The organism is Polaromonas sp. P2_G11 (genome assembly GCF_056403595.1).
Map to the genome: position 1 here is coordinate 56,726 of NZ_JBFUFE010000003.1, position 56,505 is coordinate 113,230.

Genomic DNA, 56,505 nt, shown 5'->3' on the forward strand with positions numbered 1-56,505 from the left:
CCGCCGCCCGGCACCATCAACCCCAAGCCGAAAATCTGCAAGCCATCCTGATGCCCGAAAAGCAGCAAAGCCGAGCCGCCCGTAACGAGCAGCAGATACAGTATTAAAAGTCGGACAGTCTTTCTTGTCGTTACCGGACCGAAAATTCGTGTGTATGGCGGAAGAGTAGCGACGCTACGGATTGAACTCACAGACCGACCTTTCTTCGAAATGAAAACACCAGGTTGATGCACTCGGCTTTCGATAGGTGCAGTCTGATACGCGCCTGTGAGGTCTTGATGAACTGTATGAAGTGGGTGTGAAGTCGAGATCAATTGCGCTGCATCGACCCAATAGCCCGTTTTGAGTTTCGGGTGTGTGAATCTGCATCAAGTGCGCCGCTGTTTCCGCCATTCTTGCCTCGAGTATTGGCAAACAGCCGGCTTCCTGGAGGAAGAACCTCACGCACTACGACCTGCCGTTGGCAGCGTTTGGCTCGTCAGTGGGCGCGACCACCAGCTGTCGAATGTGGGACAGCGCTTTCACCTCGAGAGCGTGTCAGGTTCAGCGCAATTCACGTGAGAAGGCTCTTCTGTGTGCAGAAGATGACTAATCTCGGACGCCCTGATCAGGGCGCTGGTAGCGACCCTACCATTACCAAATCTTGGGGCGCTCGATCATGGAACTCGTACTTTGCGCCGAACAATAAAAAACCGCTGCTGGATTTCTCCGGAAGCGGCCTTGAAGTTTCGACCGGGTGACCAGGTCGGATATGTAGCGTCAGGTCAGGTGCGGGCAGCCCGCAGCTTCATCGAGAATTCGCGCAAGGCGGCGATACCGCTTTCCTCAGCACGGTGGCACCAGGCCTGCAGGTCCGCAGCCAGCTGCTCACGGGAAGCGGAAGTGGTCAGCCACATCTGGCGCAGTTCTTCCCGCATGGTGACCATCTTGTCCAGCACGGGGTGTTCGGCGCGGGCCTGCGCCAGCTGGGGTTTGGCGGCGGCCGGCACCTTGTCGTCATCGCGGTGCAGCCAGCGATTGGCTGCGCGCAACACGGACACGTCGGCTTTCTTGGCCTTCAGCACTTCGAGTTCGGCCCTGCCGGCGCGGCGCAGTTCGCGCGCGAAACCCGCCATGACTTCGTAGCGATGGGCGATCAGGGCTTCCAGGGTTTTTTCATCTGCCACAGGCTGGATGGAACCCAGCTGGAGCTTGGGGGGGACCTTCTTGACGGAGGCCAGGCCTACTTTTTCCATGGCACGGATATACACCCAGCCGATGTCGAATTCGTAGGGCTTGACCGAGAACTTGGCCGACGTCGGGTAGGTGTGATGGTTGTTGTGCAGCTCTTCGCCGCCAATCATGATGCCCCAGGGCGAAATGTTGGTGCTGGCATCAGGCGCCTCAAAATTGCGATAGCCCCAATAGTGACCAATGCCGTTGATGATACCGGCCGCCGTCACGGGGATCCAGGCCATTTGCACGGCCCAGACAGCCAGGCCTGCAGCACCGAAGAGCGCCAGGTCGATGATCATCATCAGGCCCACGCCCTGCCAGCTATAGCGGGTGTAGACGTTGCGCTCAATCCAGTCATTGGGCGTGCCGTGGCCGAACTTGGCCATAGTTTCCTTGTTTTTGCTTTCGGCACGGTACAGCTCGGCGCCTTCCCAGAAAACCTTCTTGATGCCGTAAGCCTGCGGGCTGTGCGGATCTTCAGAGGTTTCGCACTTGGCGTGGTGCTTGCGGTGAATGGACACCCATTCCTTGGTGACCTGGCCCGTACCCAGCCAGAGCCAGAGACGGAAAAAATGCGAAGGAATCGCGTGCAGGTCCATGGCGCGGTGCGCCTGGTGACGGTGCAGATAGATGGTGACGCTGGCAATGGTGATATGGGTGGTCACCAGCGTGTACAACACGATTTGCCACCAGCTGGCGGCAAGCAACCCATTGGCAAGCCAGTCGAGGGCCGCATCAAACAAGATCATAAAAATCCTTTAAACAATCTGAAGCAGTCGCCCATCCAGATGTGTCTCCAGGCGCTGCAAAAAATAACCATTTATTGTAAGGCGATCCCCCACAAATACCAAGTCACTTTCAGTACAGGATCCAAGGTCAAAACAGTGCGAAAAATCACGAATGAATATGTAACTTCGGCCTATCTGTCGTCTTTTGTCGCCAAAAATATCACGACTTTTGCCATACTGCTGCGAAAAACCCGTCCGTCTGATGCAGGTAAGGCCAGAGCCGAAGGTAGGGTCCGCGGCAGAGTTTTTCCGCGTGTTCCACCCCCAGATGAGTCAACAAGGGCCCTGTTTCAAGGACGTTGAACTCTTTATTCGCCTCACTAAAGGCTTCAGCGATGGCTTCGTTTTCTTCACGCAAAACGCTGCAAGTCGCGTAAACTAGGCGTCCGCCGGGCTTTAAAAGCCGCGCAGCGCTCTGCAAAATGGCAGTTTGCTTGGCCCTGAGCTCTTCAATCGCCTTGGGCGTCTGCCGCCATTTGAGGTCAGGATTGCGCCGCAAGGTGCCCAAGCCCGAGCACGGGGCGTCCACCAGGACCCGGTCTATCTTGCCGGCCAGGCGCTTGATCCGGTCGTCACGCTCATGGGCAATAGCCACCGGATGAACATTGGAAAGGCCGCTGCGCGCCAGCCGCGGCTTGAGCGCATCCAGCCGGTGTCCCGACGTATCAAACGCGTAAAGGCGCCCGGTATTGCGCATGGAAGCCCCGAGGGCCAGGGTCTTGCCGCCCGCCCCTGCACAAAAGTCGACCACCATCTCACCTCGCTTGGCATCGACCAGCAGGGCCAACAGCTGCGAGCCTTCGTCCTGCACTTCAATGGCGCCACGCGTGAAAGCATCCAGTTTGCCCAGCTGGGGCTTGCCGTCGGCAATGCGCAGGCCCCAGGGCGAATACGGTGTTGCTACGGTTTTGATAGCCGCTTTCGCAAGCTCCTTCTGGACTTCAGCCCGTTTATCCTTGAGCGTGTTGACGCGCAAATCAAGCCCGGCCGGTGCGTTCAGGCTCTCGACCAGCGGCCAGAAATCATCACCAAGCTGCTCTTTCAACGGATCAACCAGCCACTGCGGGAGGTTGTGGCGATGCAGCTCCATCAGGTCCGATGGTTTGACCTGGTCGCAACGCGCCAGCCAGTCTTTTTCCTGGTCGGTCAGCGCACCCAAAAGAAAGTCGCGGTCCGCCGCAAAACCGAGAATCGCAAGACGCCGCTCCGGCGCGCCGCTGCCATGCTGGGCCAGATAGGTATAAAGATTTTTCTTGCGAAGAACACCGTAAATCGTTTCCGCCACGGTGGCACGTTCACGGGGGCCGAGGCGATAGTCGCGGAAATAGCGCGACACCACCATGTCGGCGGGATGATCAAATTTGAGGACCTGCTTGAGAAGCTCGGAACAACTGTCGAGTAAGGCTTTAGGATGCATAGCCTCCATTGTCCCACCGAGCCACCGCGCAATATTTTTAAATCCCTGATTCCTATGCCAGAAGCCACCGCCCACGCATTGCCTCCCCTGATCGAAACCCCACCCGGTCTGTACCGCCACTACAAAGGCATGCTGTATGAGGTGGTCGGCACCGTGCGCCACAGCGAAAGCCTGGAGCCGATGACGCTGTACCGCGCGCTGTATGGCGAAAAAGGCCTGTGGGTACGGCCCGCCGCCATGTTCAATGAAGAGGTCGTGATCGACGGGGTGAAACAACCGCGATTTGCCCGGCAACCTGGTTAAGCACCGCATCCCCAATAAGAGAAACGCCGGCGGCCGCGCCGGGCCGCCCCAAGCAAGGCCAGCCCCTGTCTCATAGGAAAGGGGCAGCGAACGCCGAAGGCACGTAGCGGCGGAGCGTGGGGGCCATCTCACCGATAATCGTGGGTTATGTCCGAATCCACTGAAATCGAAAAACAGGTCAAGCGCCGCCGCACGTTTGCCATCATCTCCCACCCCGACGCGGGTAAAACCACGCTGACCGAAAAGCTGTTGCTGTTCTCGGGCGCGATCCAGATCGCCGGCAGCGTCAAGGCCCGCAAGGCCGCACGCCATGCCACGTCCGACTGGATGGAAATTGAAAAGCAGCGCGGTATCTCTGTGGCCAGCTCGGTCATGCAGATGGAATACCGCGACTGCGTGATCAACCTGCTCGACACACCGGGCCACCAGGACTTCTCGGAAGACACCTACCGCGTGCTGACCGCCGTGGACGCCGCACTGATGGTGATCGACGCGGCCAACGGCGTTGAGCCGCAGACTCGCCGCCTGCTGCAGGTCTGCCGCGCACGCAACACGCCCATCCTGACTTTCGTCAACAAGATGGACCGCGAGGTGCAGGACCCGATGAGCGTGATGGACGAGATCGAGCGCGAGCTCGGCATGACGGTCATTCCCTTCACGTGGCCGGTCGGCATGGGCAAGCTTTTCCATGGTGTCTACGACAGGCGCGAAGACCGCATGCGCGTCTTCAGCCCCGGCGAAGAAAAAGCCGGTGGCGACGATGAAATCCTGGCCGGCCTGGACAACGCCGAAGCCGCCAAGCGTTTTGGCGCCGAATACGCGCAGGCCCAGGGCGAAATCGAACTCGTGGCCGGCGCCACGCCTGAATTCAACCGCGCCGAATTCCTGGCCGGCAAACAGACGCCCATGTTCTTCGGCTCGGCCATCAACAACTTCGGCGTGCAGGAAGTGCTGGACGCGCTGGTCGACTTGGCGCCCGCGCCTGCCGAGCGCGAAGCCATCCAGCGCGTGGTGCACCCCGAAGAGAAAAAATTCTCCGGCGTGGTGTTCAAGATCCAGGCCAACATGGACCCGGCCCACCGGGACCGCATTGCATTTTTACGTGTGGCCAGCGGCGAGTTCACCCGCGGCATGCGCCTGAAGGTGGTGCGCAGCGGCAAAGAGCTGCGGCCCAACACCGTGGTGAGCTTCATGAGCCAGCGCCGCGAACTGCTCGACACCGCCTTTGCCGGCGACATCATCGGCATTCCCAATCACGGCGTGCTGCAGCTCGGCGACACGCTGACCGAAGGCGAAGCGCTGCAGTTCACCGGCCTGCCCTTCTTTGCGCCTGAAATGTTTCGCGCCGTCGAGGTGGCCGATCCGCTGCGCAGCAAGCAGCTGCGCGCCGGCCTCACGCAGCTCGGTGAAGAAGGCGCGATCCAGGTGTTCCGCCCGATTGCCGGCTCATTGCTGCTGCTGGGCGCTGTCGGCCAGCTGCAGTTTGAAGTGGTGGCTCACCGCCTGGAACATGAGTACGGCGTCAAGGCCCGCATCATGGGCAGCAACTTCAACCTGGCCCGCTGGGTGACGTCCGAGGACCCGAACGAACTGAAGAAATTCATGGACGCCAACGCCCACCGCGTGGCGCTGGATGCGGTCGATGCACCCACCTTGCTGGTGGATCACAGCGCCACCCTGCGTGCCGTGGAGCAGCAGTGGCCCAAGATCAAGTTTCATGCGCTGCGCGAGCACGCCGGGCTGGTTTTTCAGTCAAAAATGTAAGTTATTTTTGGCCTGCAGGCCAATCAGGACGTGCGCTAGCAGCTATAAAAGTAATAGCAACTTCGCTCACGCCTGATGCGCGGGCTTACTGCGCCTTGAGGAAATCACCCACTTCCAGCAGGATCAGCTCGTTGTCGTCCGCCTTGTTGGGCTCGCGGCTGCTGGAAAACGGCAGGTTGTTGTCGTTGCCCACCACGATGTGTGTGGCGTCCACCACGTCCACGTTTTCAATCGTGAAGAACGGGAAGGTCAGCACGCCGTTGTTCAGGGGTTTGCGCGCCAGCTTCGCCGGGTCGGCAATGGCCATCAAATCGATGTAGCCGATCTTGCGCAACGCACCACCGGCATTGGCGTCGCTCAACTCCACCTTGTAGACACGCTTGAACTTTGCGATGTCGTGGAAGCAGTCCGTGCGCTTCTGGCCTTCCGGGCAAGCCTTGTCGGCCGTGCCTTCGCCGTTGTCGCGCTCGATGATCAGGCCGGTCGTGCCGTCGATCATGTTGAAGTCGCCGATCGCGTGGCTGTTGCTCTCCAGCATGTATTTCCAGTGGCGGCCGGTCCAGGATTCGCTCTTCACGTCAAACTCCAGCACGCGCAGGTAGTCCTTGCCGCCCACGTTTTCATTGCCTTTGGTGGCGGCGTCATACAGCGCGCCCTCCAGCAGCGCATACAGCTTGCTGCCGTCTTTCGAAGCAGCCATGCCTTCAAACCCCTTGGAGCGACGAACCTGGAAATCCACCGCACCGCCTGGCACGCCGGGAGTCGTCACAGCCGGATGGTCGGGCGAACGCACGGCCTTGCCGTCGACCAGCGTGTCAAACACCGCCAGCACTTTGCCCTTCATGTCGGCCTTGATCAGGAAAGGGCCGAACTCGTCGCCGATCCACAAGGCGCCACCGGCGAACTGGAAGCTTTCGGTGTCAAAGTCGCTGCCCGTGAGGTAGCGCTGCTTCGTGCCTTCATGAACGATGCGGAACGGCACTTTTTTCTCGGGATCGTGCAGAAAAATCGTTTCCAGCCGCTTCATGGCGCCAGCCTTGAAATCGACCTTGTAGCGGTTCAGGTACAGCATGGCATCCGGTGAATTGGCTTTGGAGCCAAAGCCGTTGTCGGTCAGGATCCAGAAACTGCCGTCGGGCATTTTCTTGATGCCTGAATGGCCCTGCAAAGGCTGGCCCTTGAAAGGCAGGCTCACACCCGTGGGCCTGCCGGCAGACAGGCCCTCCACCGTGCCCAGCGCTTCCGTGCGCTTGCCATTGGTGAACTTGCCGCTGACCTGCAGGTCCTGCGGCGCATCTTTGGGCGCTGCAATAAACGACCGGGCGGGCGCCACCACATGGCCGGCCAGCGTGGCCGGAAAGGCGGTCTGGGCTTGCAGCGGCGCAGCCAGCGCAACGGTTGCCAGCGCAGGAAGGATGGCTTTGAAGAGAGATTTGAATGCAGGGCGCCGATTGGCGGCAAAACGGGAAGAAGGCATGGGCAATCCACTGTTGAAGAAAGCCGGATGGTGGCCAACGCATGTGACGCCCTGATTACACACAGCGCCCCCGGGTCCGCATCGGGTGTTTGCACGGCAGGGCTAAGGCCTTCCGGGCAGGCCGTTTTTTTGCAATAAGCTATACAGATGTATCGAACGGCAAGCCTGCGTGCTTTTTTCCTGATGTTGCTCTGCGCATTCTTCGGCGCAGCCCATGCACAGGTCTTTGACCGCCTGTACGAAGACAGTCCCACAATCACACTGGCCCAGCCGCTGCAATGGGTCGCGGTGCCCAAGGATTCCATCGAGTCACCTGATGCCTTGACAGCCGGCGATCCCGCAACCGGGTCGTGGACCTTCCAGCCCTATACAGACGACTCCATCCTGCCCACCTCGAACACTCAGGATGTCTGGGCCACTTTTTCACTGCCGGCCACCGAAGCCCTGCAGACCTGGTACATACGGATGCCGGGCCAGGCGATCTTCAAGGCGAGCCTTTTTTCGCGCAACCCGCAAGGCGGCTGGCTGGTCCAGTCAGCAGGCGAAGCGATTGCCCCGGCCGCGTGGGCGCTACGCACCCGTGTGCCGAGTTTTGAACTGCAAACGCGCGGCGACGGCATGCAGACCTACTACCTGCGCTTTGAGCACCGCAGGGCCATCACGGCGCGGCCCATGCTGCTGTCGCCCATTGAGTACATCGACGGCGCGTCCCGGGTTGGCGTGGTGATCGGACTGATGTGGGGAATGTTCAGCCTGCTGGCCTTTCTGTGCCTGGCCGCGTTCGTCATGGCGCGCAACAAGGTATTTTTGTGGTTCGGCGCCGTCGTGGTCACGCTCATGTTCACGCAACTGGTGCTGATCGGCTATGGCGGCTGGCGCATCTGGCCGCACAGCGCGCACCTGAACCAGGTCATGGGCTGGGTGTCGGCCTCGGTGAGCATGGCCGCCGGTGCATGGTTTTGCACCCAGGCCAGCTATGCCAAGAGCGGCTACCCGCGCATACACCGGCTGCTGCTCACCGTGACGGCGGGCAGCCTGTTCATGGCCTGCCTGATGGCTGCGAGCCAGAACCTCGTGCCGCGAGATCTTCGCAACCTGTGGCTGGCGTTTTCCACCCTGGCCATCATGGGAAGCCTCTTGTGGATGTCTTTGCGGGGACAGACCTGGAACCTCCTCATCCTGCTGGGCGCCGCGCCCATCGGGCTGGCCGCGCTGGCCCGGCTTTCCTACAACGCGGGCTGGGTCTGGAATGTTGAAGCGGCACAGGCAGCCGGTGTCCTGTCGGCGATGATCGGCCTGCTCTGGGTTTTCCTCGTGCTGGCATGGCGCAGCCGGGCAGCACTGTTTGCCAACCACCGCAGCGCCGCACTGGCGACTTACGACCCGGCCAGCGGGCTGATGTTGCCGCGGGTCATCGACGACAGGCTGCCGCCCATGCTGCTGCGCGCGCGGAGGCAGAAGTCGGCATTCGGCGTATTGATGTTGCGCTGGCTCGACCAGGCTCCGAGCCATGACGAGGCCAGCGACCAGAAGCGCGCCGCCGCACTTTCCCGCATCGGCGAAATCCTGCGCGGGGCAGCACGCGACGTGGACACAGTGGTTCGCTATGGCGAAAACGACTTCATGATGCTGGTGGAAGGCCCGGTCAATCGCACCACCCTGTCCGAAGTTTCAACCAAAATCCTGGCCGACTGCATACGCGCATCTGAAAAGCTGGGCGATGCGAATGCCTTCAACCTGCACGTCGCCCTGTGGCATGACACGCCCAGCGCCCAGACAACCGCGCAGGAGGTGGTTGAAAGGCTCAAGTCCCGACTGCACCAGATGGCCGCCGGAACAAAGCGCTATGTACAATTTGTCGATTCACCGAGCGATACCGTGAGTGCCGCAGGGGAAGACATGAGCCGTCGGGAAGACCTGCTGGCCAAGATCAACGAAATTGAAATTTCGCACCCGGCATTGACCAGCGAACAGGCTTCAGCCCCGGGCCGCTGAGACCCTGGCGGCAGATTCAGGGCGCCCTTGTCACAGGCAAGGGCAAGGCCGTCTTGTACCTGACCTGCTTGAGCGCAAAGCTCGAGCGTATCTTCTCGATGCCCGGAATCGGCGACAGCTGCTCAAGGATGAATTTTTCCAGCGCACCGATGTCGGCCACCGCCACACGAATCAGGTAGTCGCTGTCGCCCGACATCAAATAACACTCCATCACGTCGTCGTGCTCGGCGATGCGCCGCTCGAAGTCGGCCAGCGACTCCTTGCTTTGCGTGCGCAGGCTGATGGAAATGAACACATTCAAGCCCAGACCCAGCGCCGCCGCGTTGGCAATGGCCACATAGCGATCAATAACGCCGGCGGCCTCCAGCGCCTTGACGCGCGCCAGGCACGGTGAAGGGCTCAGATGCACGCGGCGCGCCAGTTCCACGTTGGTCAGCGAGCCATCCCGCTGCAACTCATCCAGAATCTTAAAATCAAGGTTATCGAGCTGCATCATCTTCAAAATTCGTTATTTACAGCATTTTATGCTTTTAAATGGTGTCATACCCCGATATTGAAGCAACACCTTCCGGATGATTCTGCGTAAAGTGATTGCTGCCATGAACGACTCCACACCCCACCATTTACTGATGCAGGCCGCTTCTTACACCGATCCTTCCGCTGACCCTGACCCGCAGGAAACCGCCGAATGGCGTGAGGCGTTTGAAGCCCTAGCCCTTACGCAGGGCCCGGCCCGTGCACGCGAAATGCTGCATGAGCTGAGCCGCGTCGCGCGCAAGCAGCGCATCGGCTGGCGGCCCGAACTGGCCACGCCTTACGTCAACACCATTGGCGTAGACGAGCAGCCCGTGTTTCCCGGCGACCTGGCGATGGAAGAGCGCCTGGCCTCGCTGATGCGCTGGAATGCGCTGGCGATGGTCGTGCGCGCCAACCAGGCCGAGACCGGCGGCTCGGCCGAGCTCGGCGGCCACATCGCGAGTTACGCCAGCGCGGCCGATCTGTTTGAAACCGGCTTCAACCATTTCTTTCGCGCACGCGAAGGCACAGGCCCCGGCCAACACCGCGGCGACCTGGTGTTCTTCCAGCCGCACAGCGCACCGGGCGTGTATGCGCGCGCCTACCTGGAAGGCCGGCTGGACGAAAAAGACCTGGGCTTTTACCGCCAGGAGCTCGCCGCGCCCAGCCAGGGCGCGCAAGGCCTGTGCAGCTACCCGCACCCGTACCTGATGCCGGACTTCTGGCAGTTCCCGACCGGCTCCATGGGCATAGGCCCGATCAGCTCGATCTACCACGCACGCTTTATGCGCTACCTCACGCACCGGCGTCTGCTCGACTGCACGGGCCGCAAAGTCTGGGGCGTGTTCGGCGATGGCGAGATGGACGAGCCCGAATCGATGAGCGCGCTGACGCTGGCCGCCCGCGAGGGGCTGGACAACATGGTCTGGGTCGTCAACTGCAACCTGCAACGGCTCGACGGCCCGGTGCGCGGCAACGGCCGCATCATCGACGAGCTGGAAAAGCTTTTTGCCGGCGCCGGGTGGAATGTCATCAAGCTGGTCTGGGGCAGCGACTGGGACGGCCTGTTCGCACGTGACCTGACGGACGCGTTGGCCAAAACTTTTGCGCAGACGGTGGACGGCCAGATGCAAACCTTTGCCGCCAAAGACGGGCGCTTTAACCGCGACAACTTCTTCGGCCAGAACGCTGAACTCGCACGCCTGGCCCAGGGCATGACCGATGAGCAGATCGACCGCCTCAAACGCGGCGGCCACGACCTGGTGAAGATCCATGCCGCCTACGCCGCGGCGGCCAGCCACCAGGGCCAGCCCACGGTGATCCTGGCGCACACCAAAAAGGGCTACGGCATGGGAAGCGCCGGCCAGGGCAAAATGACCACGCATTCGCAGAAAAAATTCGACGGCGAAGAGCTGATCGAATTTCGCAACCGCTTCAATTTGCCGCTGTCTGACGAGCAAGCCAAAAACCTGGCCTTCTACAAGCCCGCCGCCGACAGCGCCGAGATGCAATACATGCACGCCAAACGCGCAGCACTGGGCGGCTATTTGCCGCGGCGTGAAACGGCGGCCGACATCGTGAACATCCCAGCCCTGCCCTCTTACGCGCAATTCGCGCTCGCTGCCGACGGCAAAGAGATGAGCACCACCATGGCCTTTGTGCGCATGCTGGGCGGCCTGCTGAAAGACGCGGCCTTGGGCCCGAAGATCGTACCCATCGTGGCCGACGAGGCGCGCACCTTCGGCATGGCCAACCTGTTCAAGCAGGTGGGCATTTACTCCAGCGTGGGCCAGCGTTATGCGCCGGAAGACATCGGCTCGGTGCTGAGCTACCGCGAGGCGCTCGACGGCCAGATCCTGGAAGAAGGCATCAGCGAAGCCGGTGCCATGGCCAGCTGGACGGCCGCGGCCACCAGCTACAGCGTGCACGGCCTGGCGATGCTGCCCTTCTACATTTATTACTCGATGTTCGGCTTTCAGCGTGTGGGCGACCAGATCTGGGCCGCCGCCGACCAGCGTGCCCGCGGCTTCCTGCTGGGCGCCACCTCGGGCCGCACCACGCTGGGCGGCGAAGGCCTGCAACACCAGGACGGCACCAGCCACCTGATCGCCGCGACCATTCCCAACTGCAAGGCCTACGACCCGGCCTTCGCCGGCGAGCTGGCCGTGATCCTGGACCGCGGCATGCAGGAGATGATGGTCGAACAAAAAGACGTCTTCTATTACGTCACGCTGATGAACGAGAACTACGCCCAGCCTGATTTGCAAGCCGGCTCCGAGGCGGACATCATTCGCGGGTGCTATCAATTCAATAGCTGGCCGCGCACGTCCTTATTGCCCCACAGCCCTAAAACATCTCCCAAAAAGGCTCAAAAAGTCGTTTTGATGGGTTCGGGAGCGATCCTGACCGAGGTGATCAAGGCTGCGCAGCAGCTGGCCACGCAGGGCATTGAGGCCACGGTCTTCAGCGTGACCAGCTGGAGTGAGCTGGCGCGTGATGGTGCAGCTTGCCAGCAAGAGGCGATCAATGACGGCGCTGTGACTGCGCCCTTCATCGCTCAGCAGTTGCAAGGCAGCACCGGCCCCATCGTTGCCGCCACCGACTATGTGCGCGCTGTGCCGGAAAGCATCCGCGCCTTTGTGCCCGAAGGCAGGCACTACCTGACCCTGGGCACCGACGGCTTTGGCCGCAGCGACACACGCGCCGCGCTGCGTGAATTTTTCAGCGTCGACGCGCAAAGCATCGTGAAGGCGGCGCTGCACATGCTGAACCAGAAGTAGGCCGACGCGCGAAAGCCCGCGCGCGGCAGGCCGCGCACGGGCTCGGGAAAGAAGTGCCGGCTTACTTGGGCAGCAGCACCTTGTCGACCACGTGGATCACACCATTGGACTGGTAGACGTCGGCAATGGCGACAGTCGCAACGCCGCCCTTCTCGTCGGTCACCGTGACCTTGCCGCCAGCCGACCTGGCCACCAGCGTGCCGCCGGCCACCGTCTTGATCGAAGCCATGCCCTTGCCGTCGGCAATCATCTTGCTGATGGCAGCGGCGTCCCACTTGCCGGGCACGACGTGGTAGGTCAGGATGCCGGTGAGCATGCCCTTGTTTTCGGGCTTAAGCAGGGTGTCCACCGTACCTGCGGGCAATGCGGCAAAGGCCGCATTGGTGGGCGCAAACACGGTGAACGGGCCCGGGCCCTTGAGCGTATCGACCAGGCCGGCAGCCTTGACGGCGGCGACCAGCGTGGTGTGGTCTTTGGAATTGACTGCGTTGTCGATGATGTCCTTGCTGGCCAGCATGGGCGCACCGCCCACCATGACCTGGGCGAAGGAAGATGCGGCAGCCAATGACAGGGCGATGGCCACGCCGACGGATGCCAGTTTGTGTTTTGTCTGCATGTGAATACCTTTGAACTGATGTTGATGAAGTAGATACGCAAGCCGCAACCGGAAGGGTTTTCAAAGCGGCTGACATGAATACGGGGCCGAAGACCAGCTGGATTCAAATCAAACGTATCAATCAGGACGCATCAATGCTTTTCACCGCGCGCGCGGGCAAAGCTCAGGCAGCAGGTTCAAAAAACGCGCGCACAGCCTGCGGGAAAATCAGGTGTTCCTGCGTCAGGATGCGGGCAGACAGCGTCCTGGCAGTGTCGCCCGGCAGCACAGGCACCACCGCCTGCGCCAGGATGGCCCCGTGGTCCAGTACTTCCGTGACCTGGTGCACCGTCGCGCCCGCCACCTTGCAGCCCGCATCAATGGCGCGCTGGTAGGTGTCCAGCCCCGTGAAGGCCGGCAGCAGCGAAGGATGAATGTTGATCAAGCGGCCGGCGTAGTGCTGCACAAAGCCCGGCGTCAAAATGCGCATGAAACCGGCCAGCACCACCAGCGCGGGCGAATGCCGGTCAATGCGGGCCATGAGTTCCGCATCAAAAGCCTCCCGGGAATCAAACGACTTGTGCGGCACAACTTCGGTAGCAATTCCCAGGCTTTGGGCCAGGGCCAGCCCCGGGGCATCCGCCTTGTTGCTGATGACAGCGGCTACCTGTACCCCCCATTTGTTGCGCCAGCCCTCTTTTTGAGCGGCGCGGGAGATGGCGGCCATGTTGGAGCCACCGCCCGAAATCAGGATGACGATGTTTTTCTGCGCAGTTGCCATAGCCCTCTAGTTTAGAACGCGGCAGATAACAGCTCACCGCCGCCCCGCCGCACGCATCAAACTCAATGGCACGAATGTCCCAACTGAGACATAAAATTGCGAACGACCGTGCTAAAAATAGAAAATCGACCGTAGACATACCCGCCAACCGGCCTGGAGACATTCGCCATGGATTTAGCTTTCACCCCTGAAGAACAGGCCTTTCGCGAAGAGATACGCGCCTGGGTTCACGCCAACCTGCCCAAGGACATCTCGCACAAGGTGCACAACGCCCTGCGCCTGTCGCGTGACGACATGCAGCGCTGGGCCAAGATCCTCGGCAAAAAAGGCTGGCTGGGCCACGGCTGGCCCAAGGAATTTGGCGGCCCGGGCTGGAATGCCGTGCAAAAGCACTTGTTTGAAGAAGAGTGCGCACTGGCTGGCGCGCCGCGCGTGGTGCCCTTCGGACCGGTGATGGTGGCGCCCGTCATCATGGCCTTTGGCAGCCCCGAGCAGCAAAAGCGCTTCCTGCCAGGCATTGCCAGCGGCGAAGTATGGTGGAGCCAGGGTTACAGCGAACCGGGTTCGGGTTCGGACCTCGCGTCCGTCAAATGCCGGGCCGAACGCCAGGGCGACAAATACATCGTCAACGGCCAGAAGACCTGGACCACGCTGGGCCAGTACGGCGAATGGATTTTCTGCCTGGTCCGCACCAGCAATGAAGGCAAGCCGCAAACCGGCATTTCGTTTTTGCTGATCGACATGAAGTCGCCCGGCGTGACGGTGCGCCCCATCGTGCTGCTGGACGGCGAGGCCGAGGTCAATGAAGTCTGGTTCGACAACGTCGAGGTGCCGGCCAACAACCTGATCGGTGAAGAAAACAAGGGCTGGACCTATGCCAAGCACCTGCTGAGCCACGAACGCACCAACATCGCCGACGTGAACCGCGCCAAACGCGAGCTCGAGCGCTTGAAGCGCATCGCCAAGGCCGAAGGCGTGTATGAAGACCAGCGCTTTCGCGACGAGATCGCCAAGCTCGAGGTCGACGTGGTGGCGCTTGAAATGCTGGTGCTGCGCGTGCTCTCGGCCGAAAAATCAGGCAAGAACTCGCTGGACATCGCCGGCCTGCTCAAGATTCGCGGCAGCGAGATCCAGCAGCGCTACAGCGAGCTCATGATGCTGGCCGCCGGCCCCTTCAGCCTGCCCTTTATTGAAGAAGCCATGGAAGCCGGCTGGCAAGGCGACTTCCCCGGCGGCCTGCCGGGCGACGCGCCGCTGGCATCCACTTACTTCAATATGCGCAAGACCACGATTTACGGCGGCTCCAACGAAGTGCAGCGCAACATCGTCTCGCAAGTCGTTCTCGGCTAAACCCTATCAGTTCATTCCGGTTTAAAGGAAAGCATCATGGATTTCGATTTCACCGACGACCAGGAACAGCTGCGCGACGCCGTGCGCAAATGGGTCGACAAGGGCTACGACTTTGAGCGCCGCCGTGGCATCGCAAAGGCTGGCGGCTTCTCGCGCGAGGCTTATGGGCAGATCGCCGAGCTGGGGCTTACCGGCCTCTACATCCCCGAGGCCGACGGCGGTCTTGGCATGGGCCCGGTCGAAGGCATGGTGGTGATGGAAGAGCTTGGGCGCGGCATTGTGCTGGAGCCTCTGGCGCAGACATTGATTGCCGGCGGCGTGCTGTCCAGCTATGCCCCCGAAGCCGTGAAGGCCAACTGGCTGCCGAAAATCGCCGCGGGTGAAAGCCTCATGGTACTGGCCTACCAGGAACGGGCCGCGCGCTACGACTTCAAAAAATGCGAGGCAAATGCGGCTGCAGCCGGCGATGGATGGGCGCTAACAGCTACCAAAAGCATAGTGCCGGCCGCTGACAAAGCCGATGCCTTCATCGTCCCTGCCATGGCCAATGGCAAGCTGGCGCTGTTTCTGGTGGAGCGCAGCGCTGCCGGCGTGACAACCAAGGGCTACAGCACGCAGGACGGCGGCCGGGCTGCTGAACTCACACTTAAAAACGCGCCCGCCACGCTGGTCACGCTGGACGGCCTCACGGCCCTGGCCCACGCTATCGACATCGGCATTGCCGCCACCTGCGCCGAAGCCGTAGGCGTGATGGACAAAACGCTGGCCATCACCGTCGAATACATGAACACCCGCAAGCAGTTCGGCGTGGCCATCAGCAGCTTCCAGGCCTTGCGCCACCGCGTGGCCGACATGAAGATGCAGCTGGAGCTGGCGCGCTCGATGAGTTACTACGCCTCACTCAAGCTCAATGCGCCGGCCGATGAACGCGCCCGTGCGCTGGCGCGCGCAAAGTACCAATTGGGCGTGTCGATGCGCTTTGTGGGCCAGCAGGCGGTGCAGCTTCACGGCGGCATTGGCGTGACCGACGAATACATCGTGAGCCATTACTTCAAGAAGCTGACCCAGCTCGAAATGACGTTTGGCGACACGCTGCATCAACTCGGCGAAGTATCGAGCCGGATGCAGGAGACGGCTGGCGTATTTGCCTAGAGCAACACTCACCCCCGATGCGGCCTGCGGCCGCCTCCCCCTCAAGGGGGCGCCACTGGCGGCCCGGCGAAGCCGGTTCCGCGGCGGCCGCTGACCTGGTGCCCGCGGGATCAGGCGAGCTAAGCGTGCAGGCGTGACGTTTTCGGAATATGCGCCATCAAGAATTCCATCTGGTCCGCCAGGATACGGCGGTTGCGCAGGATGAAGTCTTCCCAGAGGCTGGGCACATAAGGCGTGTAAAGAAGCGGCATGTGGGCCTGCTCAGGCGTGCGGCTGCTTTTGCGGTGGTTGCAGGCGCGGCAGGCGGTCACCACGTTCATCCAGGTGTCTATGCCTTTTTGCGCAAACGGAATGATGTGCTCGCGCGTCAGGTCTTCTTCATGGAAATGACCGCCGCAGTAGGCGCACACATTGCGGTCGCGGGCAAACAGCTTGCCGTTGGTCAGGCCCGGTTTCAGGTCAAACGGGTTGATGTTGGGAACGCCCTTGGTGCCGATGATGCTGTTGACGGTGATGATGGACTGCTCGCCCGTGATGGCGTTGTGGCCGCCATGGAAGGTAACGACCCGCGCGCCCATCTCCCAGCGCACCTCATCAGCCGCGTAATGCAACACGGCTTGTTCAAGGCTGATCCAGGATTGCGGCAATCCCTGGGCTGAGAGCTTCAAGACCTTCAAAACGAACCTCCATCATGGTGGATGACGCATGGAAACACGGCGTTCGGCTGACTGTGTATCAATATACAGTGAAATCATGGCAAACAGGTTCAAATCCCCCATAAACCACTTTGAAGCCCCGTTGAGACGGCCTCCAGCGCTATAAAAACGATAATTGCCCCATGAAAATTTTCCGCGGCTACCACCATCCCCAGCTGGCGGCGCAATGCGCCCTGACCATCGGCAATTTCGATGGTGTGCACCGCGGCCACCAGGCCATGCTGGCGCTGCTGAAAAATGAGGCACAGCACCGCGGGGTCCCCAGCTGCGTCATGAGCTTCGAGCCCCATCCGCGCGACTACTTTGCCGGCGTGGCTCGCAAGCCCGAACTGGCACCCGCGCGCATTGCTACCCTGCGCGACAAACTCACCGAGCTGGCGCGCTGCGGCATCGACCAGTGCGTGGTGCTGCCTTTTAACGCCCGGCTGGCCTCGCAACCGGCTGAGATGTTTATCGAGGAAGTCTTGCTGAAAGGCTTGGGCGTGAAATACGTGCTGGTGGGCGACGACTTCCGTTTCGGGGCGAAAAGAGCGGGCGACTACGCCATGCTGGACGCCGCCGGCGACCGCCTGGGTTTTGACGTCGCCCGCATGAACAGCTATGAAGTCAGCAACACCCGAGTGTCTAGTTCTGCGGTGCGCGAGGCGCTGGCGCAGGGCCAGATGACCCGCGTGGCCAGCCTGCTGGGCCGGCCTTACAGTATTTCGGGCCATGTGGTGCATGGCCGAAAACTGGGTCGCGACCTCGGTTTTCGCACCCTCAATCTGCGGTTTTCGCACTGGAAACCGGCGGCCAGCGGGATTTTTGCGGTGCAGGTGTTTGGCCTGGCCGACCAGCCCATTCCCGGCGTAGCCAACCTGGGGATCCGGCCCTCACTGGACCCGGCCGATATCAACGGCGGGCGCGTGCTGCTGGAGACGCATTGCCTCGAATGGCCGGCCAGCCTGGGCCCCGAGGGGGCATACGGTAAAATCATCCGCGTGGAACTGCTGCACAAACTGCACGACGAACTGAAATACGACAGCCTGGACAGCCTGAAAACAGGCATTGCCAAAGACTGTGACGAAGCGCGGGCGTTTTTTGCCCAGCCGCCCAAGTCGTTTCCAGCCTCCATGCACACGGAAACCAGCCGCCAGACCACGCGCGACCGAATTTAGACGATCTCGTCGCCTCTGGCCTCGCCTTTCATTTTTTGGCGACCGGCTTCTTCCCCACCGTATTTCCGGCGGCCCGCCTTTTCAGGCCGCCCTAACAACAGCATTCCAGAAGCATCCCATGTCCGAGACCAAAACCGATTACCGCAGCACCCTGAACCTGCCCGACACACCCTTCCCGATGCGCGGCGACCTGCCCAAGCGCGAAGCCGGCTGGGTCAAGGAATGGGACGAAAAAGGCATCTACAAGAAGCTGCGTGACGTGCGTGCCGGAAAACCCAAATTCGTGCTGCACGACGGGCCTCCGTACGCCAACGGCAAGATCCACATCGGCCACGCCGTCAACAAGGTCCTGAAAGACATGATCGTCAAGGCGCGCCAGCTTAAGGGCCTTGACGCCATCTACGTGCCGGGCTGGGATTGCCACGGCCTGCCGATCGAAAATGCGATTGAAAAGCTTCATGGGCGCAATCTTCCAAGGGACGAAGTGCAGGCCAAGAGCCGCGCTTTTGCCACCGAACAGATCGCCGGCCAGATGGCCGACTTCAAGCGCCTGGGTGTGCTCGGGGAGTGGGACAACCCCTACCGCACGATGGATTTTGCCAACGAGGCCAATGAAATCCGCGCGCTCAAACGCATCATGGAACGCGGCTTTGTCTACCGGGGCCTCAAGCCCGTGTACTGGTGTTTTGACTGCGGCTCCTCGCTGGCCGAGTTTGAAATCGAGTACGCCGACAAGAAATCGCAGACGCTGGACGTTGGCTTCAAATGCGCTGAGCCGGAGAAGCTCGCAGCCGCATTCGGCCTCAAGAGCCTGGCCAAAGACGCCTTCGCGGTGATCTGGACGACCACCGCCTGGACCATCCCGGCCAACCAGGCGCTCAACCTGAACCCGGAACTCGAATACGCGCTGGTCGACACCGATCGCGGCATCCTGCTGCTGGCCTCCGTGCTGGTCGAGAAATGCCTGGAGCGCTACCAGCTCACCGGCAAGGTGCTGGCCACAACGGCAGGCAAAAACCTGGCGTTGCTGAAATTCCAGCATCCCTTTTATGACGTTGACGCAGGCTACCGGCGCTTCAGCCCGGTCTTTCTGGCCGACTACGCCACCGCCGATGACGGCACCGGTATCGTGCACTCCTCGCCCGCCTATGGGGTGGAAGACTTTAACTCTTGCGTGGCCAACGGTATCGCCTACGACGACATCCTCAATCCCGTGCAGGGCAACGGCCGCTATGTCGATGAGCTGCCAATGTTCGCCGGGCTCAATATCTGGAAGGCCGCGCCGCTGGTCATCGACAAGCTGCGCGAACATGGCCGCCTCTTTGCCACGCAGGACATCCTGCACAGCTACCCGCACTGCTGGCGCCACAAGACGCCGGTGATCTACCGCGCGGCGGCCCAGTGGTTTGTGCGCATGGACGAAGGCGAAGGCGTTTTCACCAAAGACAAGGCGCCGCAAACCCTGCGCAAGCTGGCCCTGGCGGCCATCGAAGAAACCAGTTTCTACCCGGAAAACGGCAAAGTCCGCCTGCGCGACATGATCGCCGGCCGGCCCGACTGGTGCATCAGCCGCCAGCGCAACTGGGGGGTGCCCCTGCCCTTCTTCATCCACACCGCCACCGGCGAGCTGCATCCGCGCACCATGGAAATCATGGACCAGGCAGCCGCCATGGTGGAGGCCGGCGGCATCGAAGCCTGGAGCAAGGCCACGGCCGAGTCCATCATCGGCAAGGATGCCCCTGATTACATCAAGAGCACCGACATCCTCGACGTGTGGTTTGACTCCGGCACCACACACGACCACGTGCTGCGCCACAGCCACGCCGCGCAATCGACCTGGCCGGCCGACCTGTACCTGGAAGGCCACGACCAGCACCGCGGCTGGTTCCATTCGTCACTGCTCACCGCCTGCGCGATGTACGACCATGCGCCTTACAAAGGGTTGCTCACGCATGGCTTCACGGTAGACGGCAAGGGCCGCAAGATGAGCAAGAGCGAAGGCAACGTGGTGGTGCCGCAAGAGGTGAGTGACAAGCTGGGCGCCGAGATCATCCGCCTCTGGTGCGCCTCGACCGACTATTCGGGCGACCTGGGCATCGACGACAAGATCCTGGCCCGCGTGGTGGACGCCTACCGCCGCATCCGCAACACGCTGCGCTTCTTGATGGCCAACGTGAGCGACTTCGACCCGGCCAAAGACGCCGTGCCATTTGAGCAGATGCTGGAAATCGACCGCTATGCGCTCAGCCGGGCATCGCAGCTGCAGGCCGACATCCTGGCGCACTATGAGGTGTATGAATTCCACCCGGTGGTCTCCAAGCTGCAGATCTATTGCAGCGAAGACCTGGGCTCTTTCTACCTCGACATCCTGAAAGACCGGCTCTACACCACCGGCCCCAAATCGCTGGCCCGCCGCAGCGCGCAAACCGCGCTCTGGCAGATCACGCACGCGATGCTGCGCTGGATGGCGCCCTTCCTGAGCTTCACGGCGGAAGAGGCCTGGAAGGTGTTCGGGCAGTCCGAGTCCATCTTCATGGAAACGTATGCCGAATTTCCTGCGCCCGACGCGGCTCTGCTCGCCAAGTGGTCGCGCATCCGCGAAATCCGCGATGCGGTCAACAAGGACATCGAAGCCCTGCGCACCGACGGCAAGGTAGGCTCTTCGCTGCAGGCCAATGTCGCGCTGGAAGTGGCCGCGGAAGACCATGCACTGTTGGCATCGCTCGGTGAAGACCTCAAATTTGTCTTCATCACATCCGCTATTGATTTAATAGCTGCTAGCGCAGTATCAACGCGGGTTTCAGCCAGTTCTGACATCAAATGCGAGCGCTGCTGGCACTACCGGAGTGACGTGGGACACGACCCCGCCCACCCGACCATTTGCGGCCGCTGCACCAGCAACCTGTATGGCGCCGGTGAAGACAGGAAGTTCGCCTGATGGCCAAGACGACCTTCATCAAATCAGAGGGCAGCATGCTCCCCTGGCTGGGCCTGGCACTGTTGATCCTGATCGCTGACCAGTTCACCAAGGTATTGATCCTCGGCTATTACCGCCTGGGCGACTCCACCTATGTCACCAGCTTCTTCAACGTCGTGCGCGTGCACAACACCGGTGCGGCATTTTCTTTCCTGGCGGAGGCGTCGGGCTGGCAGCGCTGGTTCTTCACTGCCATCGGGGTTGCCGCGGCGCTCTTTATTGTGTGGATGCTGCGCTCGCATGCCGGGCAAAAGCTGTTTTCCTTCGCGCTGGCCTGCGTCCTGGGCGGCGCTGTCGGCAATGTCGTCGACCGCACCCTGCATGGCTATGTGGTGGATTTCCTGCAGTTCCACTGGCACGGCTGGTATTTTCCATCGTTCAATATCGCCGACGCCGCCATCACCGTTGGCGCGGTTTGCCTCATCCTGGATGAGCTGCTTCGGGTTCGGCGTACCCGATAAACCGGGGCCAAACCGCTTGCAGCCACCCGGTTCAAGGGTATAGTGGTTCCGACCTTATGAAGCATTTGTTGAATCTTTTGGCAGCCATTGCGCTGCTCGTGTGGGGCACCCATCTCGTTCGTACCGGCATCCTGCGGGTGTTCGGTGCCAATCTGCGCCACGTGCTGGCGGTCAGCATCAGCAACCGGCTGGCTGCGGCCGTCTCGGGCATTGGGGTGACGGCCCTGGTGCAGTCCAGCACCGCCACCTCCCTTATCGTTTCGTCATTTGTCGGGCAAGGCCTGGTCACCCTGCCGCTGGCGCTGGCCGTCATGCTGGGTGCGGACATCGGCACCAGCCTGATGGCCGTGGTGTTCTCTTTTGACCTGTCCTGGCTGTCGCCGCTCTTTATCTTTGTCGGCGTGGTGCTGTTCATCTCGCGGCAGGACACCAATGTCGGCCGCTTCGGCCGGGTGCTGATCGGCCTGGGCCTGATGCTGCTGGCCTTGCGGCTGGTCACGGCCTCCACCGAAGTTCTGACCCAGGCACCGGCCGTGAAAGCCCTGCTGGGCTCCCTCAGCAGCGACCTGCTGCTCGAAATCACCGCAGGCGCCTTCCTGGCCGTGGTGTCGTATTCCAGCCTGGCGATCGTGCTGCTCACGGCCACGCTGGCCGCCTCGGCCGTTATTCCCATCGACGTGGCGCTGGGCCTGGTCTTGGGCGCCAATCTGGGCAGCGGGCTGCTGGCGGTGCTGACCACGCTACGCTCGGCGGTCGAGGTGCGGCAGGTGCCGCTGGGCAACCTGTTCTTCAAGCTGCTGGGTATCGTCGTCGCAGCGCCCTTCATCGGCCTGTGGCTGCGCCACGTGCGACCCTACCTCGGCGAAGCGGCCACCGTGGTGGTGCTGTTCCATCTCACTTTCAACATGGTGGTAGGCGCCATGTTCATCGGCTGGACACAGGTGATTGCGCGCTGGGTAGAAAAACTTCTGCCCAAACCCGACAAAAACCAGGCCGGCGGCCGTCCCCACCATCTCGACCCTTCGGCATTGGCCACGCCGTCCCTGGCCATCTCATGCGCAGCCCGCGAAGCGCTGCACCAGGCCGACGTGGTGGAAACCATGCTGCTGGGCGTGCTGGCGGTCATCCAGAAGAACGACCTCAAGCTGGCCGAAGACCTGCGCAAGATGGACGATGCCGTCGACGAGCTGTATTCGTCGATCAAGTACTACCTCACCAAGATTTCACGCGAAGCGCTGGCCGAAGAAGAAAGCCGCCGCTGGACCGACATCATCAGCTTCACCATCAACATGGAGCAGATCGGCGACATCATCGAGCGCGTACTGATCGACATTGAAGACAAAAAGATCAAGCCAGGCCGCAACTTCTCGGACGCCGGCATGGCTGAAATCGTCGAACTGCATGAGCGCCTGGTGGCCAACCTGCGCCTGGGCATGAGCGTGTTCCTCAATGGCACGGTGCGCGACGCGCAAAAGCTGCTGGAAGAAAAAGCCCGCTTTCGCGACCTGGAGCGGGCCTATGCCACGACCCACCTGGGCCGCCTGTCGGCCAATACGGTGCAAAGCCTGGAAACCAGCTCGCTGCACATCGACCTCATCAGCGAGCTCAAGCGCATCAACTCGCACATCTGCTCGATCGCCTACCCGATCCTTGACTCAGCTGGCGCACTGGCCCCCAACCGCTTGCGCCAGCCAGCCCTGACCGACCAGGCCTGAGTACAAGGGCAAGGCCGGCGAAACGTTGCCTAGGGCAAGCCCAGCATGTCGGAAAAAATCAGCGCGGCTTCCGTCGTGAACTCGCCGCGTTGCATGCCATCCACCAGTTGGGCGGCGTCCATCAGCCGGAACTGGGCTACTTCGCCGTCCTGGTTATCGGGCACCATGCCTCCGGGCACGGTGCAGCAATACCAGTCAATGTCTTCGACCACATACCCCGCACCGTTGCCTTCGGTGGCTGGTCGACGGGTCGTGAGCCGGCCGCCGTAGCGCATAGCCTGCAGCTCGGCCACATGCAGGCCGGCCTCCTCCCAGGTCTCACGCACCAGGGCGGTTTCCACCGTGTCGACGGCAGACACCATGCCGCCCATCAGGGTGTCCCACAGGCCGGGGTCGTTGGACTTGTCAAGGGCACGCTGCTGCACCCAGAAGCGGCCATCAGGCGACTGCCCCACCAGGTGTACCGCCAGTGTGGTGATGCCCAGCGGCCGCACGGCCGCGCGCTCGACCGTGCCTTTGCGGTGGCCAAACTGGTCAGGTACCGCGAGCTGCTCGTCGCGCCAGGCACCGGCGAGGCCCGCTTCGTGCAGCGCGATCGCGATTTTGTTCAGGCTGGTGGTCACATCGCCCATCAAGCGCCAACCCAGGCCGCCGGGGTGTTCTTCCTTGAGCAGGGGGTGGTGGCCGTCTGTCATGGCATGCAGGGCCAGCTTGTGAAAGAAGCGCGGCTCCACCGATCCGATCACCGATTCACCGGCCCACAGCGGCACGCGTGGGCGCAGCGGCGGCTGGATCGCTCCGGCGCGCAGGGCTTGCAGCCATTGGGCATCAAAAGCAGGCGGCATCATCATGCGTCCTTGGGGCCCGTGCTGGCAGGCCATTGATATGCGAAAAGACCGGGGCAGCGGGCCATCCCGGATTCTGCTGCGCAGTTTACTTCGCCCGTACCAACCGGACATTACAAACCTGCCGGCCAGGCGGGAAGCATCAGCTCCGGAAATTTATTTGCTATTAATTTAATAGCTTCTCGCGCTTACCCCTATTGGATAAAACGGCTAAAACCCTTGAATTCGGGCGCAAACCTGCGAAGCTAGGCTTTGACGAACAAACCGTCCAGTCGCTTGTCCCACCTGGCCCCTGGCAACACATCAGCCAGCTGCGCATCGCCAAATGCAAAGGTCCCCCGCAGCACCTGAGCCAGCACCGCGCGGTAATCGTGATGCGCCGGCAAGTCGCGTCCTTCGTTGAGTTGGGCCAAGCCCGTCCACTGGCCATGCCAGCGTCCGCCGGCGACACGGTTGCCCATGAGCCACATGGCGTTGCCAAAGCCGTGGTCGGTGCCGCGTGTGCCGTTTTCGGCGCTGGTGCGCCCGAATTCGCTCATCACCACGACGACATCGCCGGGTTCGGAAAAATCCTGGCGCAGCTGCGCGATGCCGCGCGCCAGGTTGCCGAGGTTGTTGGCCAGCTGGCCGGTGGCGGCGCCCTGGTTGGCATGGGTGTCCCAACCGCCTGCCGACAAAAAACCGAGGCGCAGTTTGCGGTCGTTGCGCATCAGCGTGCCCAGGTGCTGCGCATCGAGTTGCAGGCCCACGGGGTCGGCCGCGCCATTGCTGGCTGCCTGCATTTGCGCGTTCAGCGCCTGCGGATTACCGGGCGTGCCGTCGCGGTCCAGGCGCTTGTCTGCCATGCGCCTGCTGTCTTCCGCCATTTTCTCGGTCCTGGCATTTTTCTGTTCCGTGAGCTCCTGCGCACTCTGCATGCGGCTACCCGCACCCTGGCGGAAGGCTTCGCTGATCTTGTCATCACCGGCATACAGATCCATGAGCGCCTGGCGGGTTCTGTCGTTGGCCAGCACCCCGGTGCGTTCAGCAGACTGGCCACGCGGAATCAACCTGACGGCCGCCTGCCCGCCCAGAATGGCGGGGTTGGCCTCGCCCACGCCGAGAGCGGCGGCGCCCGGTGCAGCGGCCTTGCCCAGGCCCGCTGTGGTGTTGAGCCATCCCGGTGCGCTGCTGGTCTTGCCGCCCTGCGCAATCTCCATCTGGTACTGCGCGTCGAAATGCGAACGGTTGGGCGCGGGCAGGCCGGCCGCGGGCACAAAACCCAGAACACCTTGCTGCCACAGCGGCAGCAGCGGGGCCAGCGCGGGATGCAGGGCAAAAGTCCTGTCGAGCTTCAAGGCGGTTTGCGCCGTGCCGTCGGGCGCCGCGATCGCGATGTTGGGGCGCAAAGCGTAGTAGTCCTTGTCGGCGTAGGGCACAAAGGCCGACAGGCCGTCATACGCGCCGCGCAGGAAGACGATGACGAGGCGCCCACCGTCCAGGCTTGACCGGCTTGCGGGCAAGGCTTGCGCCCACACGCCGGGCGCTGCCAGCGAAAAGGCGGACAACGCGCCCAGGCCCAGCAGCCGGCGGCGTTGCTGCAGATTCGCCGATGAAGAAAAAATGGAGTTCATAGGAGTCCTTGTTGCGGCATATTCCCTGTCCAGATCAAGCGTGAACGCGAAGGCCCGCCGCAGACAGTGCTACAGCACGGCAAGGCGGGCCGACAAAGTGCACGTTTGATTTGGACATGGAATTATTTGCGCATGAAGTCGGGGCTGGCCAGCATCAGGCCGGTGCGCATCTGCGCGGGTTCCTGCGCGATGCGCTCGCGCGTCGCAATGCTGAAAAAGGCGTTGAGGTAAGACGGCTCAGCTGTGCGCTGGGCCAGGCCCATGGCGTAATCGGCGCGGCGCGTCAAAGCCTCAGGCGCAAGCCAGGTACCTGCATCGGTTTTATAGCCGTCGGGCGTTTGCCAGCCATGCATGGGCTGGCCGGCCTGCGCCAGGAAGCCCAGGGTTTGCACGACGTCGCGGCGCTCCTTGACGCCCCCGGCCGCAGTGAGCGCCGAACAGGCAAAGTCCAGCGGGGTTTTAAACAACTGGTTGTCTTGCGCCCAGAACTCCGGTGATTCGATCAGGGTGCGCATCACCGCGCGGATGTCGCCCTGGGTCGCCGTGAAGGTAGTTGCCAACCGGTTAACCAGTGCGGACGAGGGTTTGTCGGCCACGAAGAAACTGGCCAGCCGGATAGACACACGCCGCGCCGTCTCGGGCCGGCGCGCCAGGTAGCGAATGGCTTCCTCGCCTTCCGCAACGCCCTCGCTGCCAAACGTACGGCCCAGCAGCACCTTGCCTTCCTTGTCGTGAAGGCGCTCGGCAAAACGAAAACCCTCGCCGTCCTTGAGGTTCACCGTCCAGCCGGTGAGGATGCGGGCCAGTTCGTGCACGTCTTTTTGCGTGTAGCCGCTGTTCACGCCCAGGGTGTGCAACTCCATCAACTCGCGCGCGTAGTTTTCGTTAAGGCCGCGGCTGTTGCTCTGCGCCTGGTCCAGGTAGAACAGCATGGCCGGGTGCCTGGCGCTGGCCAGCAGCAGGTCTTCAAAACGGCCCAGGGCGTTGGCGCGAATCACATTGATCTCGTAGTGGCCGACAAAGGGGCGCACCGGTCCCTTGCCGACGAACACATTGAGGTGGTTGAACCAGAACTCGGTCATGCGGGCCAGCAGCGGATTTTCCAGCGCCGGATCGCTGCAGGACATCAGCCGCCAGGCGGCCGCGCCCTGGGCCATCTCGCGGCTGAATTTTTCGCCACCTGTATCGGCCGCGGCGGCCATACCAGGCTTGGGCGTTTCGCGCGCGGCCTTTCGCGCCTCCCGCTCGGCCTGGAAGCTGCGCGCAATGTCACCGAGCGGTGCGTTGATGCCGGCAAGTTCGGCAGGAAGGTTGGGAGGACGCAGGCTTGCGGCATAGGCCACATCCAGCTGCTGCAACGCCCAGGCGCGGGGTGAGGCCGCAGCGGCCTGCGTCGAGGCCGGCGTGGGTGCATACCCCAGGCGCGAAGCGGCGCGCCATGTGGCGGCAAACTTGGCCGGCGGCGGCGCGGCATCGGCCTGCGCCTGCGCCGCCGGAGCGGCGAGGCAAGCCAGGAAGGCCGCGAGCATGCTGGCCTGGATAGTCACTGTGGGCATGGTGTTCTCCTGCAGCCCTTTGTAACGCATGCGGCACGCCTTGCGTTGAATACCCTCTCCAGCTTTACACAGGTTTACCGCACAAAGGCCTATGCCCTGGGGCAAATTCGCTCTTCTTTTACAGCGTCAGGATGGTGCAGCCCGTGGTCTTGCGGGCTTCAAGCGCACGGTGCGCCTCGGCAACGTCGGCCAGGGCAAAACGCTGGTCTATAGGAATATGGACTTTGCCGCTGATGACCATGGCAAACAATTCATCCGCCATTTCCTGTGTGGTCTCACGCGTCGCAATGTGGGTAAAGAGCGTCGGCCGTGAAACGTAGAGCGAGCCTTTGGCAGCCAGCAGGCCGATGTCCAGCGGCGGCGTCTTGCCCGAGGCATTGCCAAAGTTGGCCAGCAGGCCAAAGGGGCGCAGGCAATCCAGTGACTTGAGGAAGGTGTCCTTGCCGACCGAGTCGTACACCGCCTTCACGCCCTTGCCACCGGTGATCTCCTTGACGCGGGCCACGAAGTCTTCTTTCGCGTAGTTGACGGCAAAGGCCGCGCCCTGCGACAACGCCAACGCGCATTTCTCGTCAGAGCCGGCGGTGCCTATCAATTGCAGGCCCATGGCCCTGGCCCACTGGCAGGCGATCAGGCCCACGCCACCGGCGGCCGCGTGAAACAACACATGGTCGCCGGGCTGCAGGCCGCCTTGCGGCTGCGTGCGGCGCAGCAGGTACTGCGTGGTCAGCCCCTTGAGCATCATGGCCGCGCCGGTTTCAAACGAGATCGCATCGGGCAGCTTGCACACACACTTGGCCGGCATCACGCGCACTTCACAGTAGCTGCCGGGCGGCTGGCTGGCATAGGCCGCGCGGTCACCCGCTTTCAGGTGGGTCACGCCCTCACCAACAGCCTCGACGATGCCGGAAGCTTCCATCCCCAGTTGAAGCGGCATGGCAAGCGGGTAGACACCGCTGCGTTGGTACACGTCGATGTAGTTCAAGCCAACGGCCTTGTGACGGATGCGTATTTCGCCCGGGCCGGGGTCGCCTACCGTCACGTCTACCAGTGTGAGTTCTTCAGGTCCGCCGTGCTGGTTGATGCGTACGGCTTTGGAGGTGATGGAGGCCATGGATTTCCTTGCAAAGGTTGCAGATGGAGAAAGAAAAAGGGGTGGCCGCCATGGTGCCATGAATCGAAATGGGCCGCAGGCGCCGAGGGTTGAACCCCGTATGGCGAGAGGAAAACAGTCATGCTTGATAAAGTCCCCGTCATGACCCAACGCCTCACGCCCGCCACTGCCACGCTGCTGGTGGTCCCTCCCTTGCTCTGGGCCGGCAACGCCGTCGTCGGCCGCCTCGTCACTGGCCTGGTGCCGCCCATGACGCTCAACTTCCTGCGCTGGGCCCTGGCCTTCGTGATCCTGTTGCCGCTGGCCTGGCGCCTGCTCAAACCGCGCAGCAGCCTGTGGCCTCACTGGAAACGTTTCGCGGTGCTGGGCCTGCTGGGTGTGGGTTGCTACAACGCCTTGCAGTATCTGGCCCTGAAAACCTCCACACCGCTCAACGTGACGTTGGTGGCGTCCAGCGTGCCGATCTGGATGCTGATTGTGGGGGCGCTGTTTTTTGGCCAGGCTGTGTCGAAGCGACAGATCGCCGGTGCCGTGCTGTCGATTGCCGGCGTGCTGGTGGTGCTGTCGCGTGGCCAGTGGGAATTGCTCATGCAGGTGCAACCGGTGCCCGGTGACCTGTACGTGCTGCTTGCCACGCTGGCCTGGGCGTTTTACAGCTGGCTGCTGTCGCAACCCAAAGAGCCGGCGGAAATCCGCCGCGACTGGGCCGCCTTCCTGCTCGCGCAAATCGTGTTCGGACTGGCCTGGTCGGGCGCGTTTGCCGCCGGCGAATGGGCGTTGACCGACGCGCACATCCAATGGGGCTGGCCGCTGGCCGCAGCCCTGCTGTACGTGGCCGTGGGACCCGCGGTGATTGCCTATCGTTGCTGGGGCATGGGCGTGCAGCGTGTCGGGCCGGCGATTGCGGGCTTCTTTTCCAACCTCACGCCGCTGTTCGCTGCGCTGCTGTCGGCGGCCTTTCTCGGTGAGTTGCCGCACCTCTACCATGCGCTGGCTTTTATGCTGATCGTGGGCGGCATCGTGGTGTCGTCGCGGCGCTGAATCGCGCAGCAATCAGCGCAACAGCGGTTTGATTTTCACAACACATTGCGAAAAAACGCTGCATAAAACTTGCCAAGCCCGCGCGGGCTCTTCAAAATCCGTTCCTTGCTTTGAGCCACTGCGCAACGAATGACCTTGTGCAGCCACCCTTGAAGCCCTCAAGACCCATGACTTTGTTCACTCACACCTGACGCACCCTCCACTGCCCCCGGCTGGATGTGGTGTCAACCATACCCAGCCCTGCGGGCAGTCGGTGCCGTGCCTTCACGTGTGAAGCGCGCTCCGCGAACCCCAGGCTGATTTTTCGCCGGGGTTTTGCTTTTTCGGAGCGTGCACATGAGTGCCAAAACTTTTTCCCGTGACTTTGCCGCAGGCAAGGTCAAGCATTTGCGGCGCATGAAGCAGCCGCTGGCTTTGACCTTGCCGCCACCCACACCGCGCAATCCCGTGGTGCGGGCCCTCGTCCAGCGTGCCATCACGTCGGGCGCGGGCAAACATATTCGCAGCGCCGGCGCTCACCGCCGGGCTGAAACCGTGGCTTTGCAAAAAGCCCTCAAAAATTTGACTGACTGACATGAAGAACGATATGACAACCGAGACGGCGGCCGCAGCCCGCGTGCCGCCCGAACTCATGCGCGAACGCAGTGCCCACCTGGCCCTCGTCGCCACCGAGCTGAAAACCGAGCTGTTCGGTATTGACGACATCATCGACCGGGTGATCGAGTCGATCCGCGCCTGGTACGTGCTGCCGCACATCATCCGCCGCCCGGTGATCGTGTGCCTGTGGGGCCTGACCGGCACCGGCAAGACCCAGCTCACGCGCCGCCTGGCGCAAAAGCTGGGTTTCTACGACCGCTTTGTCGAAGTACAGATGGACGGCTTCAGCAACGGCAGCAGCTGGCGCAGCGCCGACTCCATCAGCGGCATGCTGGCGGAGTCCGCCGTTGCCGAGAGCGAGCCTGGCATTCTGGTGCTGGATGAATTCCAGCGCTTTCGCACCATCAACGAAAAGGGCGATGAGGTCGCCGTCAAACGCTACCAGGACGTGTGGCAGCTGCTGTCCGACGGGCGCCTGCCGCCGTCGCTGTCTTTTCTGCAGGAGCTGGAATCGTCTCTGGCTTTCTCGCTGTATGACCACGAACGCGAGGAACAGGCTGATGAAAAGCCTTCCAAGGACGGCGTCCAGGCCAAAAAGCTGAAGTTCGCCCTCTCGCCCTACCAGGCTCAGGAATTCAAGCAAAGCCTCAAGCTCAAGGAACCACTACAGGAGGTGATGACCTGGACACCCCAGCAACTGCAGGAGCGCATGCTGGCGTTCAGGGCATCGACCGACTCGTGGGAAACGGATTACAGCCGCTTGCTCATCATCGTTTCGGGCAACCTCGACGAGATGTATGAGGGAACCGCCAAACGCGTGGAAGACTGCGACACCGATGCCGACATCTTTCATGCACTGACGAAAAAACTGTCGGTCATTGACGTCAAGAAGGCTCTGGGAGAGCGCTTCAAGCCCGAGCAGATCGCCCGGCTGGGGAACAACCATGTGATCTACCCCTCGCTGAGCCAGGCCACGTATGAGCGGCTGATCCGCAGCACCTGTGCCAGATATGTTGGTGAAATGCAGGCGAGTGCAGGGCTGTCTTTTGATCTGCATGAATCGGTGTACCAGGGAATTTATGCCAATGCGGTCTTCCCGGCCCAGGGCACGCGCCCGCTGTTCTCGTCGATTCACGCCATCCTGAGTGCGCCGCTGGTGAATGCCGTGCTGTGGGCGTTTGAGCATGATGTGCCGGCGGACACCACGCTGCACGTGAGGCTGGACACCGCCACGCAATCCCTGCACGTCAGTCATGGCGATTGCGGGGGCGGGAGCATCGCCTACCCCGTGCCGCTGGACCTCAACCAGCTCAAGCAGCGCGCCAGCCCCGACTTTCGGGCCTTGCTGGCCGTGCACGAAGCAGGCCACGGCCTGGCCTACGGCCGCCTGTTCGGCCATGCGCCTCAGGAAGTCAAGATCAACGTGGCATCCTTCGAGGGCGGCTACAACAGCTATGTGCGCATGAAGGCCGAATCACGTCAAAGCTGCCTGGACCGCCTCTGCGTGGGCCTGGCCGGCCGCGCCGCCGAGGCGCTGGTGTTCGGCGACGATGCCTGCACCACGGGCAGCGAGAGCGACTTCAAGAACGCCACCGCCCTGGCCGCACGCTTTGTGCGCCACTTCGGTTTCGGCAACCGGCTGAGCCACACCGACGTGACCCACGACATGGACGACAACCTCAACACCGATGTTGAGCCGACCAACGCCGAGATCGAGGCCCTGCTCGCGCAGGCGTACGCGCGCGCACAGGAGATTCTCAAAACCGATTCGGCCTTGCTACTGAGCATCGTGGACGAACTGCTGGAAAACGGCCAGGTGAGCAAAGAGAAAATGGCCAGCCTCCTGGGGGTCGCCATCGCGAAGGAAGAACAGATGCTTGCGCCGTATGCGGAGCAGCTTCAGGTGTTCGGCCTGCAGCACGCGTTGATGCAGCGTGTCGGCGGCATGGCGCCATCGCTGGAGCCCTCACTGGAATGATCCGCGTGGGCAAAAAAAAGCACGGAGAGCAGCCCAGCTGCTTTCCGTGCCCAATTTCCACCAACGGAAATCTTTGCAGGCCCCGGTTCAGTTCATCAAGCCTTGCCCGGATGCTCCTTGACACGGCTGACCAGCTGCGTGGGGTTCACGAAACGCAGCGCAATCAGCAACCACAGCACCGTGATCGCCATGTAGATCATCGCCATCGCGTCGACCGATTGCCCTGCGCGCACGCCGGCGGCAAAGACCGCGTAGTAAAGCGCCACCACCAGCGTCTGGGTGTCGGGGCCGGCCACCAGAAAGGTCAACTCGAACATCGCCACCGTCCGCACCAGCACCAGCAGGCCCGCCGCCAGCACACCGGGCGCCAGCAGCGGCACCAGGGTGTAGAGGAACATCTGCCGCGTGTTGGCGCCAAAGACGCGCGCCGCAGATTCGATGTTGGTGTCTATCTGCTCGACAAAAGGCGTCATCACGAGGATCACAAAAGGCAGAGCCGGAATCATGTTGGCGATGATCACGCCCGGCAAGGTTCCGGCCAGGTGCAGTTGGTACATCACGGTGGCCAGCGGAATGCCGTAGGTAATCGGCGGCACCATCAGCGGCAGCAGAAACAGCAGCGTGATCAACTTTTTGCCGCGAAAGTCCTTGCGTGCCAGTGTGTAGGCGGCGGGCACACCGATCAGCAGCGACAAAAAGACCACCGAGAACACCACCACCACCGTGACCACCAGCACATGGCCCAGCTGGAATTCCTTCCACGCCGATACATACCAGCTGAGGGTGTAGGCCTCGGGCAGCCAGGTTCCCAGCCAGCGTGTGGCCACCGAATTGGTGGCCACCGCGACGATCAGCAGGCCGACGTTGACCAGAAAGAAGGAGATGACACCCCAGATCAACGCACGCCAGGCACGATCGCGTAGCGGGCTGGAGTTGCGCGCCGCGGCACTCATCCCTTGCCTCCGGTAACAGGACCGCGGTAGAACAGACGGCGCAGGCCCAGCGCCGCAGCGACGATCGCCAGTTGAGCCAGGCCCATGATCATGGCGACAGCCGAGGCCAGCGAATAGTCGTACTGCTCAAAGGCAGCTTCGTAGGCCGCAATCGCAATCACCCGCGTGGTACCGGCCGGCGAGCCCAGCAGCACTGCAGATGGGAAGACCGAGAAGGCCTGAACAAAACTCAGGCAGAAGGCCATGACCAGCCCGGGCGTCAGCAGCGGCAGATAAATGTAGCGAAAGCGATTCCAGCCGTCTGCGCCCAGCGTCGCTGCCGCACGCGGCAGCGCCGGATCAATACCGGTGATGTAAGAGAGGATCAGCAGATAGGCAAACGGGAAACCGGTGATGACCAGCGAAATCAGCACGCCCCAATAGTTGTGCGTGAGCCGGATCGAACCTTCGTAAAGATGGAGCCAGCGCAGTGTCTGCGCCAGCCAGCCCTGCGGGCCGAAGTAGGTCAGCATGCCTTCGGCGATCAATACTGTGCCCAGCGTCAGCGGCACCACCAGCAAGGTAGACAACAGGCGCTGGTAAGGGCTTTTGGTCCGCGTGGCATAGGCGATCGCCAGTGCGAACCCGATATTGATCAACGTGGCCGGCAGGGCCAGCTGCAGGGTGTTGCCTATGGTCTGCCACAGGTCGCGCGTCTGGAAGAAATGAATGTAGTTCTGCAGCACCCCGCCCTGCGCCGGCTGAAAGGACAGCAGCAGGCCGTAGGCGAAGGGGTAGACAAAAAACATGATCATCACCGCGGCCGCCGGCGCGACCAGCATCACGGCCGGGTCCAGCGGCGGGCGCGAACGGTTAACCGGCGAGGGCGTGGCAAATGTGGCCATCAGGACTCCTCCGCATAAACCAGAACCCGTTCCGGCGCCGCAACCAGCATCACGGTGTCGCCAGGCGAGACCACGCGCGCGGAACGCACGTAGAGCAAATCGTCGAATGCCGTCCTGACCTGGAGAAGCCATTCACGGCCGCCGTACTCCGCGGTTTCCACTGTCCCTGGGAATGCATGCGCGCCCTCACTGATCGCGATCTCGTCAGGCCGCACGGCCACCATCACGCCGGCGCCGTCAGTCAATGCTTGCATGGCCGTGCCCGCCAGACGCACGCCGCCTACACCTTCGACCGTGACATGGTCACCGCCTGAACGCAGCACGCGGGCCGGCAGAACATTGCGGTAGCCCATGAAGCGCGCCACATCCAGCGTGGCCGGCCGCGCGAACACCTCTTGCGGCGTGCCGACCTGCTGCACCACACCCAGCTTCATCACCACCACACGGTCAGCCATGGCGAGCGCCTCGTCCTGGTCGTGCGTCACATACACCGTGGAGCAGCCCTGAGCGCGATGGATACGGCGTATTTCAGAGCGCATTTCAATGCGCAGCTTGGCGTCCAGGTTGGACAGCGGCTCATCCATCAGGATCAGCGGCGGTTCGATGACGATGGCACGCGCGATAGCCACGCGCTGCTGCTGCCCGCCCGAGAGCTGCCCGGGCAGCTTGTCCGCGTGTCCCAGCAGTTGCACGGTGTCCAGCGCCGCCGCCACGCGCCTGTCGATTTCTGCCGCCGGCATGCCGCGCATCTTCAGGCCGAAGCCCACATTGCGGCTGACCGAAAGATGTGGGAACAGCGCGTAGTTCTGGAACACCATGCCAAAGCCGCGCCTCTCCGGTGGCAGCGTATCGATGCGTTGCTGGTCCAGCCAGATACTTCCGTCCGACAGCGGCAGCAGCCCCGCCATGCAATTGAGCGCGGTGGACTTGCCGCAGCCCGAAGGGCCCAGCAGCGCGATGAACTCGCCACGCTCTATGGTAAGCGAGAGTTTCTCGAGCGCGTGGGCGCCGCCGAAGCTGCGGCTCACGCCGTCCAGGCGCAGCTGCCTGAACTCGTTTTTTCCCGCGGGCCGTCCCGCGGTGTTGGGCATCACCATGTCAAAAACCTTCTTCACACCCGCAGCGGGCTTGCTTGTTATTCAAGGGCCGCGTTCAGAGCCGTGCACAAAACCCGGCGAAGCGATCCTGGCTAGGCGGCGCAACAACGCCAGGAGGGTTTTGTGTGCGGCTCTTACTTGCCTTTGCCGGAACCGATTTCCTGATCCCACTTCTTGAAGGCGGCGACCATGGCCTTGTCATCCAGCGGCTGGGTGTGCGGCTGCTTGGCGATCCAGTCGGCGTACTCGGGGCGGCCGTATTCCTTGATGATGTCCTGGCTCTTTTGCGGCGCAGCGGTCAGCGGAACGTTTTTCACGGCCGGGCCGGGGTAAAAGTAGCCGGAGTCATAGGTCAGCGCCTGCTGCTCGGGTTTGAGCAGGTAGGCCATCAGTTCCATCACCGCCGCCTGACGGGCGGCGGGCAAGCCCTTGGGCATCGCCATGTAGTGCGCGTCATTAACCCAGGTGAAGCCGTTGAGTGCCGCCACCTTGAACTGCTTGGGCACCACGCCCAGCGCGCGCGGATTGATATCCCAGCCGGTCACCGTAACGGTCATGTCGCGCGAGCCTTCTCCGAGCTCCTTCATCACGGCGCCGGTGCCTGTGGGGTAGTACTCGATGCAGCTGTTGAGCTCTTTCAGGTAAGCCCAGGTCTTGTCCCAGCCGGCCATGGGTTCCTTGGGATCCTTGTCGCCGAGCAGGTAGGGCAAGCCCATCAGAAACGTGCGGCCCGGGCCCGAGTTGGCGGGGCGAGCGTAAATCAGCTTGTTGGGGTTGGCCTTGCACCAGGCCAGCAACTCAGCCGGTGTTTTAGGCGGTGCCTTGACCTTGTCGGGGTTGTACTCGAGCAGCGGGCCCGCAGGCATATAGGTCACCATGACGGCCAGGCCGTTGGTCAGGTCCTGCATCTTGCGGGCGCTGGGCTGGTAGTTGTCCATCAAATTGGGGAACTTCGCGGCATGCGCAGGCAGCATGGGCTCCCAGAGATTGAGCGCCATGCCGGCAGCCAGCGCATCGGTGCCGGTCAGTACCAGGTCGATGTCAGTGCGGCCAGCGGCCTGCATGGCCCGGATTTTTCCGGGCAGCTCGGGTGCCGGCGCCTTGGTGAAGGTAATGCGCGACACCAGGTTCGGATTTTTCGCAGCAAAACTTTCCAGTGCCTCCTGCGTCAGCGCCAGGTTGCCCGCCACGTCGACGACATTGAGCGTCACGGGCTCCGCATGGGCCGTTCCGGCCATGAATGCAGATATGCCCGCGAGCGATGTCAGAAAGCCTGCGGCCCACAGGCCCCGGGCCAGGCGGGACTTCAAATACTTGAACTTGCTCATGATCTTGTCTCCTTCGTTGTTGGTGTGAACTGCAAACAGGAAATGGAAAAATGCGAGGCTCCTGCCGGCCTCTTAAAAACGCGGGCTGATGCCGGAAAACCCCGGCTGGTACTTGCGCATCTGCGCGAGGTCGTTGCGGTTGCGGATGCCGCAATCCAGGTATTGCCGGTGCAATTCGGCCAGCTTGGCCTGGTCTAGTTCGACGCCCAGGCCGGGCGCCGTCGGCACCTTGACTGCGCCTTGGTCGAATTGGATCCGTCCGCCCTTGATGACTTCTTCTTCTTGCCAAGGGTAATGCGTGTCGCAGGCATAGGTAAGGTTGGGAATCGCGGCGGCGGCGTGCGTCATGGCCATCAGGCTGATGCCGAGGTGCGAGTTCGAATGCATGGACATGCCCATGCCGAAAACGCTGCACATGCGCGCCAGTGAGGCCGTGGCGCGCAGGCCACCCCAGTAGTGGTGGTCTGACAGCAGGATACTGACCGCATGCGTGGAGGCATTGCGCTTGAACTCCTCCATCGTGGTGACGCACATGTTGGTCGCCAGCGGCATGCGGCAGTGCCGGGCCAGCTCGGCCATGGCCTCCTGGCCGGGTGCCGGGTCTTCGTAGTATTCCAGCAAGTCATCGAGTTCTTTTGCGGCGGCGATGCTGGTCTCCAGCGTCCAGTTGGCGTTCGGGTCCAGCCGCAAGGGCACACCGGGGAAGGCCTTGGACAGCGCCTTCATGGCGGCGATTTCTTCAGTCGGCGGGAACACACCGCCCTTGAGCTTGATGCTCTTGAAGCCATAAAGGCTCACCATCCGCTGCGCCTGCTTCACAACCTGCTCAGGCGTAACGGCTTCGCCCCAGGCGTCGGGTGCATAAGGTTTGTCAGCGTGCTCTGCGTATTTGTAGAACAGATAGGCGCTGTAAGGCACCTCTGCGCGTACGGCACCGCCCAGCAAGTCGCACACGGGCATGCCCAGGATCTGCCCTTGCAGGTCGAGCATGGCGACTTCCATCGCACTGATGACCTTGTCGGCATTTTTGGCAGTGTGCGAGCCCGGTGCAAGCTCGAACTGCACGCTGCCGTCAGTGGCGTGTCCGGGCTTGATGGCTGCGCGTACGCGCTCTTCCATGACGTTCAGCCCAAACGGAGACAAGCCGAGGACCAGGGCACGGGCCTGCTCCAGCACTTTCACCATGGGCTCGTCACCATAGGTTTCAGAGATGCCAACGCGCCCGTCCGAAGTTTCCATCTCGACAATGCTGCGCAGCGCCCAGGGCTCGTGGATACCGCTGGCGTTGAGCAGCGGCGCATCGCGAAACGCGATGGGCGTGATTCGGACTGCGCTGATTTTGATACTTTTCATCCGCCCAACCATCATTCAGCCTTGATGCCGGCGACCTTGATGACCCGCGTCCAGCGGTCCAGCTCCCGTGCCACGAACTGTGTGTATTCCGTACTGCCCTGGGCCGGCACCACAAAACCGTTGGCCTCCATCCGCGCGCGGATGGCGGGGGACTGCATCGCGTTGACAGCGGCAGCTTCTATTTTGTCCACAATGGGCTTGGGCGTGCCTTTGGGGAGCGACAGGCCGGACCACGACAGAGCGGAGAAACCGGGGTAACCCGATTCGTGAATGGTGGGCACGTCCGGGTACAGCGGATTGCGCGCCAGGCTGGTCACAGCCAGGGCCCGGAGCTTGCCCGCCTTGATATGCGGCAACGCCACATCCTGGTTGATGAACATCAAGGGTATCTGTCCGCCGAGAATATCCGTCAGCATGGGGCCGCCGCCCCGGTAGGGAATGCCGACCATGAACAGGGGCTTGCAGTTTTCTTTTTTGACGCCCGAGCAGGTGCCGACGGTTTGCTTGAGCAGCTCCATCGCCATGTGCCCCGAGGCCGCAGGCACATAGCCATAGCTCAGTTTGCCGGGATTGGCTTTCCCGTAAGCAATCAGCTCCTGGAAGGTGTTAAAAGGCGCAGAAGGATGGACCACCAGCACGTTCGGTCCTGAATGGACCTGCGTGACGTGGATGAAATCCTTGACAGAGTCGTAGCCGAGCTTGGGGTTGAGACCGTGCGCAACCGCATTCTGGCCAACACCTGTTTGTATCAGCGTATAGCCATCGGGCGCGGCTTTGGCGCCCTTCTCTGTGCCGATGACCCCGCCCGCGCCGCCGAGGTTCTCCACAATCACGGGCTGCTTCAGGGCTTTTGTCAACTCTTCCGCAATCATGCGTCCCATCACATCGCTGGTGCCGCCTGCCGGGAACGGAACAATCAGCTTGATCGCCCTCGACGGGTAGTCGGTCTGGGCCTGAACTGGAAGGGCCAGCAGGCCCACGGCCGCAGCCGCGCACACGAAAGCGGCCCTCGCAGCCTTGGCGCCAATAGCGGTTTTGAGAAACCCGCGCCGCGCACGCATAGTGTTCTGACTCATGTTTGTCTCCTTTTTATTTGCCGGCGGCAAGGTCGGTGGCCTGCATCGCATTAGCAAAACAAGGGGCTGGGGCCGCCTGACAACAGAAAATTAATTGACTATTGCCTCAACCAATTTGTTAGCGCTAACAAATGAATATTAGGATAAAGGCCCACCGTGCGTCAAGTCAGGCGCTGGCTCTTTTTACTATGAGAAACCCTAGGTCTCGCACCCGCGCGCCGACGTCGCGGTTTTCAGCGACGTCGAGGATGAATCGGGCCGCCTGACGACCTATGGATGTGCCGTCGATACGCACCGTGCTCAGGGAGGGATGGGTAAAAGCAGCAAACGGGAGATCACCAAAACCCATGACCGCCACATCACCCGGAATAGACAGACCCAATGCCTGGGCCTCGGTGATGACGCCGTGGGCAATGACGTCGGAACCACAAAAAACCACATCAATATCAGGATGACGCGCGCGCAGGTCGGCGAAACCGGCCCTGCCGTTGGCCAGCGATGAAGGCGCAGGCACGGTACAGACCGGGATGCCGTGCACGCCCAGCTCGGCCAGCCGCGCCTCGAATCCGGTGCGGCGGCGCATGGCGCGCTGGTCTTCCGCGATGACCACACCGGGCCGGCGAAAGCCCTGGTCGTACAGGTAGTCTGCTACCGCCGCGCCGACTTTCTCGTGGGAGAAACCCACAATCATGTCTATGGGCGTGGGCGTGATGTCCCAGGTCTCGACGATGGGAATACCCGAGGCCAGCAGGCGGCGCCGCCCTTCCGGCGAATGCATGATGCCGGTCAGCACGATGCCGTCGGGCCGTCGGCCCACGATGGCATCGATCAACGCGTCTTCGCGCGCGCCGCCGTAGCCGCTTTGCCCAAGGATCAGCTGGCAGCCGGCCTCGGCCAGTGCGTCGGTCAGCGCCTGTATGGTTTCCAGGAACACCGGGCCGGCGATGGTGGGCACCAGGGCCGCCACCAGGCGGCTGCGATTGGACGCCAGGCCGCCGGCGATGAGGTTAGGCACATAGCCGCTGCGCGAAATCGCGCTGCGCACGCGCTCCAGGGTTTCGGGGGACACGGCCGCCGGTGTGTTGAGCGCGCGCGACACCGTGATGGCCGAAACACCGGCCAGGCTGGCCACGTCGCTGAGGGTGATGCCGCCGGTTCCGGGGCGCGGGGCGCGCTTGGCTTTTCGCAGCGTCTCTGTGGGTGACTTCATGCCCGAATGTTAACGCTAACTTGAGTGCCTTCGGCACTCAATCCTGGTCCAGGCCGAAGTGCCGCCTGAACGCATCGCAAAACTCCGCGGTCCCGCTGAACGACAGGGTCAGCGTGTGCCGCGGCTTGCCGGGCGTGCCGGCTTCCACCTTCAGGCGATGTGCTGCCTCGTCATAGCGCAAGGCCTCGGGTGCCGTCATCTCCTGCATGCCATGCAGGTCGTAGTCCCAGTCAAAGCCTTCCTCGAGCGGGCCGCGCCGCCCGGGGAATTCCGCATGCGCCCACGCCAGCACCTGGACGACCTCGGCGTGCGCGGCCTGCACCTGCTCGGGCCAGGTTGACGCTACAGCCTCCAGCGTGCCCGTGCCGTCACCGTCTTCCGCGTAATCGAAGTGGAGGTAGTCCAGGCTCAAGGGCGGGCGCTTAATGCTCAATAGGTGCCCGGATAGGCCCCGCCGTCGGCCAGCACGTTCTGCCCTGTCATGTAGGCGGCATGCATGCTGCACAGGAAAGCGCAGATGGCGCCGAACTCTTCGGGCGTGCCGAAGCGCTGGGCCGGGATGTTCTTGCGGCGCGCGTCCATGATGGCCTCAAGAGGTTGACCGGTTTTTTGCGCCGCGCCGCTCATGGTGCCGCGCAGGCGGTCGGTGTCGAAGGCGCCCGGCAACAGGTTGTTGATGGTGACGCCCTGCGCCGCGAGTTTGGTGCGTGCCACGCCGGCCACGAAGCCGGTCAGCCCGCTGCGCGCGCCGTTGGACAGGCCCAGGATGTCGATGGGCGACTTGACCGAACTGGAAGTGATGTTGACGATGCGCCCGAAGCCGCGTGCCGCCATGCCGTCGACCGTGGCCTTGATCAGTTCAATGGGGGTCAGCATGTTGGCATCCACCGCCTTGAGCCAGGCATCACGGTCCCAGTCGCGGAAGTCGCCGGGCGGGGGACCGCCGGCATTGGTCACCACGATGTCGAAGTCCTTGCGCAGCGCAAAAACCGAGGCGCGGCCTTCGGGCGTGGTGATGTCGGCGGCAACATACTGAACGCTGGTGCCCGCGGGTTTGGCCTTGTCCGCCTTCAGTTTTTCAGCCGCGGCCTTCAGCGTTTCTTCGCCGCGGGCCACGATCTGCACATGCACGCCTTCGCGCACCAGCGCCTCGGCGCAACCCAGACCCAAACCCTTGCTGGCGCCGCAGACCAGCGCCCATTTGCCTGCAATACCCAAATCCATAATAATTCCTCATTACAACCACGGGGGAGAGCGGCTCATGATACTGAGTAAATACAAAATGCAGGCGGGAATGGTTATCGCTCCCCTGCTCACATCCATGCTGGTTTTCAGTGCGGCGGCACAGGCCCAGCCGCAAGGCGAGGCCGTACTGATCAAGCGCGCAGCCCAACTGCGCGAAGGTCCGGGCGAATCGGCCCGCAGCCTGGCCCCGCTGCCGGTTCAAACCTCGGTGACCCGGCTGGGCGAGCGCAACGGCGCGTGGATCAAGGTCCGCACTGCCGACGGCACCAGCGGCTGGGTGCACATGTTTGACATCACGGCCCCCAGCTCGCAGGCCGGTGCCGGCACCGGTGCACTGCGCAGCCTCTCGAGCTTTTTCAACAAGGGCAGCGCACAGGCGCCGGGCGGCGCAGTTGCCACATCCACCGTCGGCATTCGCGGCCTGGGTGCGGAAGACCTGGCCAATGCCGTTCCCAACCTGGCGGCCGTGGCGCAAGCCGACGCCAACCGTGCGAACGCTGCGCAAGCCAGGCAGTTCGCGGGCGGTGCCTCGCTGAACGTCCGGCAGGTCGATCCCCTGCCCACACCCACACCGCCGGCTGCCACACCCAGCACCAGAACCGAACAATACGGCGGCTAAAAACAAGACAAGAGGCAGCGCAATGAATCTTCACACCCTCCAAACACTGGCAACGCCCGCACGCCATGCGGTTTTTGCATTGGCCCTGCTGGCCGGCCTGCTCCCTCTGGGCGCTCATGCCCAGGATGCGGGCAAGGCGCTGGGCGGCCTGTTCCAGTCACTGATACGCCCGAACCAGCCGGCGCAGCCCGCCCCCGCGCAACCCAACTCAGCGGCCGGTCTGGCCGGCGCGTTGCTGGGCGCCAGCCTTACACCGGGCGGACAGCAGGCGGCCCAAGGTGGTGACCTGTTCCAGCTGTTGTCGCAGTCGCTGGATCAGATTGACGAACCACGTGAAATCCAGATCGGCCAGCAACTGGCCGCCGTGCTACTGGGCAGCAAACCGCTCTATCCTGACGTGGCCGCGCAGCGCTATATCAACCAGCTGGGCCGCTGGATCAGCCTGCAGTCATCGCGGCCCGACCTGCCCTGGACCTTCGCCATCCTCGACGACCCCGGCTTCAACGCATTTGCCACGCCAGGCGGTTATGTCTTCGTCACCAAGGGCCTGATGGACCGCGTGGCGGACGAAAGCGAACTGGCCGGCATCCTGGCCCATGAAATCACCCATGTCACAGCCAAGCACCACCTGATCGCCATGAACAAGGCGGCACGCGCCGGCCTTCTGACGCAGGTGATCAGCTCTCAGCTGAAGAACGACCTGGGCGGCCTGGTGTCGTCGCAGTTGCTGGCGCTGGGCAAGAACATGTACACCAAGGGGCTGGACCAGCAGGACGAGTTTGACGCCGACCGTACCGGCGTGGCTCTCGCCGCGCGCGCAGGGTTCGATCCCTACGGCCTGGTGGCGGTGCTGCAGCAACTGCGCAGCGCAGCGCCTGACGATGCGCTATTCGCCCTGTCGCTCAGCACCCATCCACCGGCACAGGTTCGCCTGAACCAGCTTGAGCAGGCCATGGGTAACCGGCTCGATGCTTACGCGGGCCAGCCGTCCGTCACGGTAGCGCAGCGAATGAGCGCTTCGAACCGCCGGCCTACCGCGCAGGCACCCGCACCCACGCGCACTACCGGCAAGAAAACGAACTAGGACGTAACGGGCCTACGACGGCGGCACTTCTTCACCAACCGGGGCCGCGGGACTGGCTTTGCCAGACCGCAGGCGCAGCGGCCCCTGGGTAATGAAAAGGGGCAGGGAGAAGCCGCAGGCTACACGAAGTGAGCAACCGTGGGGGCTATCTGGTTCTGGTAAAGACGAATATTCCGGCGATGACTAAAACCGTCCCCGCCGCCACCCAGGCCGTGAACGGCTCACCCAGAATCAGCACACCCATCAGGATGGTGGACATCGGGCCCACCATGCCGGTTTGCGCGGCCATGCTGGCGCCGATGCGCTCGATCGCCATCATCACCATCAGCACGGGTGCAGCCGTGCACAGCGTGGCATTGAGCAGTGACAGCCAGATTACCTCCGGCGCCACGGCTGCCGCGCTCATGGGACGCAGCAACACAAACTGCAGCAGGCAACACAGGCAGGCCACGGTGGTAGCCAGCCCCACCAGGCGCAATGAGCCGAGCCGCCGGACCATCTCACCGCTGTAAACCAGATAAAGCGCGTAGCTCACCGCGCTCAGGAACACCAGCAGCGCACCCCAGGCAGCGTCCGCACCCTGCAGCGTGATCTCGTGACCGAACACCAGCACCACACCGCAATAGCTGATGGCCATGCCGACAATTTGCAGCGCGCCAACTCGGCGCTTGTACAACACCAGGCCCAGCAGCAACACCAGCGTGGGATTGAGATAGAGGATCAGCCGCTCCAGCGAGGCACTGATAAATGCCAGGCCAGCGAAGTCCAGGAAGCTGGCGAGGTAGTAGCCGGTAAAACCGAGCCAGAGCACGCCCAGCCAGTCCTTGCGCGTCAGCGGCGCCTTGCCCCGGCTGGCCCACCACGCCATCACCGCAAAGATGGGCAGCGCAAACAGCATGCGGTACATGATCAGCGTGACGGCGTCGACGCCGTAGCGATAGGCCAGCTTGACGATGATGGCTTTACCGCTGAAGGCAATCGCTCCGAAAGTGGCGAGCAGCAAGCCGGGCGCTATGCTTTTGGTAGCTGCTTGCGCATGACCTGCTTGGTCTGCAGGCATTTTTATATCGGATGTGTCGGGCGTATCGGTCAAGGTGGTTGCTTAGAAACCCACGGCCTGGCCGTCACGGCGTGGATCGCTTGCCGCGACATAACCCTCGACCTTGGGATTGCCGGCACGCCAGATGAACTGACCAGCGCCGAAGTCCTGGTAGGAGTCGTTGATGACTTCCATACGGTGGCCACGGTCGGCAAGGCCCTGCACGGTACTCGGGTCCATCGTGGCCTCCACATTGATCTCCAGGCCGGCGTTGTAGCGCCAGCGCGGCGCATCGCAAGCCACCTGTGGGCTCTGGCCGTAGTCCAGCATGCGCACCAGTGTCTGCATGTGGCCCTGCGGTTGCATGTTCGCGCCCATCACGCCATAGCTCATCACGGGTTTGCCGTCCTTGCTGAGGAAGGCCGGAATGATGGTGTGGAAAGGCCGCTTGCCAGGCGCGACCTGGTTGGCGCCCGTCTGCAGGCTGAAGGCGTGTCCGCGGTTCTGCAGGCTGATGCCGAACTCCGGCTCGACGCAGCCCGAACCAAAACCCATGTAGTTGCTCTGGATGAAGCTCACCATCATGCCGTTCTCGTCGGCCGCCGTCAGGTAGATCGTTCCACCCTTGACGGGGTTGCCCGCGCCAAAGTCCTGTGCCTTTTTCATGTCGATGAGTTTGGCACGGGATGCAAGGTACGCGTCATCGAGCATTTGCTCGGCCGTCACCTCCATTGACGAGGGCTCGGCCACGTACCGGTAAATATCGGCAAATGCCAGCTTCATGGCTTCGATCTGCAGGTGCTGCGAATCCACGCCGTCAACCGGCAGCCCGGCCACATCGAACTTATCAAGGATGCCCAGCGCAATCAGCGCCGCAATGCCCTGCCCGTTCGGCGGAATTTCGTGCAGGGTATAGCCCCGGTACTCCTTGCCGATGGGTTTGACCCATTCCGGCTTGTAGCTTTCAAAATCTTTGGCGGTGATGCTGCCGCCGTTTTGTGCGGAGAATTTTTCGATGGCCTGGGCAATGGCGCCACCGTAATACGCCGTGCCCCTGGTTTGCGCAATCGAACGCAGCGCTTTGGCCGCGGCCTTGAACTGGAACAGCTCACCAACATTCGGCGCCCGGCCCCAGGGAAGGAAAGATTGGGAAAAACCTGGCTGCGACTTCAACTCCTCCGTAGCAGCCGCCCACTTCTGCTGCACCACGGGCGGCAACAAATAGCCGCGCTCGGCGATTTCAATCGCAGGCTCCATCAGGTCGGCGAAGGGCAGCTTGCCGAAACGCTCGCTCAAGGCTACCCAGCCGGCCACCGCGCCCGGTACGCTCACGGAATCCATGCCGCGCTTGGGAGGCGTCTGCGCATCGCTGCCGTATTTGCGCTTGAAGTAATCCGGCGTCCAGCTTTGCGGCGCGCGGCCCGATGCATTCAGTCCATGCAGTTCCTTGCCGTCCCAGAGGATGCAGAAAGCATCGCTGCCCAGGCCGTTGCTGACAGGCTCGACGATGGTCATGGCGGCTGCAGCAGCGATCGCGGCATCTACTGCATTGCCGCCCTTGAGCATCATGCGCAAACCGGCCTGTGCGCCCAATGGGTGCGAAGTCGAAACAACGTTGCGGGCAAACAGCGGCAGGCGGGTGGAGGTGTAGGGGTTGCTGTAGTTGAAATTCATGGGTCACCTGTTGAAGGCAAGGCAAAGAAAAAATGGGTGCCGGCGGTCACGGTGTGCAACCGCAGGCGGGAAGTCAAACTGACCGGCATCGTCACGACCAGGCGGCGCGATGCGGTGAAAGGCATCAATCGGCGCTGATTTTCCGCTCGACAATGATTTTCTTCCACCTGGCCGTGTCCGTCTTCACCATGGCCGCAAAGGCCTGCGGCGTGCCACCCGTGGGTTCCGCGCCCAGCCTGGCAAAGCGGTCTTTCACATCGGCATCGGCCAGGGCTGCGTTCACGGCCTGGTTGACCTTGCCTGCCAGGTCTGGCGCCATGCCTTTGGGGCCGTAAACCCCGAACCAGGTGACCGACTCAAAGCCCGGCAGGGTTTCCGCCACCGCTGGCAGATCGGGAGCGAGCGCCGTGCGTTTGAGGCTGGTGACCGCAAGGACCCGCAGCTTTCCATCCTTCACATGCGGCATGCCGGTGACGAAGGAGTCGAACAGCACGTCGATCTTGCCGCTGATCAGGTCCGGCATGGCCAGCGCCGTACCGCGGTAAGGGATGTGCAGGATGAAGGTCCCCGATTGCGCCTTGAAGTACTCGCTCATCAAGTGGATGATGGTGCCGTTGCCGCTGGACGCGTAGTTCAAACGCCCGGGGTTCTTGCGTGCATGATCGATAAATTCGCCCATGGACTTTGCCGGCGACGTGTTGGGCACCAGCACCACGTTGGGTGAACTTGCCACATAGGCAATCGGCGTGAAGTCGGTTTCCGCGTTGTAGGGAATTCGGGAGTTGACGGCCGGCCCGATGCTGTGGGTGCTTGAAGTCGCCAGCAGCAGCGTGTAGCCGTCAGCAGGCGATTTGGACGCCGCATCGGCGCCTATCGTGCCGCCGGCGCCCGGCCGGTTTTCGACCACGACCGTCTGGCCGATTTTCTCGCCCAGCTTTTGCGACAGGGCCCGTGCCAGGATGTCCGTCGCACCGCCTGCCGGAAACGGCACGATCATGCGAATGGGTTTGGACGGGTAGTTCTGGGCCATGGCGGGGCCCGCGAAAGTTACGGCGGAAGCCGCAGCCAGGGAAATAATATGTCTACGTTTCATCTGGCCATTGTGCAACGATTTTGAGCGCCGACTATGTGGCAAACAGGCAAAACAAAAGGCACCCGAAGGTGCCTTTTTTCGCATGCGCTTTCGCGCCGGCTCCTGTCGATTATTCCTCGACGAAAGCTTCTTCCCGTTTGTTTTTGATGCTCGGCAGCAACACGATGACCAGCAGCAGCAAGGCAGCTCCCAGCAGCCCGGCCGACAGCGGACGCGTCACAAACACGCTCCAGTCGCCGCGCGAAAGCAGCAGGGCCCGGCGCAGGTTCTCTTCCATCATGGGGCCCAGGATGAAGCCCAGCAGCAAGGGAGCTGGTTCGCAGCCGAGCTTGACGAACATGTAGCCGATCACACCAAAGATGCCCACCATCCAGATGTCGAAGGTGTTGTTGTTGGTGGAATACACGCCAATCGCGCAGAAAAGCACGATGGCCGGGAACAGGTAGCGGTAAGGCACGGTCAGCAGCTTGATCCACATGCCGATCAGCGGCAGGTTCAGGATCACGAGCATCGCGTTGCCGATCCACATTGAGGCGATCAGGCCCCAGAACAGTTCGGGGTTGCTGGTCATGACCTGGGGGCCGGGCTGGATGTTGTGGATCGTCATGGCGCCCACCATCAAGGCCATCACGGCATTGGGTGGAATACCCAAAGTGAGCAACGGAATGAAAGACGTCTGCGCGCCGGCGTTGTTCGCCGACTCGGGTGCGGCCACGCCGCGGATGTTGCCCTGGCCGAAAGGCACCTCGCCCGGCTTCGACTTGATCTTCTTTTCCAGTGCATAGGCAGCGAAGGCCGCGAGCAGCGCGCCACCTCCCGGCAAAATGCCCAGTGCAGAACCCAGGAAGGTACCGCGCAGCACGGCCGGCAACATGTTCTTGAAGTCCTCCTTGGTCGGGAACAGGCCCGACACCTTGGCGGTGAACACCTCGCGCTCATGCTCAGGCTGCGCCAGGTTGCTGATGATTTCGCCGTAACCGAACACACCCATGGCGATGGTCACGAAGCCGATGCCGTCGGTCAGTTCGGGAATGTCAAAACTGAAGCGGGCCACGCCGGAATTCACGTCAGTGCCGACAAGGCCCAGCAGCAGGCCCAGCACGATCATGGCAATCGCCTTGAGCAGCGAGCCGGAAGCCAGCACCACGGCGCCGATCAGGCCCAGAACCATCAGGGCAAAATATTCAGCAGGGCCGAATTTGAAGGCCAATTCGGTCAGCGGCGGCGCAAATGCGGCCAGTATCAAGGTGCCTACGCAACCGGCAAAGAAAGATCCCAGGCCTGCCGCGGCAAGCGCGGGCCCGGCCCGGCCTTTTCTTGCCATCTGGTACCCGTCAATACAGGTCACCACTGAAGAGGATTCCCCCGGCAGGTTCACCAGAATGGCGGTGGTGGAGCCACCGTACTGGGCGCCGTAATAAATACCGGCCAGCATGATCAGCGCCGACACGGGTGGCAGCGCATAGGTGGCCGGCAACAGCATGGCGATCGTAGCCACGGGGCCAATGCCCGGCAGAACCCCAATCAGGGTGCCCAAAATACAGCCGATCAGGCAGTACAACAAATTGATGGGCGTGAATGCCACGCCAAAGCCTATCGACAGGTGAGACAGCAATTCCATTTTTTATTCTCCTTAGCCGATAAAGAATGGCCAGACCGGGAACTGCAACTTGAGCAGAACGACAAAAGCGAGGTAGCTGCCGATGGCCAGCACCGTCGCAAGAATGAAAGTGTTTTTGACCTTCCAGCCTTCTTCAGCCATGCTGGAAATGAAGGTCAACGCATAAATCGCCACGATCATGCCCATGGCTGGAATCTTGATGCTCGGCAAACCGGCCAGCAAAATGCCGAATAGCAGATTGGCCAGGATGATGAAGGAGAGGGGCTTCCAGGCCCATTTGCCGATCTTGTCGCCGCCCACGGTTTCCACGACCAGTGCCTTGAAAGTGATCGCGGCCCCCAGAACAGTCATCAAAATACCCAGCATGAGGGGGAAGTAACCCGGTCCCATACGGGCACCCTCACCCACGTTGTAGGTGGTTGCCCCCCATGCGAACGCCACACCGACGCCCATGAACATGAGGCCGGAGAAAAAGTCTTTCTGACTCTTGATATTCACGGCTGTCTCCTCAATACATATATAAAAGAAAGAATCGGTGGATTGTGCATTCAATCACCCGGCCCCCGCCATGTGGCTTTCACTTACCTTTCGTAATCTTTTGGCTTACCTCTTGCTTACAACGGGCCGGCCGTTGTAAAAGGCCCAAGGACTCAGGCCAAAGGCGGGGTGGAGGCCAAAATTTCCTCGATGGTTGTCAGGCCCTCTGCCACTTTCAACGCGCCGGCCAACCGAAGCGGGCGCATACCTTCACTGACCGCCTGGCGGCGCAGCGCATCGATATTGGGCTCTTTCGAGACTTTTTCCTTGAAGCCTTCCGTGACGGTCAGCAGCTCATAAAGACCCATACGCCCACGGAAACCGGTCATCCGGCAATCCACACAGCCCACCGGCTTGTACGGCCGGTAGCCGCCGCTGATTTGCCAGGGTTTGACCAGGTCGGCGAGCGTTTCGCGTGAGGCGGCCTCATCAGGCTGGCGGCAATTGCTGCACAAGGTGCGTACCAGCCGCTGGGCCAGCACACCCAGCAAGGTGGCGTTGATCAGGTAAGAAGGAACCCCGAGTTCCATCAGGCGGGACACCGCCGACGGGGCGTCATTGGTATGCAGCGTGCTGAAAACCAGGTGGCCGGTCAGCGCGGCTTGCACCGCCATCTCGGCCGTCTGCAGGTCGCGGATTTCGCCCACCATGATGATGTCCGGATCCTGCCGCATCAGCGCGCGCAGCCCCTCGGGGAAATCGAAATCCAGGTGCGGCTGCACCTGCGTCTGGTTAAAAGAGGCCTCGATCATTTCGATCGGGTCTTCAATCGTGCTGACGTTGACTTCTTCAGTCGCAAGCCGCTTGAGCGTGGAATAAAGCGTGGTGGTCTTGCCGGAACCGGTAGGCCCGGTGACCAGCACAATGCCATAGGGCCGCTTGACCAGTTGTTCCCAGCGTTCGGCGTCGTGCTGCGAAAAACCCAGGGCATCCAGGTCCTTGACCGTGGTGTCCGGATCAAAAATACGCATGACCATCTTCTCGCCGAAGGCTGTGGGCAAGGTGGACAGGCGCATCTCAACTTCGTCGCCGCGCGGGTTGCGGGTCTTGATGCGGCCATCCTGCGGTCGGCGCTTTTCCACCACATCCATGCGGCCCAGCAGCTTGATGCGGGCGGTCATGGCGTTGTGCACGCCCATGGGCAGTTGATAAACGGGATGCAGCACGCCGTCGATGCGAAAGCGGATCACGCCCTGCTCGCGCCGCGGCTCGAGGTGGATGTCGCTGGCGCGCTGGTCAAAGGCGTACTGCCAGAGCCAATCCACCACCTGCACCACGCCCTGGTCATTGGCGTCCAGCTGCTTGTTGCTTTTGTTCAGCTCAACCAGTTGTTCAAAGCTCGCCGATGTCGACCCGCCGCCGGCCTTGATCGCTGCCTTGACGGATTTGGCCAGGGCAAAAAATTCGGCGGTGAACTTGGTGATTTCGAGGGGGCTGGCAACCACAAGGCGCACGCTGCGCTTGGCCTGACGTTCGACCTCCTGCACCCAGTCAGTCACGAAAGGCTCCGAAGTGGCAATCACCACCTCGCTGGGGGTCACCTGCACCGGCAGCACCTTGTGCCGCTCGGCATACATGGCCGACATGGTGTCCGCCACCTTGCCCACGTCCACCTTGAGCGGGTCAATCCGCAGGTAAGCAAGGCCGGCCCGTCCGGCCAGCCATTGCGTGATCGTTTCCATGTCCAGGGGTTTGCCGTCGGCCAGGCGTGTCATGCCGACACTGGCAAGCCGCGTCAACGGCGGCTGCGCGCTTTGCACCTGGGAGCAGCGTGCAATCGTGCGCTGGGCTTCAGCGGCGCTGATGACGCCGTCTTCGCTGAGCCACTCAACCAGCATGCGCCAGCCCAGCGGCCCGGCAGGGGGCTTTTTCACATGCAGGTCTTTGGGGTGTTTGGGGTGCGTCACGGCGCTCATGGGTCGCACTGTACCCCATCCACCTGGGTCTTTACCATCCGTGCGGCCGCATCATCACGCCGCCGGTGCAAAGAGCCGCAGCCATTTTTTGGCGGGTAGCTTCCAGCACGACTCAATGACACCGGCTTGCTGCAACAGGTCGGACCGCTCGGGACGCGTCGGATCGCGTTGGGCCAGCACCACAGTGTTGCCTTCGCGCGTCGGCCGGAACGCCCAGACCGCTTCGGGCCCGAACGCTTCCGCGATTTTTGTCAGCGACTGCACGTAACTGGAATCGCGGCCAAAAAGATTCACCGTCATCACGCCGTCTTCCGCCAGAAGCCCGCGGCAGTCCTCGTAAAAATCCGCGCTGTCCAGCACCGGTGCCGCCGCCTCGTGGTCATACAGGTCGACATGCAGAAAGTCCACCGTTCCCCGGTGCACAGGTTTTTTGATTTCCAGCGCCGCATCAGCTTCAATGACATGCAGCCTCAGGTCGTCCCGCGGCAGCTTGAACCAGAGCCGGCAGGCCGTGATCACCTGCGGATTGATTTCAATCGCCGTGGTTTTCATGCGCAGCTTTTTGTAGCAAAACTTGGTCAGCGCGGCAGAGCCCAAGCCCAGCTGCATTGCGTGCTTTTTGGACACAGCCGCCGCGTCGGTGAACAGCAGCCCCGCCATCATGCGCTGCACGTATTCCAGCTCGATGTCATACGGTGCATCGCGCAGCATGGAGCCTTGCACCCATTCGGTGCCCAGGTGCAAAAAGCGCACCTCGCCGTAGTCGGAGAAATTGACTTCGGGCAACTCAGCCACCGTTTTTTCTGTTTCTTTTTTCGACATCAAACCAATCCATGCTTTTCAAAAACTTCACGCCAGGCTGCGAGTTTGCGCTCAAAGCTCCATGATGCGTTCGCCGGGCTGGTAGAAGGCAGTTTGTAGACCGGCAGGCCCAGCTGCAAGGTGTGCTTCGAATGCTTGAAACTTTCGCCGCCATTGTGGGCAATCGCTTCCAGCGCCGGACACAGTCGCCGCAGGCTGGCGAGGTCATTGACCTGCGCATTGCGGATCGCGCTGTCCAGGCTGCCCTCGCGTTCACAGGCAGCGTACACGTCCCACAGGCCAAGCCCTTTTGACAAAAGCCATTCGCTACGAATTTGATAGCTGCTACCGCCCGTCCCCATTGGCCCATCGGGCCAAATGGTTTGCAAAATCTTCCAGAAATGGTTTTGCGGGTGGCCGTAATACTGCTGCGCAGCCAGCGAGGCGGCGCCCGGAAAGCTCCCCAGTACCAGCAGGCGGGTGCCGGGAGAAACCAGCGGCGCCAGGCCCGCCAACACAGGTTTCGCGGTGCCCTTTTTCACGCCAGAAGGGCTCCCAGTTTCGGCAGCGCCCGCAATGCGTTGGCAGTCGTTGCGGCCGCCAGCGACGCGAGCGGAATTCCCCGCAAATCCGCCACCTGCTGCGCAATGCGCGGCAACTCGCCCGGCTCATTGCGGCCCTGGGCCTGGCCCGTTTCGCGCTCTGCCGCTGTTTTGTAGATCCAGTGCGGCGGAATGTCGGGCGAATCCGTTTCCATCACCAGCGCCTCCAGGGGCAGTTCCGCCGCCAGGCGCCTGAGTTGCAAGGCAGGCTCAAACGTGACGGCGCCGCCAAAGCCCAGCTTCAGGCCCAGCTTGATAAATTCTCCCGCCTGCTGTTCGCTGCCATTGAATGCGTGGCCGATGCCGTGCCAGCCGCCCTCGGGCGCCAGGTCGCGCAGGTGCTTGAGCAACTTGTCAGCCGATCGCCGCACGTGCAGGATGACCGGCAGGCCGTGCTTGCGCGCCAGCTTGAGTTGTTCACGGTAGAAGTGCTCCTGGCGTTCACGTATAGGGCTTTGCGTCAGGGCAGGCACAAAATAATCAAGGCCGATTTCGCCCACCGCCACCAATCGCGGATCAGACCGCCTCAACGCAAGTTCGTTATCCAGTGTCTGCAGGTCGGCGTCTTGCGCCTGGGGCACACACAGCGGATGGATGCCCAGCGCATAGCTGTCGGAAAACCGGTGCGCCAGCACACGGACTGCCTCGAAATTGAACACGCCCACGGCCGGCAGCACGCAGTGTGCAACGCCTGCAGCGGCCGCCCGCGCACGAACTTCAGCGACATCGGCGGCCAGTTCACCGGCGTCAAGATGGCAGTGTGTGTCTATCCAGAAAGTCATTCAGTCAATGCGGTAGGGCACCCGGGATGCAAAAAGAAAAGGTGCAGGAAAAGGAACAACCTGGCGCAGGCCTTGCTTGCAGAAGATGTTGACACAGAAATGAAATCGGGACACGCTATGCTTTTTTTGAGGAAATGCACGCGCAATTCGTTACCGTTTTTTTGCCGCTGATCTCTTTTCGTCAACCACTGTCTACCACCGTCGACTGATAACACAAGGAAAAGCCAACATGAAATTATCCCGTCTGATGAGCCACATTCTCGGAGCCGGCCTCGTTGTTTCAAGTATGGCCAGCCCCGCCTGGGCACAAGACCAGAAGTTGCGGCTGATTACCTGGGCCGACTATGTGCCGGCTGATGTCGTGGCGCAGTTCAAGAAAGAGACCGGGATCGACGTTGAGCTCACGCTGTCCAATAACGAAGAAATGATTTCCAAGCTGCGCGCCACCGGCGGCGCCGGCTTTGACCTGGCCCAGCCCTCGCAGGACCGCATCACCGGCCCGCAGCAGGAGTTCGGCATCTACAAACCCATGGACCTCAGCAAGATCAAATCCGATCTGTTCATCCCGTCCATGCTGGAAGCCACCAAGAAAAACACCACGCTGGACGGCAAGGTTTATGGCCTGCCGCACATCTGGGGCACCGACGGCCTCGTCGTCAATACCAAGCTGGCCAAGATGACCGACTACCCCGACCTGTGCAAGGCCGACGTCAAGGGCAAAACCGCCGTGCGCCTGAAGCGCCCCACGCTGCTGGCCTTCGCCTTTGCTTCCGGCAAAGACCCGTTTGCGCTGTACAAGGACCCGAAAGCCTACGGCGCGCTGATGGACGAAGTCGGCAAGACCATGATTGCCTGCAAGAGCAACATCAAGTTCTACTGGGACAACAAGGACCAGCTGCTCAACGGCATGCGTGCCGGCGAAGTGGTGGGAGCCATGATGTGGGATACCGGCGGCTGGAAGCTCAATGCCGAAAAACCTGAAATCCAATACATCGCACCGAAGTCGGGCGCACTCGGCTGGATCGACACCTTCGCCATCCCGGCCAAAGGCCGCAACGATGCCGCCGCCTACGCCTGGATCAACTTCAATATGCGCCCCGAGATTGCCGCAAAAGTGGCAGGCTCTGCCGGCAACTTCACCGCCTCCAAGGGAGCCGACCAGCTGGCCGATCCCAAGCTGAAAGCCCAGTTCGCCGCCAGCTTCCCTGAAGCCGCGTTGAAAAACGTGAAGTGGTATCCCGCAGTGCCTGCCGGCATCGAGGACATCGAAGGCCGCGTATTAGACCGCGTGAAAGCAGCCCAATAACCGGCCTATCACCGGTGCACGCAGACCTTCAAGCCGAACACGTCGGTAAAACCTACGCCGGCCAGCCCGCAGTCAAGGACTTGTCCTTTTCCGTGGAGCGCGGCAGCTTCTTTTCCATCCTCGGCCCATCGGGCTGCGGAAAGACGACGCTGCTGCGCATGATCGCCGGCTTTCTGTCGCCCGATGCGGGCCAGATCCACATCGGCGGTAAACCCATGAACGGCGTGCCGCCCAACCAGCGGCCCGTCAACATGGTGTTCCAGCACCTGGCACTGTTCCCCATGATGTCGGTCGGTGAAAACGTTGGCTACGGCCTGGCACGGCGCGGCCTCTCGCGCGCCGACATCGCCGGCAAGGTCGGCGCCATGCTTGAACGCGTGAGCCTGCCCGGCATGCAGGACAAGCGGGTCGACCAGCTATCGGGCGGGCAGCGGCAGCGCGTGGCGATTGCGCGAAGCCTGGTGCTCGAGCCCACCTTGCTGCTGCTCGACGAACCCCTGGGAGCGCTGGATTTGAAGCTGCGCGAGCACATGAAAGTCGAGCTCAAGCAACTGCAAGCGGCCTTCGGCACCACCTTTGTCTACATCACGCACGACCAGTCCGAGGCATTGGTACTGTCCGACCATGTCGCGGTCATGAATGCCGGCAGCTTTGAGCAGGTGGGTACACCGCAAGAGCTGTACTACCAGCCGCAAACACCTTTCGTCGCGGGCTTTGTGGGCGCCAACAACAAGCTGCAAGGCAATGCTGCTGCGGGCGCAGAGCCCGGCAACGCGGTGGCGCTGACAACCGGCCAGGGCCTGGCCATGCGGGCCCGCGCAGTCGGGAAAATCCTGACCGGCCAAGCCGTGCAGGCGTTTGTGCGGCCCGAAGCGATCAGCCTGGCCCGCGACGCCGCTGAGCTGCCCGCTGACCACACCGCCTACGCGGGCCAGGTTGAGAGCCTGCTCTTCGACGGCGCAAACTCGGCCATATTGCTGCGCGAAACCACCAGCCGCACGGAATTTCGCATCGCGCTGCCGCAGACCGGCCGCTTTGCCGACTTGCGTGTCGGTGAAACGGTGGCCTTCAGCTTCGACCCCGCACAAGCCACCTGTTTTGGGACAGCCGGCGCCTAGCGCCTGCAGATCATGCAAGCCGCAGCCGCCATGCCCGCAGCAAATGCCGGATCCGCATCGGCGCAGGCCAGGCTCATCCTGCTGTTGTTGCTCGCGCCGGCGCTGATCTGGCTGGTGGGCCTCATCGTGTTGCCGCACATCGACCTGGCCATCCTGTCGCTGCGCGAACGCATCGCACCGCGGCAATATGCACCCAGCATCGCGCAGTACCGCACTTTCATCGACGAACCGCTGTACTGGCACACCTTTGTGCGCACCGCCGTCATGTCCATCCTGGCCACGCTGATCACACTGCTGCTGGCGTTTCCCATCGCCTGGACGATTGCCAAGCTGGTGCGCGGCCGTGCCAAGTCGCTGCTGCTGGTGATGTGCCTGATCCCCTTCTGGGTCAGCGAAACCGTGCGCACCCTGGGCTGGATGATTCTGCTGCGCGAATCGGGCGTGCTGCCCGCCGTGCTGGTGCAGCTGGGCCTCACTGATGCACCTGTAGAGCTGCTCTACCGCGACGCCACCATCCTGGTCGGCCTGGTCTATACCTCCATGCTCTTCATGGTGGTGCCGCTAATCAGCGCCCTTGAAAGCCTGGACGACACGCTGATCGAAGCGGCGTATGACCTGGGCGGCAACGGCCCTTCCATCCTGCGGCAAATCGTCATTCCGCATGCCGCGCCCGGCATCCTCGCCGGCTGCATCGTGGTCTTCATGCTGACCTTGGGCAACTACCTCACGCCCACCTTGCTGGGCGGTAAAAATTCGCTGTGGTTTACCGAGCAGATTTACACCCAGTTCATCACGCGCTTTAACTGGGAGCAAGGCGCGGCGTTTGGATTTTTGCTGCTGGGTTTGTCAACAGCGATCGTCTGGCTTGGCCTTAAATTAACGGGCCAGAAATTCGGCGAAGTCATGCGCCGGTCATGATGAAGGGCACTGCATGATCGCCTCCCTGCCCCGCCCCGCCTGGCTGCGCGCCGGCACCGTGGCTTATGCCCTGGCGTTTTTTGCTTTCCTGTTCCTGCCGCTGGTGGTGGTCGCGGTGTTTGCCTTCAACGACGCACCCTATCCGGCGCCGCCCTGGCGCGGCTTCACGCTCGACTGGTTTTTTGGCAGCAAGTCCGGACGCACAGGCCTTTTTGCCGATCGCCCCATGCTCGCCAGCCTCTGGACCAGCGTGGTGGTGGCCGGCTGGGTCACGCTGCTGGCGGTGCTGGTGGGCACGACCAACGCTTTTTTGATTGAGCGCAGCCGCTTTCCGGGCAAACAAGCG

49 protein-coding genes (2 of these 49 only partly in view) are annotated in these 56,505 nt (G+C 62.1%); 19 read left to right on the forward strand and 30 right to left on the reverse strand.

From position 1 onward, the window contains the following. From AC1DWQ_RS10970 to AC1DWQ_RS10980, 3 genes are all read right to left on the reverse strand, one after another. Positions 1 to 41, reverse strand: partial view of a linalool dehydratase/isomerase domain-containing protein gene (locus tag AC1DWQ_RS10970; RefSeq protein ID WP_477669673.1) — the 5' portion only. Its footprint begins 1,735 nt before the window's first position; only the first 41 of its 1,776 coding nucleotides appear in the window; its start codon is at positions 39 to 41; its stop codon lies beyond the left edge, outside the window. 723 nt (positions 42 to 764) lie between these two features. Continuing rightward, complete coding sequence (locus tag AC1DWQ_RS10975) at positions 765 to 1,964, reverse strand: DesA family fatty acid desaturase (RefSeq protein WP_457279495.1); 1,200 nt, start codon at positions 1,962 to 1,964, stop codon at positions 765 to 767. Positions 1,965 to 2,163: 199 nt separating this feature from the next. Next, a complete protein-coding gene (locus AC1DWQ_RS10980; RefSeq protein WP_477669674.1) occupies positions 2,164 to 3,420 on the reverse strand; it encodes an RsmB/NOP family class I SAM-dependent RNA methyltransferase in 1,257 nt (418 codons plus the stop codon). Positions 3,421 to 3,474: 54 nt separating this feature from the next. Here AC1DWQ_RS10980 and AC1DWQ_RS10985 point away from each other — a divergent pair, with 54 nt between their 5' ends. Both AC1DWQ_RS10985 and AC1DWQ_RS10990 read left to right on the forward strand, forming a co-directional pair. After that, positions 3,475 to 3,723 (forward strand): DUF1653 domain-containing protein, encoded by a 249-nt coding sequence (locus AC1DWQ_RS10985; protein WP_477669675.1) that lies wholly within the window; start codon positions 3,475 to 3,477, stop codon positions 3,721 to 3,723. 147 nt (positions 3,724 to 3,870) lie between these two features. Next, positions 3,871 to 5,487, forward strand: a complete 1,617-nt coding sequence (locus AC1DWQ_RS10990; protein WP_477669676.1) for a peptide chain release factor 3 — start codon at positions 3,871 to 3,873, stop codon at positions 5,485 to 5,487. Between the two features lie 85 nt (positions 5,488 to 5,572). On the opposite strand, the gene AC1DWQ_RS10995 is transcribed toward AC1DWQ_RS10990, so the two are convergent. Then, entirely contained in the window at positions 5,573 to 6,964 is a 1,392-nt protein-coding gene (locus tag AC1DWQ_RS10995; RefSeq protein WP_477669677.1) for an esterase-like activity of phytase family protein, read from the reverse strand. 147 nt (positions 6,965 to 7,111) lie between these two features. On the opposite strand from AC1DWQ_RS10995, the gene AC1DWQ_RS11000 reads away from it, so the two are divergent. Beyond that, positions 7,112 to 8,959, forward strand: a complete 1,848-nt coding sequence (locus AC1DWQ_RS11000) for a sensor domain-containing diguanylate cyclase (protein WP_477669678.1) — start codon at positions 7,112 to 7,114, stop codon at positions 8,957 to 8,959. A 16-nt stretch (positions 8,960 to 8,975) separates the two neighbouring features. Here the strand turns inward: AC1DWQ_RS11000 and AC1DWQ_RS11005 are convergent, their stop codons facing one another. Beyond that, complete coding sequence (locus tag AC1DWQ_RS11005; RefSeq protein ID WP_477670201.1) at positions 8,976 to 9,452, reverse strand: Lrp/AsnC family transcriptional regulator; 477 nt, start codon at positions 9,450 to 9,452, stop codon at positions 8,976 to 8,978. Between the two features lie 106 nt (positions 9,453 to 9,558). On the opposite strand from AC1DWQ_RS11005, the gene mdeB reads away from it, so the two are divergent. Beyond that, positions 9,559 to 12,255: an alpha-ketoglutarate dehydrogenase gene (gene mdeB, locus AC1DWQ_RS11010; protein ID WP_477669679.1), complete on the forward strand. Its 2,697-nt coding sequence runs from the start codon at positions 9,559 to 9,561 to the stop codon at positions 12,253 to 12,255. A gap of 61 nt (positions 12,256 to 12,316) precedes the next feature. Here mdeB and AC1DWQ_RS11015 read toward each other — a convergent pair whose 3' ends face one another. Beyond that, positions 12,317 to 12,871 (reverse strand): fasciclin domain-containing protein, encoded by a 555-nt coding sequence (locus tag AC1DWQ_RS11015; protein WP_477669680.1) that lies wholly within the window; start codon positions 12,869 to 12,871, stop codon positions 12,317 to 12,319. A 163-nt stretch (positions 12,872 to 13,034) separates the two neighbouring features. Continuing rightward, on the reverse strand, positions 13,035 to 13,631 hold the full coding sequence (purN, locus tag AC1DWQ_RS11020; RefSeq protein ID WP_477669681.1) for a phosphoribosylglycinamide formyltransferase: 597 nt from the start codon (positions 13,629 to 13,631) through the stop codon (positions 13,035 to 13,037). Between the two features lie 168 nt (positions 13,632 to 13,799). Here purN and AC1DWQ_RS11025 point away from each other — a divergent pair, with 168 nt between their 5' ends. Further along, positions 13,800 to 14,981: an acyl-CoA dehydrogenase family protein gene (locus AC1DWQ_RS11025; RefSeq protein WP_477669682.1), complete on the forward strand. Its 1,182-nt coding sequence runs from the start codon at positions 13,800 to 13,802 to the stop codon at positions 14,979 to 14,981. Between the two features lie 36 nt (positions 14,982 to 15,017). Next, positions 15,018 to 16,133 carry an acyl-CoA dehydrogenase family protein gene (locus tag AC1DWQ_RS11030; protein WP_477669683.1) on the forward strand — a complete coding sequence of 372 codons (1,116 nt, stop codon included), beginning with the start codon at positions 15,018 to 15,020 and terminating at the stop codon, positions 16,131 to 16,133. A gap of 119 nt (positions 16,134 to 16,252) precedes the next feature. Here the strand turns inward: AC1DWQ_RS11030 and AC1DWQ_RS11035 are convergent, their stop codons facing one another. After that, positions 16,253 to 16,810, reverse strand: a complete 558-nt coding sequence (locus AC1DWQ_RS11035; RefSeq protein WP_092128654.1) for an HNH endonuclease — start codon at positions 16,808 to 16,810, stop codon at positions 16,253 to 16,255. A 161-nt stretch (positions 16,811 to 16,971) separates the two neighbouring features. Here AC1DWQ_RS11035 and AC1DWQ_RS11040 point away from each other — a divergent pair, with 161 nt between their 5' ends. The 4 genes from AC1DWQ_RS11040 (at position 16,972) to AC1DWQ_RS11055 (ending at position 23,159) form a co-directional block, all read left to right on the forward strand. Next, positions 16,972 to 18,006 (forward strand): bifunctional riboflavin kinase/FAD synthetase, encoded by a 1,035-nt coding sequence (locus AC1DWQ_RS11040; RefSeq protein ID WP_477669684.1) that lies wholly within the window; start codon positions 16,972 to 16,974, stop codon positions 18,004 to 18,006. A gap of 118 nt (positions 18,007 to 18,124) precedes the next feature. Further along, on the forward strand, positions 18,125 to 20,944 hold the full coding sequence (gene ileS / locus AC1DWQ_RS11045) for an isoleucine--tRNA ligase (RefSeq protein WP_477669685.1): 2,820 nt from the start codon (positions 18,125 to 18,127) through the stop codon (positions 20,942 to 20,944). Then, positions 20,944 to 21,444 carry a signal peptidase II gene (gene lspA, locus AC1DWQ_RS11050; RefSeq protein ID WP_477669686.1) on the forward strand — a complete coding sequence of 167 codons (501 nt, stop codon included), beginning with the start codon at positions 20,944 to 20,946 and terminating at the stop codon, positions 21,442 to 21,444. The genes ileS and lspA overlap by 1 nt, the downstream gene beginning before the upstream one ends. 56 nt (positions 21,445 to 21,500) lie before the next feature. Then, the gene (locus AC1DWQ_RS11055) at positions 21,501 to 23,159 is read left to right on the forward strand and encodes a Na/Pi cotransporter family protein (protein ID WP_477669687.1); all 1,659 of its coding nucleotides are present in this window, start codon (positions 21,501 to 21,503) and stop codon (positions 23,157 to 23,159) included. Positions 23,160 to 23,188: 29 nt separating this feature from the next. On the opposite strand, the gene AC1DWQ_RS11060 is transcribed toward AC1DWQ_RS11055, so the two are convergent. From AC1DWQ_RS11060 to AC1DWQ_RS11075, 4 genes are all read right to left on the reverse strand, one after another. Then, positions 23,189 to 24,010 carry an NUDIX hydrolase gene (locus AC1DWQ_RS11060; protein WP_477669688.1) on the reverse strand — a complete coding sequence of 274 codons (822 nt, stop codon included), beginning with the start codon at positions 24,008 to 24,010 and terminating at the stop codon, positions 23,189 to 23,191. 239 nt (positions 24,011 to 24,249) lie between these two features. Then, the gene (locus AC1DWQ_RS11065) at positions 24,250 to 25,617 is read right to left on the reverse strand and encodes a DUF1501 domain-containing protein (RefSeq protein WP_477669689.1); all 1,368 of its coding nucleotides are present in this window, start codon (positions 25,615 to 25,617) and stop codon (positions 24,250 to 24,252) included. Between the two features lie 122 nt (positions 25,618 to 25,739). Then, positions 25,740 to 27,173 (reverse strand): DUF1800 domain-containing protein, encoded by a 1,434-nt coding sequence (locus AC1DWQ_RS11070; RefSeq protein WP_477669690.1) that lies wholly within the window; start codon positions 27,171 to 27,173, stop codon positions 25,740 to 25,742. Between the two features lie 118 nt (positions 27,174 to 27,291). Further along, positions 27,292 to 28,287: a quinone oxidoreductase family protein gene (locus AC1DWQ_RS11075; RefSeq protein ID WP_477669691.1), complete on the reverse strand. Its 996-nt coding sequence runs from the start codon at positions 28,285 to 28,287 to the stop codon at positions 27,292 to 27,294. A 141-nt stretch (positions 28,288 to 28,428) separates the two neighbouring features. On the opposite strand from AC1DWQ_RS11075, the gene AC1DWQ_RS11080 reads away from it, so the two are divergent. The 3 genes from AC1DWQ_RS11080 to AC1DWQ_RS11090 all read left to right on the forward strand — a co-directional run bounded on the left by AC1DWQ_RS11080 (position 28,429) and on the right by AC1DWQ_RS11090 (position 31,903). Continuing rightward, a complete protein-coding gene (locus AC1DWQ_RS11080; protein ID WP_477670202.1) occupies positions 28,429 to 29,328 on the forward strand; it encodes a DMT family transporter in 900 nt (299 codons plus the stop codon). Between the two features lie 336 nt (positions 29,329 to 29,664). Further along, positions 29,665 to 29,901 (forward strand): hypothetical protein, encoded by a 237-nt coding sequence (locus tag AC1DWQ_RS11085; RefSeq protein WP_477669692.1) that lies wholly within the window; start codon positions 29,665 to 29,667, stop codon positions 29,899 to 29,901. A gap of 13 nt (positions 29,902 to 29,914) precedes the next feature. After that, complete coding sequence (locus AC1DWQ_RS11090; RefSeq protein ID WP_477669693.1) at positions 29,915 to 31,903, forward strand: AAA family ATPase; 1,989 nt, start codon at positions 29,915 to 29,917, stop codon at positions 31,901 to 31,903. A gap of 95 nt (positions 31,904 to 31,998) precedes the next feature. Here the strand turns inward: AC1DWQ_RS11090 and AC1DWQ_RS11095 are convergent, their stop codons facing one another. The 9 genes from AC1DWQ_RS11095 to AC1DWQ_RS11135 form a co-directional block, all read right to left on the reverse strand. After that, on the reverse strand, positions 31,999 to 32,856 hold the full coding sequence (locus AC1DWQ_RS11095; protein WP_477669694.1) for an ABC transporter permease: 858 nt from the start codon (positions 32,854 to 32,856) through the stop codon (positions 31,999 to 32,001). After that, positions 32,853 to 33,740 carry an ABC transporter permease gene (locus AC1DWQ_RS11100; protein ID WP_477669695.1) on the reverse strand — a complete coding sequence of 296 codons (888 nt, stop codon included), beginning with the start codon at positions 33,738 to 33,740 and terminating at the stop codon, positions 32,853 to 32,855. Before AC1DWQ_RS11100 ends, AC1DWQ_RS11095 begins: the two co-directional genes overlap by 4 nt. Further along, entirely contained in the window at positions 33,740 to 34,837 is a 1,098-nt protein-coding gene (locus AC1DWQ_RS11105) for an ABC transporter ATP-binding protein (RefSeq protein WP_477669696.1), read from the reverse strand. The genes AC1DWQ_RS11100 and AC1DWQ_RS11105 overlap by 1 nt, the downstream gene beginning before the upstream one ends. A gap of 134 nt (positions 34,838 to 34,971) precedes the next feature. Further along, a complete protein-coding gene (locus tag AC1DWQ_RS11110; RefSeq protein WP_477669697.1) occupies positions 34,972 to 36,165 on the reverse strand; it encodes an ABC transporter substrate-binding protein in 1,194 nt (397 codons plus the stop codon). Between the two features lie 72 nt (positions 36,166 to 36,237). Next, positions 36,238 to 37,518 carry a glucarate dehydratase family protein gene (locus tag AC1DWQ_RS11115; RefSeq protein WP_477669698.1) on the reverse strand — a complete coding sequence of 427 codons (1,281 nt, stop codon included), beginning with the start codon at positions 37,516 to 37,518 and terminating at the stop codon, positions 36,238 to 36,240. Between the two features lie 11 nt (positions 37,519 to 37,529). Beyond that, complete coding sequence (locus AC1DWQ_RS11120; protein ID WP_477669699.1) at positions 37,530 to 38,594, reverse strand: Bug family tripartite tricarboxylate transporter substrate binding protein; 1,065 nt, start codon at positions 38,592 to 38,594, stop codon at positions 37,530 to 37,532. Positions 38,595 to 38,760: 166 nt separating this feature from the next. Next, positions 38,761 to 39,804, reverse strand: coding sequence for a LacI family DNA-binding transcriptional regulator (locus tag AC1DWQ_RS11125; RefSeq protein ID WP_477669700.1), 1,044 nt, complete (start codon positions 39,802 to 39,804; stop codon positions 38,761 to 38,763). Positions 39,805 to 39,841: 37 nt separating this feature from the next. Then, a complete protein-coding gene (locus AC1DWQ_RS11130; protein WP_477669701.1) occupies positions 39,842 to 40,216 on the reverse strand; it encodes a hypothetical protein in 375 nt (124 codons plus the stop codon). A 17-nt stretch (positions 40,217 to 40,233) separates the two neighbouring features. Next, positions 40,234 to 41,028 carry an SDR family oxidoreductase gene (locus AC1DWQ_RS11135; RefSeq protein WP_477669702.1) on the reverse strand — a complete coding sequence of 265 codons (795 nt, stop codon included), beginning with the start codon at positions 41,026 to 41,028 and terminating at the stop codon, positions 40,234 to 40,236. 70 nt (positions 41,029 to 41,098) lie between these two features. Here AC1DWQ_RS11135 and AC1DWQ_RS11140 point away from each other — a divergent pair, with 70 nt between their 5' ends. Together AC1DWQ_RS11140 and AC1DWQ_RS11145 are read left to right on the forward strand one after the other, a co-directional pair. Further along, entirely contained in the window at positions 41,099 to 41,668 is a 570-nt protein-coding gene (locus AC1DWQ_RS11140) for an SH3 domain-containing protein (RefSeq protein ID WP_477669703.1), read from the forward strand. 22 nt (positions 41,669 to 41,690) lie between these two features. Continuing rightward, positions 41,691 to 42,752 (forward strand): M48 family metalloprotease, encoded by a 1,062-nt coding sequence (locus AC1DWQ_RS11145; RefSeq protein ID WP_477669704.1) that lies wholly within the window; start codon positions 41,691 to 41,693, stop codon positions 42,750 to 42,752. Between the two features lie 145 nt (positions 42,753 to 42,897). Here AC1DWQ_RS11145 and AC1DWQ_RS11150 read toward each other — a convergent pair whose 3' ends face one another. From AC1DWQ_RS11150 to AC1DWQ_RS11190, 9 genes are all read right to left on the reverse strand, one after another. Beyond that, complete coding sequence (locus AC1DWQ_RS11150) at positions 42,898 to 43,812, reverse strand: DMT family transporter (protein ID WP_477669705.1); 915 nt, start codon at positions 43,810 to 43,812, stop codon at positions 42,898 to 42,900. Between the two features lie 42 nt (positions 43,813 to 43,854). Further along, complete coding sequence (locus AC1DWQ_RS11155) at positions 43,855 to 45,465, reverse strand: gamma-glutamyltransferase family protein (RefSeq protein ID WP_477669706.1); 1,611 nt, start codon at positions 45,463 to 45,465, stop codon at positions 43,855 to 43,857. A 124-nt stretch (positions 45,466 to 45,589) separates the two neighbouring features. Further along, positions 45,590 to 46,558 (reverse strand): Bug family tripartite tricarboxylate transporter substrate binding protein, encoded by a 969-nt coding sequence (locus tag AC1DWQ_RS11160; protein WP_477669707.1) that lies wholly within the window; start codon positions 46,556 to 46,558, stop codon positions 45,590 to 45,592. Between the two features lie 109 nt (positions 46,559 to 46,667). After that, on the reverse strand, positions 46,668 to 48,179 hold the full coding sequence (locus AC1DWQ_RS11165; RefSeq protein ID WP_477669708.1) for a tripartite tricarboxylate transporter permease: 1,512 nt from the start codon (positions 48,177 to 48,179) through the stop codon (positions 46,668 to 46,670). A 12-nt stretch (positions 48,180 to 48,191) separates the two neighbouring features. After that, positions 48,192 to 48,677, reverse strand: coding sequence for a tripartite tricarboxylate transporter TctB family protein (locus AC1DWQ_RS11170; protein WP_477669709.1), 486 nt, complete (start codon positions 48,675 to 48,677; stop codon positions 48,192 to 48,194). A 152-nt stretch (positions 48,678 to 48,829) separates the two neighbouring features. Then, positions 48,830 to 50,632 (reverse strand): type IV pilus assembly ATPase TfpB, encoded by a 1,803-nt coding sequence (tfpB, locus tag AC1DWQ_RS11175; protein ID WP_477669710.1) that lies wholly within the window; start codon positions 50,630 to 50,632, stop codon positions 48,830 to 48,832. A 54-nt stretch (positions 50,633 to 50,686) separates the two neighbouring features. Then, a complete protein-coding gene (locus AC1DWQ_RS11180) occupies positions 50,687 to 51,454 on the reverse strand; it encodes a class I SAM-dependent methyltransferase (protein ID WP_477669711.1) in 768 nt (255 codons plus the stop codon). Continuing rightward, a complete protein-coding gene (locus AC1DWQ_RS11185; RefSeq protein WP_477669712.1) occupies positions 51,454 to 51,975 on the reverse strand; it encodes a DNA-deoxyinosine glycosylase in 522 nt (173 codons plus the stop codon). Before AC1DWQ_RS11185 ends, AC1DWQ_RS11180 begins: the two co-directional genes overlap by 1 nt. Continuing rightward, positions 51,972 to 52,817 carry a TatD family hydrolase gene (locus AC1DWQ_RS11190; RefSeq protein WP_477669713.1) on the reverse strand — a complete coding sequence of 282 codons (846 nt, stop codon included), beginning with the start codon at positions 52,815 to 52,817 and terminating at the stop codon, positions 51,972 to 51,974. The genes AC1DWQ_RS11185 and AC1DWQ_RS11190 overlap by 4 nt, the downstream gene beginning before the upstream one ends. Positions 52,818 to 53,046: 229 nt before the next feature. On the opposite strand from AC1DWQ_RS11190, the gene AC1DWQ_RS11195 reads away from it, so the two are divergent. The 4 genes in view from AC1DWQ_RS11195 to AC1DWQ_RS11210 are tightly spaced (at most 14 nt apart) and all read left to right on the forward strand, a layout consistent with a single transcriptional unit that may run on beyond the window. Continuing rightward, entirely contained in the window at positions 53,047 to 54,123 is a 1,077-nt protein-coding gene (locus AC1DWQ_RS11195; protein WP_457279531.1) for an extracellular solute-binding protein, read from the forward strand. Between the two features lie 14 nt (positions 54,124 to 54,137). Then, positions 54,138 to 55,241: an ABC transporter ATP-binding protein gene (locus tag AC1DWQ_RS11200; protein WP_477669714.1), complete on the forward strand. Its 1,104-nt coding sequence runs from the start codon at positions 54,138 to 54,140 to the stop codon at positions 55,239 to 55,241. 12 nt (positions 55,242 to 55,253) lie between these two features. After that, positions 55,254 to 56,159 carry an ABC transporter permease gene (locus tag AC1DWQ_RS11205; RefSeq protein WP_477669715.1) on the forward strand — a complete coding sequence of 302 codons (906 nt, stop codon included), beginning with the start codon at positions 55,254 to 55,256 and terminating at the stop codon, positions 56,157 to 56,159. Between the two features lie 13 nt (positions 56,160 to 56,172). Beyond that, positions 56,173 to 56,505: the 5' portion of an ABC transporter permease gene (locus tag AC1DWQ_RS11210; protein ID WP_477669716.1), read on the forward strand. The gene runs 528 nt beyond the window's last position; only the first 333 of its 861 coding nucleotides appear in the window; its start codon is at positions 56,173 to 56,175; the stop codon falls past the right edge of the window.

What these genes read in the sequence shown, in the direction of transcription:
- AC1DWQ_RS11155 (WP_477669706.1), bottom strand. Translation starts at nt 45,465, where the DNA reads ATGAATTTCAACTACAGCAACCCCTACACCTCCACCCGCCTGCCGCTG.
- AC1DWQ_RS10990 (WP_477669676.1), top strand. Translation starts at nt 3,871, where the DNA reads ATGTCCGAATCCACTGAAATCGAAAAACAGGTCAAGCGCCGCCGCACG.
- AC1DWQ_RS11110 (WP_477669697.1), bottom strand. Translation starts at nt 36,165, where the DNA reads ATGAGCAAGTTCAAGTATTTGAAGTCCCGCCTGGCCCGGGGCCTGTGG.
- AC1DWQ_RS10980 (WP_477669674.1), bottom strand. Translation starts at nt 3,420, where the DNA reads ATGCATCCTAAAGCCTTACTCGACAGTTGTTCCGAGCTTCTCAAGCAG.
- AC1DWQ_RS11025 (WP_477669682.1), top strand. Translation starts at nt 13,800, where the DNA reads ATGGATTTAGCTTTCACCCCTGAAGAACAGGCCTTTCGCGAAGAGATA.
- AC1DWQ_RS11140 (WP_477669703.1), top strand. Translation starts at nt 41,099, where the DNA reads ATGGTTATCGCTCCCCTGCTCACATCCATGCTGGTTTTCAGTGCGGCG.
- AC1DWQ_RS11145 (WP_477669704.1), top strand. Translation starts at nt 41,691, where the DNA reads ATGAATCTTCACACCCTCCAAACACTGGCAACGCCCGCACGCCATGCG.
- AC1DWQ_RS11115 (WP_477669698.1), bottom strand. Translation starts at nt 37,518, where the DNA reads ATGAAAAGTATCAAAATCAGCGCAGTCCGAATCACGCCCATCGCGTTT.
- AC1DWQ_RS11015 (WP_477669680.1), bottom strand. Translation starts at nt 12,871, where the DNA reads ATGCAGACAAAACACAAACTGGCATCCGTCGGCGTGGCCATCGCCCTG.
- AC1DWQ_RS11075 (WP_477669691.1), bottom strand. Translation starts at nt 28,287, where the DNA reads ATGGCCTCCATCACCTCCAAAGCCGTACGCATCAACCAGCACGGCGGA.
- AC1DWQ_RS11005 (WP_477670201.1), bottom strand. Translation starts at nt 9,452, where the DNA reads ATGCAGCTCGATAACCTTGATTTTAAGATTCTGGATGAGTTGCAGCGG.
- AC1DWQ_RS11000 (WP_477669678.1), top strand. Translation starts at nt 7,112, where the DNA reads ATGTATCGAACGGCAAGCCTGCGTGCTTTTTTCCTGATGTTGCTCTGC.
- AC1DWQ_RS11060 (WP_477669688.1), bottom strand. Translation starts at nt 24,010, where the DNA reads ATGATGATGCCGCCTGCTTTTGATGCCCAATGGCTGCAAGCCCTGCGC.
- AC1DWQ_RS11150 (WP_477669705.1), bottom strand. Translation starts at nt 43,812, where the DNA reads ATGCCTGCAGACCAAGCAGGTCATGCGCAAGCAGCTACCAAAAGCATA.
- AC1DWQ_RS11205 (WP_477669715.1), top strand. Translation starts at nt 55,254, where the DNA reads ATGCAAGCCGCAGCCGCCATGCCCGCAGCAAATGCCGGATCCGCATCG.
- AC1DWQ_RS11080 (WP_477670202.1), top strand. Translation starts at nt 28,429, where the DNA reads ATGACCCAACGCCTCACGCCCGCCACTGCCACGCTGCTGGTGGTCCCT.
- lspA (WP_477669686.1), top strand. Translation starts at nt 20,944, where the DNA reads ATGGCCAAGACGACCTTCATCAAATCAGAGGGCAGCATGCTCCCCTGG.
- AC1DWQ_RS11135 (WP_477669702.1), bottom strand. Translation starts at nt 41,028, where the DNA reads ATGGATTTGGGTATTGCAGGCAAATGGGCGCTGGTCTGCGGCGCCAGC.
- AC1DWQ_RS11125 (WP_477669700.1), bottom strand. Translation starts at nt 39,804, where the DNA reads ATGAAGTCACCCACAGAGACGCTGCGAAAAGCCAAGCGCGCCCCGCGC.
- purN (WP_477669681.1), bottom strand. Translation starts at nt 13,631, where the DNA reads ATGGCAACTGCGCAGAAAAACATCGTCATCCTGATTTCGGGCGGTGGC.
- AC1DWQ_RS11165 (WP_477669708.1), bottom strand. Translation starts at nt 48,179, where the DNA reads ATGGAATTGCTGTCTCACCTGTCGATAGGCTTTGGCGTGGCATTCACG.
- AC1DWQ_RS11180 (WP_477669711.1), bottom strand. Translation starts at nt 51,454, where the DNA reads ATGTCGAAAAAAGAAACAGAAAAAACGGTGGCTGAGTTGCCCGAAGTC.
- AC1DWQ_RS10995 (WP_477669677.1), bottom strand. Translation starts at nt 6,964, where the DNA reads ATGCCTTCTTCCCGTTTTGCCGCCAATCGGCGCCCTGCATTCAAATCT.
- AC1DWQ_RS11065 (WP_477669689.1), bottom strand. Translation starts at nt 25,617, where the DNA reads ATGAACTCCATTTTTTCTTCATCGGCGAATCTGCAGCAACGCCGCCGG.
- AC1DWQ_RS11090 (WP_477669693.1), top strand. Translation starts at nt 29,915, where the DNA reads ATGACAACCGAGACGGCGGCCGCAGCCCGCGTGCCGCCCGAACTCATG.
- ileS (WP_477669685.1), top strand. Translation starts at nt 18,125, where the DNA reads ATGTCCGAGACCAAAACCGATTACCGCAGCACCCTGAACCTGCCCGAC.
- tfpB (WP_477669710.1), bottom strand. Translation starts at nt 50,632, where the DNA reads ATGAGCGCCGTGACGCACCCCAAACACCCCAAAGACCTGCATGTGAAA.
- AC1DWQ_RS11105 (WP_477669696.1), bottom strand. Translation starts at nt 34,837, where the DNA reads ATGGTGATGCCCAACACCGCGGGACGGCCCGCGGGAAAAAACGAGTTC.
- AC1DWQ_RS11040 (WP_477669684.1), top strand. Translation starts at nt 16,972, where the DNA reads ATGAAAATTTTCCGCGGCTACCACCATCCCCAGCTGGCGGCGCAATGC.
- AC1DWQ_RS11100 (WP_477669695.1), bottom strand. Translation starts at nt 33,740, where the DNA reads ATGGCCACATTTGCCACGCCCTCGCCGGTTAACCGTTCGCGCCCGCCG.
- AC1DWQ_RS11120 (WP_477669699.1), bottom strand. Translation starts at nt 38,594, where the DNA reads ATGAGTCAGAACACTATGCGTGCGCGGCGCGGGTTTCTCAAAACCGCT.
- AC1DWQ_RS11095 (WP_477669694.1), bottom strand. Translation starts at nt 32,856, where the DNA reads ATGAGTGCCGCGGCGCGCAACTCCAGCCCGCTACGCGATCGTGCCTGG.
- AC1DWQ_RS11055 (WP_477669687.1), top strand. Translation starts at nt 21,501, where the DNA reads ATGAAGCATTTGTTGAATCTTTTGGCAGCCATTGCGCTGCTCGTGTGG.
- AC1DWQ_RS11190 (WP_477669713.1), bottom strand. Translation starts at nt 52,817, where the DNA reads ATGACTTTCTGGATAGACACACACTGCCATCTTGACGCCGGTGAACTG.
- AC1DWQ_RS11070 (WP_477669690.1), bottom strand. Translation starts at nt 27,173, where the DNA reads ATGCCCACAGTGACTATCCAGGCCAGCATGCTCGCGGCCTTCCTGGCT.
- AC1DWQ_RS10975 (WP_457279495.1), bottom strand. Translation starts at nt 1,964, where the DNA reads ATGATCTTGTTTGATGCGGCCCTCGACTGGCTTGCCAATGGGTTGCTT.
- AC1DWQ_RS11160 (WP_477669707.1), bottom strand. Translation starts at nt 46,558, where the DNA reads ATGAAACGTAGACATATTATTTCCCTGGCTGCGGCTTCCGCCGTAACT.
- AC1DWQ_RS10985 (WP_477669675.1), top strand. Translation starts at nt 3,475, where the DNA reads ATGCCAGAAGCCACCGCCCACGCATTGCCTCCCCTGATCGAAACCCCA.
- AC1DWQ_RS11030 (WP_477669683.1), top strand. Translation starts at nt 15,018, where the DNA reads ATGGATTTCGATTTCACCGACGACCAGGAACAGCTGCGCGACGCCGTG.
- AC1DWQ_RS11195 (WP_457279531.1), top strand. Translation starts at nt 53,047, where the DNA reads ATGAAATTATCCCGTCTGATGAGCCACATTCTCGGAGCCGGCCTCGTT.
- mdeB (WP_477669679.1), top strand. Translation starts at nt 9,559, where the DNA reads ATGAACGACTCCACACCCCACCATTTACTGATGCAGGCCGCTTCTTAC.
- AC1DWQ_RS11085 (WP_477669692.1), top strand. Translation starts at nt 29,665, where the DNA reads ATGAGTGCCAAAACTTTTTCCCGTGACTTTGCCGCAGGCAAGGTCAAG.